Here is a 56,616-nt window from a genome sequence, read left to right on the forward strand (position 1 = left end):
TATGGAAGAGACCACTTCTTGACGGCGGAGCCCGCCTGGGCAACTATTCCAAAGGTATCCGGTCGCTCGGATGCCCCGTGATCTGACGTCTCAAACCGCGTCTTGTTCCCGAGCTAGGACGTTGTCGACTCGAATTGTCCTTGGGGCACCACGCCATTCGATGATCTGGTTCAGGGCTCGCACGACCCGTTCCGCAGGCAGTGAGAAGTCGACCTCAATGCCCAGTCCTTCGCGATTGAAGTCGTCCAAAACATTCAGCAGCCGGAACTGCCGCCCATCCCCCAGCCTGTCAGCCATAAAGTCCATCGACCACACTTCGTTTGGCGCCTCTGGAACCGCCAGTTCATCGGGTTTCTCCCGCTTCAGACGCTTGCGCGGCTTGATCCGCAGGTTCAGCTCCAGTTCGCGATAGATCCGATACACCCGCTTGTGGTTCCAGCCATGTCCCTGGACGTTACGCAGATACAGGAAGCACAGGCCAAAGCCCCAAGTCTTCTTCGCCGTCGTCAGCCCGAGGAGCAAATCGGCGATCTGCTCGTTCTCATCGTCCAGCTTCGGGCTATATCGATAGCACGTCTCGCTGACCTCGAACGCCCGGCACGCCAGCGCTATGCTGACGCCCTTCATCGCCACCGCTTTCACGGCCAACTCTCGGCGTTGAGCTGGCCGTATCATTTTTTTCCGAGCGCCTCCTTGAGCAGATCGTTTTGCATGCTGACGTCGGCGTACATGCGCTTCAGACGCCGGTTCTCCTCGGCCATCGCCTTCATCTCACTGATGAGACTGGCGTCCATGCCGCCATACTTTGCCCGCCACTTGTACAGCGTGGCGCTGCTCATCCCATGCTCGCGGCACAGCTCGGCGGCAGGCACACCGCCCTCCATCTGGCGCAGCACACCCATGATCTGGGCTTCTGTGTATCGTGTCTTCTTCATCGGAATCTCCTCAGTCATCCTGCCGAGAAAATTCTACTTCCGCATCCCGTTAAGATCGGGGGGGATTACCGCAGCATCGATGAGAGCCGATCGGCGGACGACCTGCTGCGCCACGACGCGATCTTTTCGATCGGTCTCGCCGTTCGGATGCTTTCAAGGCCTGCGTTCCGGCTCGGCTAGCAATCGGGGCCGCCAGCTGGTCATCGTCGAACGGACCGAGTCTTTGGTGGCGTGATCCGATCACCCTTCGCCAAGATGTAGTCGGCGATCTTGTGCCCGAGGGGATGGGGCCCCGCCCACAGCATGTAGTAGATCGGGACACCTCGCGTGTTCCTGACGACACTCGGTGTGGCGGCGTGGCCGAACAAGGTCTTCAGGCGGCCGACGTAGTGGTCAAGAAGCCGCTTGGCTGCATCGTCAACCTTGTGGCGGGTCGTATCCCCGAAGAGGTCGGTGCGCTCTGCATAGACGAGGCTCTCCCAGTCCGCACCGCCAAAGCAGCCGTTCAGCCCCGCGCGCCAACCATCCGGTATGTCGCCCGACCGGGTGATCAATCTGTTGATGGCCATTCCAAGCGGGAAATTGATGATCACCTCAAACCTCTTGGTTGACCCTAAGGCTGCGACGGTTTGCCAGTCCAGGTGGGGGCCATAAGGATCGAGGAAAGCAACGCCCCTTGTGTTCCGCCCTGCTATCCGCGGGACCAGCTTCTGGATCAATTCGTTCGCGTCGCCAACCTGAACGCTGATCTTTCGAGCCGGGTACTCGGTCCTCAGGCCCTCGAGAAGGGCCGCGCGCCCTGCATCTGCATCAAAGAAATGGTATTGGGTGAAGGGGTTTTCGAGGGCGAGGGCTCGGTGCGGGGAGCCTTCGATGAACTGCTCCTCGGACAGAACGAACTCGTCATCAAGAAGCTGAAGGTCTTCGTCATCAGCACCGGCCCAGGCGTCGCGGATTCTTGACCGTCCCGCGCCGGCGAATGCGTCGACGTAGACCAGTTCGAAGGACTGTTTCTTCAGCGCAATGGTGTAAGCGTGAAGATATGCCTCGAGGCCATCGAGCTTTTGCCGAGCCCATGGGCCAACGGTATTTTCAACATGCGATTTCTTCAATGATAGCGGTACTCCATGCGAAATGGTTCACGCTGAAATCTGATCGAGGATCGGCTTCGGGACGATTTGCCACGGAAAGCCGTTCCATTCCTCACCATCGAGCAGACGCCCGCCCGACTTCGGACGGGCGCCACCCCATTGTTTGAAGAAGAAAGCGACGTCGTCACGTTCGCAGATGTCCCGGATCTGGCGGGCCCAGCTTTCGTCCATGGGCCGAGCCCGGGGCCCGCTCTCCCCCCCGACGATGGCCCACGCGACGCCCTGCAGATCGACATCCCCGACCGGTCCGAGCAGCGGCTCGAACGAGATGAAGCGCGCGTCGGAATTGATCTGCTTCAGGTGCTCGATCCGGCTCGCGTGCGCGGCGTTCTCGACAGAAACGCCGAGCCAGATGTGCCGAGGGATCGGCCCTCCATCATATCGCTTCCGAACGTAGTTGCGCATGAGCGAGCTGCGCTTGGTCAGCACCTGGTAGACGTGCCAGTCCGCCTGCTCCATGGCGTCGAACACCGCGTCGATGAATGTACGGTCGATGTCCTTGTGGAAGAGGTCGCTCATCGAGTTCACGAAGATCATCCGCGGCTTTTTCCAGAGCACGGGCTGCTTCAGCCTCGACGGCCATAGTGTCAGGTCAAAGCCCTGCTCGTAGGGGTGTCCAGGGATCCCACGCCAGCGCTCTGCGAACCGCTCGGCGTAGCAGTTGTCACAACCGGGACCGACCTTGGTGCAGCCCGTCACCGGGTTCCACGTCGCGTCCGTCCATTCGATGTCTGACTTCTGGGCCAACTGCTCGCCTCACACTTTTTCACAACGGTAACACGCGGCTGACTCAGCACAAAGCACGAACAGCGGCTGGGGTGAGATTGGTCCCAGCTGCAGCCGAACCGCGGCGCAACGGGCGGGGTTCGATCTCTGTTCCATCCGCCATCCAGATGGATTTTCCAAATCGCGTGCATCACGGACTTCGAAAGATCACTTGAAAGCAATGACTTAAAGCTGTTCACCGGAAGCTCGGCGGTTAACAGGTCCGGAGAATATCGACCCGGAGAGAACGCGTGTGCGCCCTTCGGGACGTGGACCGGTTAACAGCCCCTCCCGCATAACCCTCGAAAACAACGGAAAAATCCGGCCGCAGCCGGATCAGGAGAACGCTTTCGCGAGGGCAAGTGGCGGAGCGAGAGGGATTCGAACCCTCGAGACGGTTTCCCGCCTACACACTTTCCAGGCGTGCGCCTTCGACCACTCGGCCACCGCTCCGACGGCGCCGGTCTAACGGGTGGCGCAAAGGCGTGCAAGTCAGAGATTTGAAATTCGCTTCTGAAGCTCGGCCAATTGACGGCGTATCTCGTCCATGTCCTGCTGATCGGACGGGTCAGAATCGGACGACTTCACGCGCGACTTGGCGGCGCCGTCAGGTCCAGGACGGGAACCGGGTCCATTCTGCCCTGCCTTCCCGGACGCGGGATCCGTGTCAAGATCCTCGGGTTCGGGGCCTGAAGCGCCGCCGTGCCAGCCCCCCATCATGGCCTTGAGGAACATGCGCTGCTGGCGCTGCATCGCGTCGAAGCCCGGCATGTTGGCCATCGGGTTCGGAATTGTCGCCATGTTCTCCATCAGCTTGGACTGGCCATCGCGCAACATCTCGAAGCTGGCGGCCAGGAACTGCGGCACCACGGATTGGGCACTGGTGGTATAGCTGCGCACCAGATCGGTCAGCACGTCTATCGGCAGGACATTCTCGCCCCTGCCCTCATGCTCGGCGATGATCTGCAACAGGTACTGCCGGGTCAGATCGTCGCCCGATTTCAGATCGACGATCTTCACTTCTCGACCATCGCGGATGAAGGACGCGATATCGTCCAGCGTCACATAGTCACTGGTTTCGGTATTATAGAGCCGCCGACTGGCATATCTCTTTATCAGCAGCGGCTTGGCGTCTGCGGGCATTTTCGGCCCCTCTTGCATTTCCTTTCGTGCATGATGGGTGCAGCACCGCGAAAAGGCAAAGAAAAATTATGCGCTGCCCGGCGGTTGCGCCGCGCCGCCCCTTCGCTACGAAAAAAGGGGACGGTCACCCGCCCCCTTTCAATGCTTCTACGCTGTAGCTGCGATTACTTCGCGGCAGCGCTGCTGGCTTTCTTGACAGCAGCCTGGGTTTCGCGCGTTGCCTTTTCGGCAGCTTTCTGCACGTCCGAGGACATGTCCTTGCCGGCGGTCAGCATCAGGTCGACGGTGTCCATCTGGACCTTCTTCGCGACTTCGGCGAAGGCGGCCATGTGTTCGGCAGCCACTTCAGCCGAGGCCGAAGCATAGTCGCTGAACGACTTGGCGTATTCGGAAGGCTCTTCCTTCACGACGGCCAGTTCGCCCATGCGCGAAATGCTGTCCTTGGCCCACTGGGCCGAAATCTCGGTCGAACGCTCGGCGGCGGTCAGGGCCACCTTGGCCAGACGCTCGCCCAGGGCGCTTTGCGATTTCATGGCGTCCTGCATCGACGAGGTGTCGATCGGGAAGTTCGCCATCATGTCCTGCATCGTCTTGGTGAAATCAGGGGTCTTTGCCATCTCGGTCACTCCTTTTGTCGCGGCCCCGTTCTTGGGAGGGGTAAGGCTGGCCGCGATCCATTAACGTACCGACAATATGCATGCTGCAGCGCGGCATTTCAACCCCGAATGCTGCGCTGCAGCAAAAAATTCACGTAGCATAGGCAGGTTCGTGCAAGCCTTTGGCAAGGTTGCATTCAAGACGGCTGTTCAGCCTGCGCGTTCATGAACATAGCTGCCTGGCGCCGGCAAGATCTCGCGTTCCGGCGTCCTTGCCGGCACCATTCTGCCGGCGCGCTCGGCCAGCCACTCGCCCCAACGGGGCCACCAGCTGCCCGCAACAAAACCGGCCGATTCGCGCCACGCCTCGTGCCCATGGTCGAAATCCGCGCCGCCGGCATAGTGGCCGTATTTCTTCTTGCTGGGCGGATTGACGATGCCCGCGATATGCCCGGACTCGGACAGAAGGAAGGTCTTGTCGGGCGCCCCCATCTGCGCGACCCCCCGCCAGCAATCCTTCCACGGCGCAATGTGGTCGCCTTCGCATGCCACGGAACAGAGCGGCGTCTTGACATCCGACAGATGAAGCCGGTGCCCCATCAGGTCGAAACCATCGGTGGCGAACGCGTTCTTCTGGCACAGAAAGCGCAGATACTGCATCGCCATCCGACCCGGCAGGTTGGTGCTGTCGCCGTTCCAGAACAGCAGATCGAATGCCGGCGGCGTCTCGCCCAGCATGTAGCTGCGCACTGCCGGCCCCCAGACCAGATCATTCGCCCTCAGAAAGCTCATCGTGCGGGACATCAGCTGCGCGCGCAGCAGGCCGTGGCGCTGAACCTCGTCCGCGATGCCGTTGACGAAATCGTCCTGCAGGAAGGTCGTGAATTCTCCCTGATCCGAGAAATCGGTCAATGTCGTGAACAATGTCGCAGCATTCACGCGATCATCGCCGCGCTTGTTCAGCAGCGCCAGTGTCAGCGCCAGCGTGGTTCCGGCGATGCAGTATCCGACCACGTTCAGCTTGGGCTGGCCGGTCAGTTCGCGGACCTTGTCCATCGCATCCAGATAGGCGGCGATATAGTCCTCCATGCCAATATCGGCATAGCTGGTGTCCGGATTCTTCCAACTGACCACGAACAGCGTATGGCCCTGATCCAGCAGCCAGCGGATCAGGCTGTTCTGCGGCTTCAGATCGAGAATGTAGAACTTGTTGATCCAGGGCGGGAAGATCATCAGCGGCAGTTCGTGAACCTGATCCGTCGTCGGCTTGTACTGGATCAGTTCCAGAAGCGGGGTCCTGTGCACGACGCTGCCCTCGGCGGTGCCGATGTTTTCGCCCACGGTGAAGGCATCCGTATCGGCCAGGGACACGATCATCTCGCCACCGTGCTGCTCGACATCGCGCACCAGGTTTTCCAGCCCGCGCACAAGGCTTTCGCCTTCGGTCTCAATGGCCTTTTCAAGCGCGTCCGGATTCGTTGCCAGAAAATTGGTGGGGGACATCATGTCGACGACCTGCTTGGTCATCCAGTCCACCCTGCGCCGGGCGACCTGATCGGGCAGTTCCAGTTCGGCAGAGGCATCCTGCAGCGCGCGCGCGTTGATCAGATACTGGTTCTTGACGAAGTTGAAGTAAGGATGGCTTTGCCAAAGCGGGTTCTGAAACCGCTTGTCCGCCGGTGCGTCATCATCGGGGGCGGTCAGTTGCCCGCGTGCAAGCGCAAGCTGGGCGCGCGTGTAGTGCTTCAGCGTTTCGCCCCAATAGGATACCTGCTGTTCGATCACGCGCGCCGGCTGTTCGGCCAGCGCCTTCATCCACGCCCCGGCTGCCGTCATCATCAACTCGGGGCCCGGCGCCTCGACGCCCGGATTGGGCAGCGCGCGTTCACTCAGTGCGGTCACCAGTCGATGCCCCAATGCCTCGATACGCTCGATATTCTCGGCAAGCCTGCGGGCGGTCGGCGCGCTGCCCGCCATGAACATCGCCTCGGCGGCCTCGGCAGCGGTCTGTGCGCCCGAACCGATGTCGGGCGTTTCGTCTGTCTGTCGCGCCTCTGCGTCGCTTGCAGCCGATGACGCAGCCTTGGTGACCGAGGGCTCGGCCTTGGGTCGCGCGGTCTTTAGGCTTCGCACCGGCCTATCGGGTTTTTGCTGCACCGCAGCATCGGCTGCTTCGCTGGCCCTTGCCGTTGCCTTCGGCGTCGGATCTGCGGCGCGGCTACGGGGCTTGGAGGCCGGTTTCGGCGATGTCGCTGCGGTCGCCTTCTTGGCGTCCGACCCACGGCGTCGCGTGGCTTTCGCGCCCGCTTCCGTCTTGCCATTATCTTCAGGCTTCAAAGGCTTTCCGGAAGTTGCTTTTCGGCCAGTCTGACGAGTTGGCTTCTTTCCCGTCGGGCCCGTCTCGCTTGCCATATCGCAATTCTCCCCCTAAAAACACTATGATCATACGCGCAGGGCAGGCGCAGGGTAAACCCGGCTTATGCCGACACCTTCACCCTTCACCGGCCACACGAAACGCGCTGCGGCGCAGCAAATGGTGGATCGAATGCCGATGAAAGGAATCAAGGGAATCGTGTCCTACGACGCGATGGAAACGATTCGGAACACCAACGAATGGCTGGGCGCCACCGCGCGCGCCCTTGGGTCGTATCCCGCATTCGCGCTGATCCCCCACCCCGCCATCAAGGTTCTCAGCGCCTGGGGCCGCGTCACCGAACGCAGCTTCTCGCGCATGGTCATCAAGCCCGACTGGGAAATCCCGCCCATCGCCGGCGAAGACGGCCAGGACCACATCGTCTATGTCGAGCCGGTGATGCGCCGGGCCTTTGGTGACCTGATCCATTTCCGCGTTGCCCGGCGCGAGACCAGTCCGCGCAAGGTGCTGCTTGTCGCGCCCATGTCGGGGCACTACGCCACCTTGATGCGGTCCACCGTCACGTCGCTTCTTCCCGATTGCGAAGTATATGTCACCGACTGGCACAACGCCCGCGATATCCCTGTCAGCGAAGGCAAGTTCGATATCGAGGACTATACAAGTTATCTGGTCGACTTCATCAAGCATCTGGGGCCTGACACCAATGTCGTCGCCGTCTGCCAGCCGGCACCGCTGGCATTGGCCGCGACCGCGATGCTTGCCGAGGAAGATCCCGGTTCGCAGCCACGCACCCTGACGCTGATCGGCGGTCCGGTCGATCCGGACGCCGCCGCGACCGAGGTCACAGATTTCGGCAATCGCATGACGATGGGCGAGCTTGAGCATCTTGCCATCCAGTCCGTCGGCTTCAAGTATCGCGGGGCCGGCCGCATGGTCTATCCGGGGCTTGCGCAGCTGTCGTCCTTCATCGCCATGAACGCCGAGACGCATGCGCGCGCCTTCATCGACAAGATTTTCAACGAGGCCCGCGGGACCGGCACCGAAGGCGACAGGCACAACAAGTTCTATGACGAATACCTGGCCGTCATGGACATGACGGCCGAGTTTTACCTGTCCACGGTCGAGCGGATCTTCAAGAATCTGGAAATCGCGCAGAACCGGTTCACGGTAAACGGCAAACCCGTCGATATCGGCAAGATCAGCGATGTCGCGATCATGACCGTGGAAGGCAGCAATGACGACATCTCGGCGCCCGGTCAGTGCGTCGCCGCGCTAGATCTGTGCACCGGCGTTCCGGCCGAAAAGAAGCAGCAGCACCTGGAATCCGGCGCGGGTCACTATGGCATCTTCGCCGGGAAATCCTGGCGCCTGAATATCCGGCCGCTGGTGCTGGACTTCATCGACGAGAACATGGCGGTGCCGGATTCGATCCGTCCCAAGCGTCGGCGGGCGCGCGGCGGGACAGCCGCGGATTGCGGCGCAAGCGATCCTGTTGGCGACAGCGGCAAGATTGCCGTCTGATCGCCGGAACCCGGTCCTGAGGGAAAAGTTGATACCCGAAACCGCCTGACGCGGCACGGAGATCGAACATGACCGACACACAGGATCTGCATCAGGCTTTTTGGGATCGCCTGGACAGCCTTAATGCCGGAATGCTGGGCCTGTCCGATGACAGACGCTTCATCCCGATGTCACACTACACCGATCGCGACGCGGGCAAGCTGTGGTTCATCACCGCCAAGGAAACCGACTTGGCCAAATCCCTTTCCGGGTCGGAACGCGATGCGATGCACATTGTCTGCGACAGCGGCAAGGGACTGTTCGCGCGGATCGAAGGGCGACTTTCACTGGCTGATGATCCGGCAAAGCTGGATGAATTGTGGAATGCGGTCGCGTCCAGCTGGTTCGAGGATGGCCGCGACGACAGCGATATCCAGTTGCTGCGGTTCGATCTTGCGACGGCCGAGACATGGATCACGGGCGGCAGCATGGCGTTCCTGTACCAGATCGCCAAATCCGAGGCGACTGGCGACAAACCCGACCTGGGCGAACACATCACGCTGAACTTCTGATCGGCGGCCGATTTGGCGCAAACAGCGCCGTGGACGGATCAGCCTATGTCGTCAAGGATGTCCTCGACGGTCTGGGTCATCAGATCAAGGCACTCGGGTGTCGAGAACCGGTGATCCGCGCCTTTCACAAGGGTCAGCCGCAGGTCGTCCGCGTCGGCATGATCCAGCAGTTGCAAGGCCCATGACACCGGCACATCGTCGTCCGCGGTCCCTTGCAGCAACCTGACCGGAAATGGCAGGCGCAGCGGACCGTTCAGCACCAGGTGATCGCGGCCGTCCTCGATCAGCCGACGGGTAATGACATAGGGCTGGTCGTCGTAGTCGCTTGGCAGTTCCAGCCGACCCTGCGCCATCAGGGTGGCACGCTGCGTGTCATCGAACCCCGCCCAGAACCCCCGCTCGGTGAAATCAGGCGCGGCTGCCACGGTAACCAGCCCGGCAACGCGCTGCGGCAGCGCGCGCGCGATCAGCAGTCCGATCCATCCGCCCATGCTGGACCCGACCAGCAGCTGCGGCCCGTCGGTCAAGGCCTCGATCACGGCGCGGGCATCGTCCGCCCATTCGCCGATACAACCTTCCTCGAAGCTGCCACTGCTGTCGCCGTGCCCGGAATAGTCGAAGCGCAGGAAGGCGCGGCCCGAACGTTCGGCCCAGTTCTGCAGATGCATGGCCTTGGTGCCGGTCATGTCGGATTTGAACCCGCCCAGAAACACCACCCCCGGCCCCCTGCCCGCAAGCCTGTGATAGGCGATCCGGCGACCGTCGCGCGTGGTCAGAAATTCGCTCATGCTGATGTCTCCGTCTCTGCTGTCCCGCCAACGGGGTCGGACCCAGTGATACGCGATCCTGTGGCCGAACAGAACCGCCATGCCGCCCCTGTTCTTGACAGCCGGCGCGCCCGGGTTCATGACAGCCACCGACATAACCCGCAGCCGGGCGTTCCGTGGGCGCCAAACCGACGAGGAGGACATGATGTCCCAGATTTCCCTGACCTTTCCCGATGGAAATTCGCGCGACTATCCCGCCGGCATCACCGCCGCCGAGGTCGCCGAAAGCATCGCGCCAAGCCTTGCGAAACGCGCAATTTCCGCCAGCCTGGATGGCCGCCATGTCGATCTGGCCTGGCCCATCAGCGACAGCGGCAGCATCGCGATCCACACCATGAAGGACGAGGCGCAGGCGCTGGAACTGATCCGCCACGACTTTGCCCATGTCATGGCGCGTGCCGTTCAGGACATCTGGCCCGATGTGAAAGTGACGATCGGCCCGGTTCGCGATCATGGCTGGTTCTATGATTTCGACCGCGCCGAGCCGTTCACGCCCGAAGATCTTGGCCAGATCGAGGCCAGGATGAAGCAGATCATCGCCGCGCGCGATCCGGTCCGCAGCGAAGTCTGGGATCGCGACCGCGCCATCGCGCATTACAAGGCGGCGGGCGAGCCGTTCAAGCTGGAGCTGATCGACCGCATCCCCGAGGGCGAGGATCTGCGCATGTACTGGCACGGCGACTGGCAGGATCTGTGCCGCGGCCCGCATCTGCAGAACACTGGCCAGCTGCCCGCCGACGCCTTCAAGCTGACCCATATCGCCGGCGCCTATTGGCTGGGCGACGCCAGCCGTCCGATGCTGCAGCGCATCTATGGCGTGGCATTCCGCAACAAGGACGATCTGAAGGCCCACCTGCACATGCTGGAAGAGGCCGCCAAGCGCGACCACCGCAAGCTGGGCCGCGAGATGGACCTGTTCCACATGCAGGAAGAGGCGCCGGGCCAGATCTTCTGGCATCCGAACGGCTGGAACATCTATGTCACGCTGCAGGACTACATGCGCCGCAAGCAGCGCGCCGATGGCTATGTCGAGGTCAACACCCCGCAGGTGGTCAGCCGGAAATTGTGGGAAGAATCAGGGCACTGGGACAACTATCAGGAAAACATGTTCATCGTCGAAGTCGATGAGGAACACGCCAAGACCAAGACCATCAATGCCCTGAAGCCGATGAACTGCCCCTGCCATGTGCAGGTCTTCAATCACGGGCTGAAATCCTATCGCGACCTGCCCTTGCGCATGGCCGAATTCGGGTCCTGCAACCGCTATGAGCCGTCGGGCGCGCTGCACGGCATCATGCGGGTGCGCGGCTTTACCCAGGACGACGCCCATATCTTCTGCACCGAGGGCCAGATCGAGGCCGAGACCAGGAAGTTCATCGACTTCCTGGCCGGGATCTATGCCGACCTGGGGTTCGAAGGCTGGCGCATCAAGCTGTCCACTCGTCCCGAGAAGCGCATCGGATCCGAGGAAAGCTGGGACCGTGCCGAGTCGGCACTTGGCAATGCCTGCAAGGCCGCTGGCCATGATTTCACGATCTTTCCGGGCGAAGGCGCCTTTTACGGCCCCAAGCTGGAATTCGTGCTGACCGATGCAATCGGGCGCGATTGGCAATGCGGCACGCTGCAGGTGGACCCGAACCTGCCCGAACGGCTTGATGCGGAATATGTCGGCCAGGACGGCGCCAAGCACCGCCCCATCATGCTGCATCGCGCGGTGCTGGGCAGTTTCGAGCGCTTCATCGGCATCCTGATCGAGAACAGCGCCGGCAAGCTGCCCTTCTGGCTGGCCCCGCGCCAGGTCGTCGTCGCCTCGATCGTTTCGGACGCGGATGACTATGTCGCCGAGGTGATCAGGGCGCTGCGCGAAGCCGGTATCCGCGCCGAGGCGGACACAAGGAACGAGAAGATCAACTACAAGGTCCGCGAGCATTCAGTGGCGAAAGTGCCCGCAATCCTTGCCATCGGCATGAAAGAAGTGGAAGATCGGTCCGTGTCGATGCGTCGGCTGGACAGCCAGGGCAGTCGCACATTGTCGCTTTCCGAAGTGACGGAATTGCTGAAAGTCGAGGCCACGCCACCCGATCTGCGCTGAAAAGTGCCGATGTTACGCAAGTTTCACATCCGCAGGGCAGCCTGCGGGCGTTTCCTGCTTGCGTTTCTTGATGATTCGTTCATCCTCACCCTTGCGTGAGCGAAGACTTTCTACCGCCTCCCTTCGAAGATGGGCAGCCGGAAGACCGAAAGCGGGCTGCACGGCCTGACGCAATCCTGCGTCGGGAGAGACTTGAAGGAGAGAACGGTTATGGCGACCGGAACGGTGAAATGGTTCAACGCCACCAAGGGCTTTGGATTTATTGCCCCCGATGAGGGCGGCAAGGATGTCTTCGTGCATATCTCGGCGGTTGAACGCGCCGGACTGACGGGACTGCAGGACAACCAGAAGATCTCGTACGAGCTGCAGTCGGGACGTGACGGCCGCGCCTCGGCCAGCGATCTGAAGCTGCTCTGATCCAGCCTGACAGCACACATGACGGCCCGCCCGCGCGGGCCGTTTTTCGTTGACCAGACCTGCCGCCTGACACTCCGCTACCACGGAACAGGCATGTTTGCCCCCAAAGCGCGCGAGGTCCGCAAGGAGAGCGGTCGTGAACCTGGCAGAGGAAGTGCTGCGCGCGGGCAGCGCGCATCCCGAAAAGCTTGCATTGTCGATCATCGGTCCCGCGCGGGCCGAACGTTGGTCCTATTCCCGGCTGATTTCGGCGGTGCGAGGCACGGCGACCGGATTGCTGCGCGCGGGACTGAACCCCGGCGACCGGATGTTGATGCGCCTGGGAAACCGTCCGGCGTTTCCGGTCGCCTATCTTGGCGCGATCACCGCCGGGATCGTGCCGATACCGACTTCCGCAATGCTGACCAAGCGCGAGATCACGGCACTGGCGGACGAGACAGCCCCGGCGCTGGTGGTCGCGGGCGACGGGATTGCCCTGCCCGACCATCCCGCGCCGGTTCTGGACGAAGCTGCGCTGGCCGGATTTGCCGATCTTCCACCTGCCGGTTTCGCGCAATCCTACCCTGAGGGATTGGCCTATATCGTCTATACCTCCGGCAGTTCCGGCAAGCCCCGTGCGGTCATGCACGCGCATCGCGCGATCATGGCGCGCCGGATGATGTTTCAGGGCTGGTACGGCCTGACGTCGCGCGACCGGATGCTGCACGCCGGTGCCTTCAACTGGACCTTCACGCTGGGAACCGGACTGCTGGACCCGTGGACGGTCGGCGCGACCGCGCTGATCCCGACCGAAGGCACATCGCTGGAACAGATCCCGCTGCTCGCCGCGCGACATGGCGCGACAATGCTTGCGGGCGCGCCGGGCGTCTTTCGCCGCATACTGCGGGCGGACTGGCGACCGATCCCGACCTTGCGCCATGGGCTTGCTGCGGGCGAGCGGCTGGACCCGGCGCTGCGCGCGGACTGGCAGGCAAGGACCGGCACTGATCTGCACGAAGCGATGGGCGCGTCCGAAATCTCGACCTTCATCTCGGGCAGCCCGGATCGCCCCGCGCCATCGGGAACCGCCGGTTTCCCGCAGACGGGGCGCAATGTCGCCATCCTGTCCGATGACGGCCAGCCGATGCCACCGGGGCAGCCCGGCGCGCTTGCGGTGCGTCGCGACGATCCGGGCCTGTTTCTGGGTTACCTGGATCAGCCCGACGAAACTCGCGCACGCTTTCGGGGCGCCTGGTTCCTGACCGGGGACCAGGCGCGAATGGATGCTGCGGACGCAATCGTTGTCCTGGGGCGTCAGGACGACATCATGAACGCGGGCGGGTTCCGCATCGCCCCGGCAGAGATCGAGGAATTTCTGGCCAGCCACCCCGACGCCGGAGATGTCGCCGCGATCGAACTGCCGGTGGGTCCGGGAAACAGCATCATCGCGGTGTTATGGACCGGCCCCGCCGCCCCGTCCGATCTGCGCGCACTGGCCGAATCCGGCCTGGCGCGATACAAGCAGCCGCGCGACTATATCCGGCTGGACGCCCTGCCCCGGACGCCTACCGGCAAGATCAACCGCCGCGCCCTGCGCGAACAATACCGCAAGGACCGACCATGATCCCGCTGGACATCTTCGCCGATCCCGTCTGCCCGTGGTGCCTGATCGGCAAGCTGGAACTTGACCGCGCGCTGGAAAGCCGCCCTGACCATCCCTTCGCAGTGGCATGGCATCCATTCCGGCTGAACCCGCAGATGCCACCGGATGGCATGGACCGCATCGAATATCTCAGGGCCAAGCTGGGCGACAACATGGAGCAGGCTTCCCGTGCCGTCGCTGAACGGGCCGCCGGGCTGGGGCTGACGCTGAACCCCTCGTCGCGAGAGCCGGATACGACCGACGCGCACCGTCTGATGCACTGGGCGGGGCTGGAAGGCGCCCAAAGCCGGGTGATGTCGGGACTGTTGCGCGCCCACTGGCAAGAGGCGCGTGACATCGGTGATGCGTCTGTGCTGGCCGACATCGCTGGCGGTGCGGGACTGGACCGGGCCATGATCGCGCATCTGCTGGAGGGCGACGCCGACCGCGAGGAAATTGCGCTGCGCGAAAACCATGCGCGGGAACGCGGCATCTCGTCGGTGCCGACCTTCATCGTCGCCAATCATCATGCCGTATCCGGTGCGCAGCCTGCAGCCCTGTGGCAGCAGGTCGTGGACGAGTTGACGGGCGCCTGACCCAATACTTGCACAGCGTGCAAAATGGGATTAAGGCCATCACCTGACCGATAGGTGTTTCCGATGTCTCATGCCGCTTCCTTTCAGCAGACGCCGCTGCGCCGTCTGCCCATGCCCGAATTCATCGCGATGCTGGCCTTCCTTTTCGCCACGATCGCGTTCTCGATCGATGCGATGCTGCCGGCGCTGCCTGATATCGCCGCCGAGCTGACACCTGACAACGTCAACCGCGCGCAGCTGATCCTGACGGTCTTCGTCGCGGGAATGGGCGTGGGCACGCTGTTCGCCGGTCCCATATCCGATGCCATCGGGCGCAAGCGAGCCATCACGATCGGCTTCGGGATCTACGCCGCCGCGACAGTAATCGCGATCTTCGCCAACTCGATCGAAATGCTGCTGGTGGCGCGTTTCGTCCAGGGGCTTGGTGCATCAGGTCCGCGGATCGTCGGCCTGGCGCTTGTGCGCGATCTTTACGCCGGGCGCGAGATGGCGCGGATCACCAGCTTCGTGATGATGGTCTTCATCATCGTGCCCGCCCTTGCGCCCTCGATCGGCGCGGGCATGATCTATCTGGCGGGCTGGCATGGCGTGTTCATCGGCTTCTTGCTGTTCGCGCTGATCGGTTGCAGCTGGCTGAACTTGCGCCAGTCCGAAACGCTGCCGCCCGAACGCCGCCGTCCGCTGCGCGCAGGCCCCCTGCGCGAGGCCGCCCGCGAGGTGCTGACCAGCCGCCATGTCATGTTGTGCACGCTGATCCTGACTCTGGGGTTCGGCCAGATGTTCGGGCTTCTGTCATCGGCCCAGCAATTGTTCGGCGAAGCTTACGGCAAGGGCGATGCGTTCCCGGCCTGGTTCGCGGCGATGGCGCTGCTGTCGGGATCGGGCACGATCCTGAACGCGACCTTCGTCACCCGGTTCGGCATGCGCCGCATCGCGAAATGGGCATACATCATGCAGACCTGCGTCAGCGCCACCATGCTGATCTTGCTGCTGAGCGGGGCGCTGCCCCCGGCGCTGCATTTTCCGGCGTTCTTCGTCTGGTGCGTCAGCGTGTTCTTCATGGCGGGCGTCACATTCGGGAACCTGAACGCGCTGGCATTGCAATATATGGGCCATATCGCGGGGATGGCCGCATCCATCGTCGCCGCGATCTCGACCGTGCTCGCGACCCTGATCGCGGCACCGGTCGGTCAGCTGTACAACGGGACCGCGCTGCCGGTCGTTGCGGCGACGCTGATCTGTTCAGGCCTCGCCTGGTTCATGATGCGCTTTCTGACCGACTAGCGTCACGTCGGCGGCGCGTGACTGCGCCGCCACCAGCCGCGCATTGCGAAGGTCATTTTCAAGATGCGCGGCCACGGCATCGGGCGACTTGCCAAGACCTTGCCAGCGTTGCGTCAATCGGCGCCGCAATTCGTCCTCGGGCACGTTCAGCGACACTGTCAGATCATATTTGACCTGATCCCACGGGCTTTGGTCCAGCAGCAGATAGTTGCCTTCGATCACAATGACCCGATCCGTGTCGCGCACCACGCCCGCACCCGCGATGGCGATTTCGCGGCTTCGGTCGAAGACCGGATAGAACACCTCGGACCCCGGCACCGCCATACGCGACGCCAGCGCGGCGAACCCGCTGGCATCGAACGTCTCGACGGCGCCTTTGCGGTCACGCAAACCACGCGCATCAAGGATCCGATCATCCAGATGGAAGCCGTCCATCGGTACCAACGCCGCCCGATCCACACGCGCGACCAGCGACGCGGCCAGGGTGGACTTGCCTGATCCGGGCGGTCCGACCACCGCGATGATGACGCGCGGGCCGGACAGGGACGCAAGCCGCTGGATCAGCGCCCGACCTTCCCCGTTCTGGAAAAAAGTCGCGGCAAGGTCGAAGGACGGGGGACACAGCCCCCCTTCCCCATCCGTCATGCAGCCACCCCTTCGGGCAGCTTCGCGCCCGTCATGTAGGCCACCGCATCCGACATCGTGTGTTCTTTCGGGTTGATCACGCACAGCCGCTTGCCAAGCCGATGGATGTGAATGCGATCGGCCACCTCGAAGACATGCGGCATGTTGTGACTGATCAACACGATCGGAATACCGCGCGACTTGACGTCAAGGATCAGGTCCAGCACGCGCCGGCTTTCCTTCACCCCCAGCGCCGCGGTCGGCTCGTCCAGGATGATGACGCGGCTGCCGAATGCGGCGGCCCGCGCCACCGCAACGCCCTGACGTTGCCCGCCAGAAAGCGTTTCGACCGGCTGGCTGATGTTCTGGATCGTCATCAGTCCCAGTTCGGACAACTTGTCGCGGGCGAACTTGTCCATCGCCGGCTTGTCCAGCATGCCGAACCACTTGCCCATGATCCCTGATCTGCGGATCTCGCGACCCATGAACATGTTGTCCGAAATCGACAGGGCGGGCGACAAGGCCAGCGTCTGATAGACGGTCTCGATCCCTGCCTTGCGTGCGGCCAGCGGGCTGTCGAAGCTGACCGGCTTGCCGTTCAGGCGAATCTCGCCCTCGTCGGGTTGCACGGCCCCCGAGACGGCCTTGATAAGGCTGGACTTGCCGGCACCGTTGTCGCCGATCACAGCCAGGATCTCGCCCGGATAGAGATCGAAATCGGCGTGGTCGATGGCGGTCACCCGGCCATAGCGCTTGACGATGTTGCGGGCTGTCAGAAGCGGTTCGGTCATGACGAAATCTTCCTGATCCATTGGTCCACAGCGACGGCGACGATGATCAGCCAGCCGGTTGCGAACAACTGCCACAGAACGTCCACACCGGCGAGGCGCAGACCCGAATTGAAGACGCCGACGATCAGCGCACCGATCAGCGGACCCATGATCGAACCACGGCCGCCGAACAGTGAGATGCCCCCGATCACCACGGCCGTGATCGACTCAAGATTGGCCTCGAAGAAAGAGGTCGGGCTGACCGATCCGACGCGCCCGATCGACGACCACGCCGCCAGTGCGCAGATGAAGCCGGCCGCCATATAGACCGACAACAGCACGCGCTTGGTCTGGATGCCAGCCAGGGCGGCGGCCTCGGGATCGTCGCCGACGGCATAGACGCGACGCCCCCACGCGGTCTTGTTCAGCGCATACCACAGCACGATGAACACGATCAGCATCAGCACGACGCCATAGGTCAGCACCGCCCCGCCCAGATTGAAGCGTTCACCGAAGAACTTCAGCAGCGGCGCCTCGGCATCCAGTGTCTGGCTGCGGATCGTCTCGCGGCCCGACAGATAATAATTCAACGCAAGGAAGATATTCCATGTCCCCAGCGTCGTGATGAAGGGCGGCAGCTTTAGCCGCGTGACAAGCATGCCGTTCAGCGCACCGGTCAACAGGCCGCAACCCATGCCCAGAACGATCGCTATGGGAACCGGAATGCCCAGATCAAGGGACAGGCGCCCCATGACCACGGAAATCATCACCATCACCGCACCCACCGACAGGTCGATACCAGCGGTCAGGATCACCAGCGACTGCGCCGCGGCCAGGGTGCCGACCACCGCGACCTGCTGCATGATCAGCGACAGGTTGAAGGCCGAGAAGAAGTTGGGCGAGATCAGCCCGAAAGCGATCAGTGACAGCACCAGCACGATGACCGGCACCATGGTTGGGAAACGGTGCAGGAAATGCTGCACCCGGTCCAGCAGTCCACGAGAATGATGCTCGAATGAGGCGACCGTCTCGCTGGAATTGCGCTCGACCACGGGATCAGGGGCGTCCGACATGGGGCTCTCCGTCCGGATGTGGATGATGGGACGGCGGCGCCTTGCGCCGCCGTCGCTCGACGACAGATGGTGAAAGTCTCAGACCCGGGCGATCAGCCCCAGCACTGGTCCAGGCCGTCCTGAACGCTGATCGAGGACACGCCATCGACCGGCTGATCGGTCACAAGATTGACGCCGGTATTGGTGAAATCCAGACCCTCGCTGGTTTTCGGCTTGGTGCCGTCCTTGGCGAAGGCCGCAATCGCCTCGATGCCCATCGACGCCATTTTCAGCGGGTATTGCTGCGATGTCGCGCCGATGATGCCTTCCTGCACATTCTGCACGCCAGGGCAGCCGCCGTCGATCGACACGATCAGTGCATCGCCTTCCTTGCCAAAGGATTTCAGCGCCTCATAGGCCCCGGCTGCGGCGGGTTCATTGATCGTATAGACGAGGTTGATGGCGGGATCCTTCTGCATCAGCGCCTCCATGGCCTGACGCCCGCCCTCTTCGTTGCCCGAAGTCACTTCGTGGCCGACGATCCGGGCATCATCCTCGTCACCGATCTGCGACTTATCCTTCACATCGATGCCGAAACCTTCCATGAAGCCCTGATCGCGCAGCACGTCCACCGATGCGCCGCGTTCGGACAGGTCGAGGAAGGCGATCTTCGCGTCCGCAGCGGCATCGCCCATCTTGCCTTTGGCCCAGGCCCCGATCAGCCGACCGGCCTCGTAATTGTCGGTCGCGAAGGTGGCGTCGGCCGCGTCGATCGGATCCAGCGGCGTATCCAGGGCAATCACCAGAATGCCGTTGTCCTGCGCCTGCTTGACAGAATCCACAATCGCCTTGGTATCGGACGCGGTGATCATGATCCCCTTGACGCCCGCCGCGATGCAGCTTTCCATCGCCTGCTGCTGGGTTTCGTGATCGCCGTCGATCTTGCCGGCAAAGGTCATCAGTTCGACCCCAAGTTCCTGCGCCTTGGCGCTGGCACCTTCCTTCATTTTCACGAAGAAGGGGTTGATGTCCGTCTTGGTGATCAGACAGGCCTTAACCGGCTCTTGCGCCTGTGCCAGACCAGCGCTGAGCGCCAGTGCGGACGCGGCTGCCGACATACGGAATACGTGCTTCATGTTCATTAGAATTGCTCCTCCACCACAAGCGGGACCTCTGCCCGCCTTGACTTCACAAAGCACGAGAAGATTTCACTTGTCAATAATTCAATTACGTTGATTAATGCAGGAAGGGAGGATCGAGATCATGTCGAACACGCGCATCACGGGCGGAATCTTCAGCCGGAACGAGCGCCTGATCCTGTCCCTGATCCGCAAACGCGGTCCGATGCCTCGCGCGGCATTGGCGCAGGCGACCGGGCTGTCCGCCCAGGCGATCACGAATCTCAGCAGAAAGCTGATCGAAAACGGATTTCTTGCCGAGGAAGACGTCGTGCGGGGCAAGGTCGGCCAGCCTTCCACGCCCCTCTCCCTGGCGCCTGACGGCGCGCTTTTCATCGGCCTGAAGCTGGGTCGCCGATTGGCTGAACTGGCGCTTGTCGATTTCGCCGGACAGGTAAAACTTCATCGACAGGAGATATACCCGTTTCCGGAACCGGACAGGGTTCTGGCCTTCGCCCGCCACGGGATTGCCACATTCCAGTCCAACCTGACACAGGCCGCACGGGACCGAATCGCAGGCCTGGGCATCGCGACCCCGTTTCGCCTGTGGGACTGGGGCGACGAGATGGCCGCATGGCAGGATCACGACCTGCGCGCGGAACTGGCCGCGGAACTGCCGTTTCCGGTGTTCCTGGAAAACGACGCGACCACCGCCTGCGGCGCAGAGCTGGTGTTCGGACAACGGCCCCTGCCCGCCGATTTCCTGCACATCTATATCGCGCATTTTCCCGGCGGCGGGCTGGTTCTGGACGGCAAGCTTCGCTTTGGTCCGCAGCGCAATGCCGCCGCGCTTGGCTCTATCCTGGTGCCCGACGGTGGCCAGCTTCTGGACCGCGCATCGGTCGCATCGCTGGAAACGCGGCTTGGACGGTCGCTGCACCCGGACGATTCGGCCTGGGATGTCCCCGAACGGGCCGAGGCCGAATGGGCCGCCCAGGCGGGCCGCGCCCTGGCCTTTGTTTCCCTGGCTGCGGCATCGATCGTGGATCTTCCGCTTGTGGTGATCGACGGTGCGGTGCCGCATGCGACCCGGACGCGGCTGGTCGAGGCAACGCGCACAGCACTGATCGACATGCCGCGAGAAGGGATCGACCCGCCCGAGGTGATCGAGGGCAGCCTGGGCCGCAATGCCCGCGTCCTGGGTGCCGCTGCACTGCCGCTGTCGCATTTCTTTCAGCCCGACGGCCAGCTTGGCTGAGGCGACATCTGGCATCTGGCCCTCAAATGTCCCAAAGTCGCGCCAATCATGGCCGCGCGGCATACGGAGGGACGATCATGTATCTGGGAATCGATCTGGGCACGTCAGGGGTAAAGGTCGTTCTGATCGACGATGCGCAGGCCGTGCTGGGGACCGGCCACGCGACACTTGGCGTTCAGACACCGCGTCCGGGCTGGTCCGAACAGACGCCGCAGGACTGGATCGACGCAACCCGCGCGGCAATCGCGGACCTGAACCAACCGCTGCACAAGGTTGCCGGGATCGGCCTGTCCGGTCAGATGCACGGTGCCGTCTGCCTTGATGCATCAGATAACGTGCTGCGCCCCGCGATCCTGTGGAATGACGGCCGCGCCGCCGACGAGGCGGTTGCGCTGGACGCCGATCCGCGATTTCACGACATCACCGGCAATCTGGTCTTTGCGGGGTTCACGGCGCCGAAGCTGGTCTGGATGCAGCAGCACGAACCCGACCTTTTCGCCCGGATCCGCCGCGTCCTGCTGCCCAAGGACTATCTGCGGCTTTGGCTGACCGGCGAGGCGATCAGCGACATGTCCGACGCTTCGGGCACGTCATGGTTCAGTCCGGCCAAACGTGACTGGTCAGACGATCTTCTGGCAGCCACCGGAATGGACCGCAGCATGATGCCCGCCCTTGCCGAGGGCAGCGAGGTCGCGGGCCACCTGCGTTCCGACACCGCGGCCGAGTTGGGCCTGCCCGCCGGCATCCCGGTGGCAGGTGGCGCAGGCGACAACGCCGCCACCGCGATCGGGGCCGGAATCACCGGGCCGGGCCCGGGGCTGGTCTCGCTGGGAACATCGGGGGTGATCTTTGCAGCGACGGACCGATTCCTGCCGGCGCCCGAAACGGCGATTCATGCCTTCTGCCACGCCTTGCCGGGCCAGTGGCACCAGATGGGTGTGATCCTGTCCGCCGCAGGCTGCCTGGAATGGTGGTCGGGCATCTGCGGCCGTCCCGCGCCCGATCTGCTGGCCGAACTTGGCACGGATGTCGGTCAGCCCGGCCGCATCGCCTTCTGGCCCTATCTGTCGGGCGAGCGGACACCGCTGAACAACCCGGCTCAGCGGGCGGGCTTTACCGGCATGTCCGGACGCAGCGACCGCGCCCAGATGACCCGTGCCGTGCTGGAAGGGGTGGCCCTGGCGCTGGCCGAGAACATGGCCGCGCTGACCGCTGCCGGGGGCGGCGCGGACTCGTTGATTGCAATGGGCGGTGGCGCGCGGTCCGACCTGTGGCTGGGAATGCTGGCACAGGCGACCGGCGTGCCGGTGCTGCGGCCGGCGGGCGCCGAAACCGGCGCAGGCTTCGGCGCGGCACGTCTGGCGCTGATGGCTGCCACCGGTGCAGGCTCGGACGCCATGACACCGCCCGACATCGCGGCCCGTTTTGACCCCGATCCCGCCCTTTTGCCTGGCTGGTCCGAGGCACTGGCAAGGCTGCAGGAACAGCGCGCCTGAAACACCTGTTGACACCGGGCATCAGGCGTCTATAAGCGCGCACTTCATTGGTGTTGGTGGCTCCCGCGAGGGATTCCCTGTCAGGCTTCTGCCAAAGGACAACGCCCTTTTGAAACAACAAAAGGAGATCAGCCGTGACCAAACGCACGTCTGCCAAGTACAAGATCGACCGCCGCATGGGCGAAAACATCTGGGGTCGCGCCAAATCCCCGGTGAACCGCCGCGAATACGGCCCCGGTCAGCACGGCCAGCGCCGCAAGCAGAAACTGTCCGACTTCGGCACCCAGCTGCGCGCCAAGCAGAAGCTGAAGGGTTACTATGGCGATCTGACCGAAAAGCAGTTCCGCCGCATCTATGCCGAGGCCGAGCGCGTCAAGGGCGATACGGGCGAGAACCTGATCGGCCTTCTGGAGCGTCGTCTGGACGCTGTCGTCTATCGGGCGAAATTCGTGGCGACCATCTTCGCCGCCCGCCAGTTCGTGAATCACGGCCATGTCGAGGTGAACGGTCAGCGCGTGAACATCCCGTCCTACCGCGTCAAGGAAGGCGATGTCATCTCGATCCGCGAGCGTTCGCGTCAGCTGGCCATCGTGCTGGAAGCCGTGGGCTTGCCCGAGCGTGACGTTCCCGACTATCTGGACGCCGACCACAACAAGATGACCGCGACCTTTGTCCGCACGCCGTCGCTGGGTGATGTGCCCTACGCCGTGCAGATGGAACCGAACCTGGTCGTCGAATTTTACGCGAAGAACTGATCTTCGCCTTCATCCCGATGAACGAAAGGCCGCATCCCCGGATGCGGCCTTTTGCATTGCGGGGCCTCTTGGACCGCGTATGGCAGCCCTCTGTCTGCTCTGCGGCAGGCCTTCCCCCTGCCCCTCGGCCTTCCGGTCGCTATCGCTCGGCCTAGCGCCGCTCATGGCATGCCCCGGAACTTCTTGTCGTCAACTCGCGCGTCCCTGTTCCGTGGGATGCGAGATGAAGATACGAAAAGGCCCGCCCCTTTCGGGACGGGCCTTTGCAAAGAACAGCCATGCCGTGATCAGGCGGCGGCTTTCGCCTTTTCGACGATCGCGCCGAACGCTTCGGGCTCGTTCACGGCCAGATCGGCCAGAACCTTGCGGTCCACCTCGATACCCGCTTTCGACAGCAGGTTGATGAAACGCGAATAGGTCATGTCGGCGTCGAAGGCACGCACACCGGCGTTGATCCGCTGGATCCACAGCGCGCGGAAGTTGCGCTTGCGGTTCTTGCGGTCGCGGGTGGCGTACTGGTTTGCCTTGTCTACGGCCTGCGTCGCGGTACGGAAGTTCCGCGAGCGGTTGCCGTAATAGCCCTTGGCCTTTTCAAGGACCTTCTTGTGGCGGGCGTGGGTGACCTTGCCGGATTTAACTCGTGCCATTGTTCAGTCCTCGGGGTTCAGCGGTTGTAGGGCATGTATTTCTTGACGATCTTGGCATCCGCGTCGCACAGGACGGTGGTGCCGCGCGCGTCACGAATGAACTTCGTGGTACGCTTGATCATGCCGTGGCGCTTGCCGGCCTGAGAGGCCTTGACCTTGCCCGAGGCCGTCATCGAGAACCGCTTCTTGGCGGCCGATTTGGTCTTCATCTTCGGCATTTTCATCTCCTTCGTAACAGAGTGAACACGCGACTCGGCAATGCCATTCCGGCCGGCCGCGCGGGTAGGAAGCGCGCCGTATAAGGGCACGCAGAGGAATTGGCAAGAGGGTCAGATCAGGGTGCGCTGCCCTGCGCCTCTTCGACAACATGATCCCAGGCCGAAACGATGTCGTTTGTCTGGAATGGCTCGGGGTTCAGATACGCGCCCGCGAACAGCGCGACGATCCCGATAATCAGCGTGATCACCGCGGCACGCGGCGGTCGGGTCTGCACAAGCTGCACGATGGCAACAACCACCGAGATCAGGCACAGCGCAACGCCGGCCAGCAGCAGATAATCGGACATGGAACGCACCCGCTTTTGTCTATGGTCAGGCGGGTCTATTCCGGATCGGTGGCGTAAATCAACCGCTCGTCGCACGGCGCGATGCGCAGGATGTTCGTCGTGCCCGGCACATTGAAGGGCACCCCTGCCATCACCACGACCTGACGCGTTTCGTCGGCGAAGCCGAAATCACGCGCCGCGCGGGTCGAATTCACCACTGCTTCCTTGAAACGGCTGAGGCGGCCGGTCTTGACGCAATGGGTGCCCCAGGTCAGGACCATCCGGCGAAGAACGGTATCGACAGGGCTCATCGCCAGGATCGGCACACGCGGGCGTTCACGCGCCACCAGTCCGACGGTCGTGCCGGATTGCGTGAAGGCGCAGATCGCGGCGATATCGGTCGTCTCGGCGATCTCGCGTGCTGCGGTCACGATGGCGTCTGCAACGCTGTGCAGCTTGGCCGCGCGCGACGCCTCGATGATGGCGCGATAGTTCGGATCCGCCTCGACCGAGCGGGCGACGCTGTCCATCGTCGTCACGGCCTCGACCGGATAGGAGCCCGCCGCGCTTTCGGCAGACAGCATCACCGCATCGGCTCCTTCGTAGATGGCATTGGCCACATCGCTGACCTCGGCACGGGTCGGCATCGGGCTGTCGATCATGGATTCCAGCATCTGCGTGGCCACGATCACAGGCTTGGCTGCCGCACGGCAGTGCCGGACCAACCGCTTCTGGATTGGCGGAACCGAGTGGACGGGCAGTTCCACGCCCAGATCGCCGCGGGCCACCATGATCCCGTCGGACACTTTCAGGATCTCGTCGAAGGCACGCACGGCGGCGGGCTTTTCGATCTTCGACAGCACGGCCGCGCGGCCCTTTGCCAGAAGCCGGGCTTCTTCGACGTCCTCCGCACGCTGCACGAACGACAGCGCCAGCCAGTCCACCCCCAGTTCGCATGCGAATTCCAGATCCGCCCGGTCCTTGTCGGACAACGCCGCCAGCGGCAGGACAACATCGGGCACGTTCACGCCCTTGCGGTCGCTGATCGTGCCGGGGACGGTCACGGTGCAATTTGCAAAGTCGGGACCGCATTCATCCACCGTCAGGCGGATCTTGCCGTCGTTGACCAGCAGTTCGCTGCCCGGCTCAAGCGCCTGGAAAATCTCGGGGTGCGGGAGCTGGACCCGGGTCGAATCGCCCTTGGCCGTGTCCAGGTCGAAGCGGAACTTGTCGCCCACTTCCAGATCATGCGCGCCCGCCTCGAACGGCCCGACGCGCAGCTTGGGTCCCTGAAGGTCGGCCAGGATGGCGATGGGCCGACCTGTTTCGGCCTCGATCTCGCGGATCGTGGCGTGCCGGGCGCGGTGATCGTCATGGCTGCCATGGCTCATGTTCAGGCGGAACACGTCGGCACCCGCGTCGAACAGCGCCCGGATCATCTCCTTGCTGCTTGACGCCGGCCCCAGTGTCGCCACGATCTTCACATTGCGATGTCGTCTCATCGTCCGCCCCTCTGCGTTCGGCCCATACAGGCTCCGGATCTCCGGTTAGCGCTATCAATGCCACAACAGGCCCCTTGCGGCAACTGGTGTCTGGCCCCTGTGTGGCATAGACAGCATGCGATATGAAGGATGAAGAGCACATGACAAAGCGCGCCTTCCGCGTTGAAGGCGAGGATCGCCCCTCGCGTTGGCTGATCACCTGCGACCACGCCACCAACCGCGTGCCGGAATGGGTCAACGGCGGCGATCTGGGCATCGCGGCGGCGGACATGGCGCGTCACATCGCGTTCGACGTTGGCGCGGCCGGACTTGCCGCGAAGCTTGCGGAACGCCTGCAGGCGCCCGCGATCATGTCGGATTTCTCGCGATTGGTGATCGACCCGAATCGTGGCGAGGATGATCCGACGCTGCTGATGCGGCTGTATGACGGCACGGTAATTCCCGCGAACCGCAACGCCGACGCGGCCGAACGTGAGCGCCGCCTGGCACGACTGCATCGCCCCTATCATCAGGCGCTGGCGGAACTGGCGGCGCGTCATCCCGCGCGGTGCATCTGCGCGGTCCACAGCTTCACCCCGCAACTGCGCGGCAGGCCACCCCGGCCATGGCAGGTCGGCATCCTGTATTCACATCGCGATTCAAGGCTGGGCGCGCCGATGGTTCAGGCCTGCCGCGACCAAGGCTGGGTGACCGGCGAGAACCAGCCCTATAGCGGTCACCTTCAGGGCGATTCAATTGATCGGCACGCCCTTTCACATGGCCGGCCGAACCTGCTGATCGAACTGCGCAACGACCTGATCCGGTCCGAACAGGGCCAGGCCGAATGGGCCGCACGGCTGGCACCGGTCATCACCGGGCTTCTTGCGAAAACCGGGCTGTGACGGTGCCACGCCCGGATCAGCGTTTCAGGCGGTCCGGCTGCAGTTCCGCCCAGCCCTGACCGCCATCAAGTTCGTCGGCAAGGATCTCGGCTGTCACCGGACCAAGGGTGAAGCCCTGATGCCCGTGCCCGAAATGGGCCCAGAGGTTTGCCTGATCGGGCACCCGCCCAACGACCGGCAGCATGTCCGGCATGCAGGGCCTGCGACCCGTCCAGGGCTCAGCCTCGACAGGCGCCCCGATGTCGAACAGTTCCTTCGCGGCCTCTTCGCCATGGCTCAGTTGCGGCGGCGTCAGGCGCGGATTGCGCGTCAGTTCGGCCGCGGTGGCGATCCGCAGGCCACGGCGCATCGGCGACAACACGACCGAATTGCCGAAATCGGCGATCGGATGATGCGGCGGGGCATCCATGTGATAGTGGCGGTGATAGCCGCGTTTGTAGACCATCGGCACCTTCAGCCCAAAACGGCCCAGCATCATCGGCGACCATGGACCAAGCGCAACGACGGCGTGTTCGCCCTCGGCCTCATCGGCGACCCAGGCCGCGCCCTTGCGGTGCAGATCGCCGGCATCGCCATTGATGATGCGCCCGCCCTGACGTTCGAACAGCGCCGCATAGCGCGCCACAAGCCCGCCGGGATCTGAACAGTTCCAGCTGTCAGACCAATGGGTTGCACCTTCAACTTCGACCTTTATCGAGGGTTCCAGCGCGCGCAGTTGCTTGCCATCCAGGATCTTGGCTTCGACGCCGAACTCGGTCAGGAAACGCTCGACGGATTTGCGGGCCTGATCCATTTTCTTGGGCGTGCGATGGATCTCGATATAGCCGTCGCGACGAATGATGTTGTCGGCACCGGCTGCCTGGATCAACGGTCCGTGACGTTCGGTCGATTGGCGAATCAGCTTGCCCCATGTCCGGGATGCACGACGATGCGCGGCGGGCAAAGAATTCCATGCATAGGCCCAGACGGCACCCGCCTGCGACAACAGGCCCGGAATATTCCATTTGACGTCATAGCCGCGCCCCATCGCAATCTGCATCAGCGCGCCGGGCGCCAGCGGCATGGCGTAGGGTTCAACCGCCTCGGTCTGAATCAGACCGGCATTGCCATAGCTGGTCTCGCGGCCAGGAGAGTTGCGGTCGATGATGGTGACGTCATGACCACGCGACTGCAATGCCAGCGCGGTGCTGACGCCAACCATCCCTGCACCCAGAACCAGAACTTCGGACATGCGCGCCTCCTTGCCTTATCAACGCGAGGGATGCAGAACTCGTCGCATTCCGGCAAGAAATTTCGGGCATTCTTCGACTGGTCTTCGAATCTTTGCAAGAATCAGGCGAAAAGCTCTCTGCAGAAGCTTAATCCTTCGACAAGCGCGTCCACTTCCTCGGTGGTGTTGTACATCGCGAAGGACGCGCGTGCGCTGGCGTTGATTCCATAGAAATCCATCAGCGGCATGGCACAGTGGCTTCCGGCCCTGACCGCGATGCCCTTCTTGTCCAGGATCGTCGAGATGTCGTGCGCATGTGCGCCCTGCATCGTCATGGAAAAGATCGCACCCTTGCCCGGCGCATCCCCCTGCATGTTCAGCCAGTTCAGTTCGCGCAACCGGTCACGGGCGTGATCGCGCAGCGCCTGTTCATGCGCGGCGACATTGTCCATCCCGATTTCCATCAGATATTCCAGCGCGGCACCAAGACCGATCTGATTGACGATGCCGGGCGTGCCGGCCTCGAACCGCAAGGGAGGATCGGCATAGTCGATCCCGTCCCGCGCAACGGTACGGATCATGTCGCCGCCGCCCATGAAGGGCCGCATCTCGGCCTGACGCGCGGCCTTTATCCAGATCGCGCCGGATCCCGATGGTCCGTACAGCTTGTGTCCGGTGATGCAGTAGAAATCGACACCAAGCGCGGACAGATCGACAGGCGTGTGAACGGCACCCTGACTGCCGTCCACCAGAACCGGCACGGAGGTTCCGCGGGCAATCGCGCCAACATCGACGATCGTGCCGGTCACGTTCGACATATGGGTGACGGCAATCAGCTTGGTCTTTGGTCCGACAGCCTGCAAGACCTTCTCTGCGGGCAGGCTGCCATCGGGATCGGGCTCGACCCATTTCAGCACCACACCCTGCCGTTCGCGCAGGAAATGCCACGGCACGATATTGGCGTGATGTTCCAGCACCGACAGCACGATTTCGTCGCCTGCCTGCAATCGAGGCGCGGCCCAGCCATAGCTGACCAGATTGATCCCCTCGGTTCCGCCCGAAGTGAAGATGATCTCGTCCTCGCGCGGGGCATTCAGGAATTTCGCGATGATCGCGCGGACGCGTTCATAGTTGTCGGTCGCCAGATTCGACAAGTAATGCAGCCCGCGATGCACATTGGCGTATTCGCCCTCGTATGCACGGGTGATGGCCTCGATCACCTGACGCGGCTTTTGCGCGCTCGCGCCGTTGTCCAGATAGACCAGCGGGCGCCCGTTGACCTGCCGCGACAGGATCGGGAAATCGGCGCGGATGGCGGAAACGTCAAATGTCATTGTGGCACCTCGGGAAGCAAGCCGAAAGCAGCGGCCAGAAACGACAGAACGAAACCAACGGCAAGCGCCGTGGCGAACATGACCAGCATCACCTTGATGCCGCTTTGAAACCCATGCAACGCCTTGGTGAACTGCACCGTCAGCCACAGAAAGACCGCGATCGCAACGATGCCCAGGATGCCGGCAAGACCCGGCAGGATCAGCGACAGCAGCAACTGCACCAACTGCACCAGCAGAAGCACGACCTCGATCCAGACGGTCAGCAGCAACGCGTCCTCGAACCGTCCCTGTCCGCCGAACATGCGCCCGACCCCGGCCATCAGCGACGCCGCCAGAGCGATCGCGCAGAACTGGATGCCCGCCATGATCATCGGCTGCGCGGTCAGGACCAGAACGCCAGAGGCCGCGCCCTCGGGCAGCGGGAACATCTGCGCAGACATCCACGCCAGCAGTGCCGACACAGACACAGCCAGCGCCAGCGCCATCCAGCGGGCCGACAAAGGCAAGTTCATCCCGATCAGCGCGCGCGCCGCCCCCTCGGGGTTGCGGAAGCTTTGGCCGACAAGCATCTTCAGATCGTCGAAATTCATTCTTTCCTCGCCAGCGCACGGACACCGGCGCCCCAGATCATCAAGAACCCGACGCCAACCAGAACCTGTGTCAGCATTTGCGCCGGACCCGGCCCGATCAACCCCGCAACAATGCCCCACAACAACATTGCGGGCGACACCGCCAGCAGCGCCCAGAACAGCGCCAGCCGCGAATCCTCGGGCGTCAGCCGCTTCGGAAACAGCCGCGACAGCATCGAAACGATCGCCGCCACCGCATAGGCGATCAGCGGCATCATGAACAGCACCGCCAGCATCGCGCCCCCCATCCGTGCCTCGAACGGGACCGATGGGTCAAGCTGCGCCTCGCGCGCCCGCAGCGGGCCTTGCGCGATCAGAAAGATCAGCAGTGCCGCCATCAGGACCGCAAGCTTGCTCGATTCCGGCATCGTGGACAGGCCCCGCACCACGCGGCGCGGCGACCACCAGCTTTGCATAATGCGCGGCAGGATGCCGCGACGCATCACTGTTTGGCGCGACGGGTCAGCCAAGCTTCCAACCGGTCATTGATCTGGCCGCGCAGCGTTTCATCCTCGATTTCCTCCAACGCATCGGCAAGGAAGGACAGCACAAGGAACACGATTGCGCGGTCATAGGGCACCCCGCGCGACCGCATGTAGAACAGCGCGGTCTCGTCGATCGCGCCGGTCGTCGAACCATGCGAACACTTGACGTCATCGGCATAGATTTCCAGTTCCGGCTTGGCAAGGAACTGGCTGCGTTCGTCCAGAAGCAGTGCTTGGCTGATCTGATAGCCGTCGGTCTTCTGCGCGCCGGGTTTCACAAGGATCTTGCCCTGGAACACGCCTTCCGCGCCGTTCTTAAGGACCTTCTTGAAGACCTGCCGGCTTTCGCAACGCTCGGCCGAATGGGTGATGAATACCGTATCGTCATGATGGAACGGACCGACATGGCCATCGCCCAGCACGGCTGCGGCGATATGGGCCACAGCATCGTCGCCGACGATGTCGATAACACCCTCGTGCCGCATCAGCGTGCCATTCACGGACAGATTGAACGCCTTCAGCTGCGCTTCGGCACCCACGCGCGCGAACAGGTGGGACAGACCCAGCTTCTGATGGCCCGCCCGCTTGGCGGTGATGTGGTGCAGCTTCGCGCCGCGCGCCAGATCCACCTCGATCACCGAGTTGGATCGCGCGCCGACCATCCCGGTCTCAAGCAGCGTCAGTTCGGCGCCTTCCTCGACCCGGATCACATGATGCCAGCTGACATCTGCATCCTCGCGCGCCCGGCGATGAATGATGTGCACGGGCTTCGCCGGCCTGCCGGTCACCCGGATCAGAACGCCATCCGCTGCGGTCGCGGTGTTCAGCACCGCGAAGGGGCGTTTGACCGGGCTTTGCCCTGCGGTTTCCAGCTTTCCGTAGACGTCCGCCGCCCAATGACTGTCCTGAGCATCGGCATTCGCCAGCGTGTCGATCTCGATGCCCTCCAGCATCAGGTCATCCGACGACGCGGCGTCGAACGCGCCATCGACGAACACCAGCGTCAGCCGGTCGAGATCGGTGAACAGCGGCGAATCGGGTGCCTTGTCCTCGATCGGGATCGGTTGCGGGACGGGCGCATTGAACGGGCGCGGATCGGTATAGCGCCAGTATTCATCGCGCGGTCCAGGCAGTCCCATGTCGCGCAGGCGCGCCAAGGCATCGGCGCGTGCAGCGGCGGTGAACCCGCCCTTAGGCAAGGTCATCGCGTCAAGCCTTGCCTGCAGCGCGTCGGCGGCCTTTGCCGCGCCGCTGACCTGCGGTGTCACGTCTTTCGTCTTCACGGCGGCTTCTGACATCAGCCAGCCTCCGCCAGAAGATCGCCATAGCCCTCGTCTTCGATCTGCAGGGCCAGATCGGGCCCGCCAGACTTCACGATGCGGCCGTTTGACATGATATGGACCACGTCCGGCTGGATGTGATTCAGCAGACGCTGATAATGGGTGATGACAAGGAAGCTGCGGTCGGGGCCGCGCAGCGCGTTCACACCGTCAGCGACCAGACGCATCGCATCGACATCCAGACCGGAATCGGTCTCGTCCATGATGCACATCCGCGGGGCCAGCATCGCCATCTGCAGGATCTCGTTGCGCTTTTTCTCGCCGCCCGAGAAACCGACATTGACGGGACGTTTCAGCATCTCGGCGTCGATGTCCAGATTGCGGGCCTTCTCGCGGATCTGCTTGAGGAACTCTGCCGAAGACAGTTCTTCCTCCCCGCGCGCCTTGCGCTGTGCGTTCACCGCCGTCCGCAGGAAGGTCATGTTGCCGACGCCCGGAATTTCGACCGGGTACTGGAAGGCCAGGAACAGGCCCGCCGCGGCACGTTCTTCAGGCTCCATGTCCAGCAGGCTTTCACCGTCCAGCGTTGCGTCACCCTCGGTGACTTCATAACCGTCCCGGCCCGACAGGACATAGGACAGGGTGGACTTTCCCGACCCGTTCGGACCCATGATCGCATGCACCTGACCGGCAGGCACCTCCAGCGACAGCCCCTTCAGGATCTGTTTGTCTTCTTCCTCAAGTTTCACATGCAGGTTGTTGATCTTAAGCATCTTTACCTCGTCAGATGGTGGCGGCGGTGCCGACCGTCCGGCACCATCATCAAATCTCGTCTGGGCTTAGCCCACGGAACCTTCCAGCGAAATCGCGACAAGCGATTGCGCCTCCATGGCGAATTCCATCGGAAGGGCCTGCAACACGTCGCGGCAGAAGCCGTTCACGACCAACGCGACCGCTTCTTCCTCGTCCATGCCGCGCGACCGGCAATAGAACAGCTGGTCGTCATCGACCTTGCTGGTCGTTGCCTCGTGTTCCACGCGGCTGCTGGTGTTCTTCACCTCTATATACGGCACGGTATGCGCGCCGCATTTGTCGCCGATCAGCAGACTGTCGCATTGCGTATAGTTGCGGCTGTTGGTCGCGCGGGGATGCATCGACACAAGACCGCGATAGGTGTTCTGCGCCTGCCCCGCCGAAATTCCCTTGGAAACAATGCGCGAGCGGGTGTTCTTGCCAAGATGCACCATCTTGGTGCCGGTGTCGGCCTGCTGCCAGTTATTGGCGATGGCGATGGAATAGAACTCGCCCTGGCTTTCGTCGCCGCGCAGGATGCAGGACGGATATTTCCAGGTGATCGCGCTGCCGGTTTCGACCTGCGTCCACATCACCTTGGCCCGTGCCTCGCGGCAATCGGCGCGCTTGGTGACGAAATTGTAGATCCCGCCCTTGCCGTTCTCGTCGCCGGGGAACCAGTTCTGGACCGTCGAATACTTGACCTCTGCATCCTCCAGCACGACGATTTCGACCACTGCGGCGTGCAGCTGGTTGGTATCGCGTTGGGGTGCAGTGCAGCCTTCAAGATAGCTGACGTAGGATCCCTTGTCGGCGATGATAAGCGTGCGCTCGAACTGGCCTGTGTTCTCGGCATTGATGCGGAAATAGGTGGACAGTTCCATCGGGCAGCGAACGCCCGGCGGCACGTACACGAACGAGCCGTCCGAAAACACCGCGCTGTTCAGCGTGGCGAAGAAGTTGTCCGATTGCGGAACGACACTGCCAAGGTATTTCTTGACCAGCTCGGGATGCTCGCGGATCGCCTCGCTGATCGAACAGAAGATGACACCGGCCTTGGCCAGTTCATCCTTGAAGGTGGTGCCCACGCTGACACTGTCGAAAACCGCGTCGACGGCGACCTTGCGACCTTCGGCCGGGGCGGCATCCGCGCCTTCGACGCCCGCAAGGATCATCTGTTCCTTCAGCGGGATCCCAAGCTTTTCATAGGTTGCCAGCAGCTTGGGATCGACCTCGTCCAGCGACTTGGGCTTGATCTCCATGCTTTTCGGCCGGGCATAGTAATACTGATCCTGATAGTCGATCACGGGATAATTCAGCATTGCCCATTTCGGCTCGGACATGGTCTGCCAGCGGCGAAAGGCCTCAAGCCTCCACTCCGTCATCCATTCCGGCTCTTCGTTCTTTTGCGAGATCAGGCGGACGATATCTTCGTTCAGCCCCTTCGGGGCATAGTCCATCTCGATCTCGGTATCCCAGCCATATTTGTAGCTGCCCATGTTCTGAACGGTCTCGACCGTTTCGCGGTCAACACCTTCACGAACGTCAAGATCGGGGGTCTGGGTCATCCTTTGTCCTTCCTGGGGCCGGGCATCCGCCTAGCCATTCCTGTCGCGCCAGCGTGAATACGCGCTTTCCCATGCATCCGCAAATCGGTTCATCTGATCCTCGCCCAAAGCCGGACTTATCGAAATGCGGATCGCCGATTGCGCCTCGTCATCGCTGAAACCCATCGCCTGCAACGCACCGCTGGCCCGGACCTTGCCCGACGAACAGGCCGATCCCGCCGACACGGCAAAGCCCGCAAGATCCATCTGCATGACCTGGGTTTCGCCTTTCCATCCCGATGTAAGAATGCAGGTGGTATTCGGCAAGCGCCGCGCGCCCTTTCCGGCGATTCTGGCACCCGGCGCGATGTCCAGCAACCGCGCCTCCAGCGCGTCGCGCCGCGCGGCCACCTGATCCCACAGCCCGGCTTCCAGTTCCGCCTGCGCGGCGGTCGCGGCTGCGGCAAAGCCTGCGATGCCGATCAGGTTTTCCGTGCCCGCCCGGCGGCCCTGTTCCTGACCGCCGCCACGGATCAGCGCGGGGATGTCGGTGCCCTTCTTCAAGATCAGCGCGCCAACCCCCTTCGGGCCGCCCAGCTTGTGGGCACTGACGAATCCCGCCGTGACCCCAAGCCAGTTGAACGCGAACGGAATCTTGCCGAAGGCCTGCGTCAGATCGCTGCTGCCCAGCCCATCGGGCAGGTCCTGCACGACGCCGGTCTCGTTGTTGGCCAGTTGCAGGCTGCTTTGCGCCGGAACGGGAACCGTCACGATCCCGTCGGCATCGACGGCCAGCGACGGATCGCACCAGACCTTTACGGCGCTGTGTTCGGTCGGGGCGCAGGCGATCTTGCGACCGGCCAGCACCATCGCCGCCGCCTCGGTCGTCCCCGAGGTGAAGATCACGTCGGCACCCTCGGCCCCAAGCGCGGCGGCCAGTTGGTCGCGGGACCGTTCCAGCAACATTCGCGCGGCGCGGCCCTCGGCATGCACCGAGGACGGGTTGCCCGGCAGATCCATCGACTCGATCATCGCCGCGCGCGCCTCGGGCCGCAAAGGCGTCGTCGCGTTCCAGTCAAGATAGTGCCGGCTCATGTCAGCGCCTCGGCGATTTCCTTGGCCAGACGGCGCGCGACCGCATCCTTGCCCATGCGCGGCCATTCCTCTGCCCCGGTATCGCGGATCAGCGTGACGGCGTTTTCCGTGCCCCCCATGATTCCGGTCGCCGGACTGACATCATTGGCCACGATCCAGTCGCAGCCCTTGCGCTGCCGTTTCGCAGTCGCGTTCTCGATCACCTCGTGGGTCTCGGCCGCGAATCCGACAACCAGTGTCGGGCGCCGCTTGTGCAGGCCGCTGACCCAGGCCAGGATATCCGGGTTTTCGGTCATCTCCAGCGCCGGAGGCTTGCCGGACCCATCCTTCTTGATCTTGCGCGCCCCGGCGTTCGTCACCCGCCAGTCGGCGACGGCGGCGGCCATCACCGCCGCGTCCGCGGGCAGCGCCTCGCTGACCGCTTCGCGCATCTCGCGCGCCGTTTCGACCCGGATCACCTCAACCCCTTCGGGCGGGGCGATGCTGGCAGGGCCGGTCACAAAGCTGACCCGCGCACCCAGGTCGCGCAATGCTGTTGCAATGGCCGTGCCCTGGGCACCGGACGAACGATTCGCGATATAGCGCACCGGATCAATCGGTTCATGCGTGGGTCCCGATGTGACGATGACATGACGCCCCAGCAATGGGCCGCGCGGCACCTGCACCGCCTGGGTCAATCGCAACGGTTCGTCGGCAAGGGCGGTGCGGATCGCGGTCATGATCGCCTCTGGCTCGGCCATGCGACCGGGACCGAATTCGCCGCACGCCATGTCGCCCTCGTCCGGGCCGACAGTCAGGATCCCGTCGCCGCGCAATGTCTGAAGATTGCGTCCTGTCGCCGGATGCTGCCACATCCGAACATTCATCGCAGGCGCGATCAACACGCGCTTGTCGGTTGCCAGCAGCAGGGTCGAGGCCAGGTCGTCCGCCAGACCCTGCGCCATCTTCGCCATCAGATCCGCCGTCGCCGGTGCGACCACGACAAGATCCGCGTTGCGGGACAGCTGGATATGACCGATCTCGGCCTCTTTGGCGATGTCGAACAAGCCTTCATGCGCGGCCTCACCCGCCAGAACCGACAGGGTCATCGCCGTGGTGAACTGCGCGCCGGCCCGCGTCAGCACAGGCGTCACCGCCAGCCCGTCGGCCCGCATCAGCCGGATCAGCTGAGGCAGCTTGTAGGCGGCGATACCGCCGCCGACGATCAGAAGGATACGCTTGCCGTCCATGCCGCCTCCGAAAACCTGCCCGACAGATAGGCGTTCGGGCCACATGCCGCAAGCGAGCGAAGCCGTTAACCAATCCTTAAGTGCTGGCGCGCTAAACCCCCGGACGAACATGTCAGGGGGGCAGATGGTCGCCATCGCCTATTCCGTCGCCTTAGAGGGGGTCGAGGCGCGACTGGTCGAGGTCCAGTGCTCGGTTTCGGCCGGCCTGCCGGGCTTTGCGATCGTGGGGCTGCCCGACAAGGCGGTCAGCGAGGCACGCGAGCGCGTCAAGGCGGCCTTCGGGGCGATGGCCATAGCGATGCCCAGCAAGCGCCTGACGGTCAACCTGTCGCCCGCCGACCTTCCGAAAGAGGGATCGCATTTCGACCTGCCGATCGCGCTTGCGGTGTTGGCCGCGTTGGACATCATCCCGTCGGAAGAACTTTCGCGCTGCGTCTGCCTTGGCGAACTGGCGCTGGATGGACGGCTGGTCGCGGTGACGGGCGCCCTGCCCGCCGCGATGGCTGCGGCCGAAGATGACCGCGCGCTGATCTGCCCGCGCGCTTGCGGACCAGAGGCCGCGTGGGTCGAGACGGTGCCGGTGATCGCGCCATCGACGCTGCGCGAGACGGTCGATCATCTGACCGACCGCCACCCCCTGTCCCGCGCCGCGCCCGGAACGGTCGGCGCGTCGGCCCCGCTCGGATGCCTGTCCGAAGTGAAGGGTCAGGAACGCGCCAAGCGTGCCCTGGAAATCGCGGCGGCTGGCCGGCACCATCTGCTGATGGTCGGCCCGCCCGGCGCCGGAAAGTCGATGCTGGCGGCCAGGCTTCCCGGCCTTTTGCCGCCGCTGTCGCCGGTCGAGGCGCTGGAAACCTCGATGATCCATTCGCTGGCCGGCGTACTGGAGGACGGCGGAATCTCGCGCCAGGCGCCGTTCCGCGAACCCCATCACACCGCCTCGATGCCGGCCATCGTCGGCGGCGGACGCGGCGCCAAGCCGGGCGAGATCAGCCTTGCCCATAACGGCGTGCTGTTCATGGATGAGTTTCCGGAATTTCCCAGACAGGTGCTGGAAACCCTGCGTCAGCCCATCGAGACGGGCGAGGTGGTGGTGGCCCGCGCGAACGCGCATATTCGCTATCCTTGCAGATTTCTGCTGGCCGCCGCCGCGAATCCCTGCCGCTGCGGTCATCTGGCGGACGCTGCGCGGGCATGTTCGCGTGCGCCCGCCTGCGGGGGCGACTACATGGGGCGGATTTCGGGCCCGCTGATGGACCGCTTCGACCTGCGGCTGGAAGTGCCAGCCGTCAGTTTCATGGATCTGGAGATGCCATCGGGTGGAGAAAGCTCTGCGCAGATCGCCGGCCGGGTCGCAGCAGCCCGCACGCGTCAACTTGCCCGCTTCCGCGAGCATCCCAGGCTTCGCGCTAACGCCGATGCGTCAGGCGCGGTGCTGGACGAGATCGCCACCCCCGACAGCGAAGGACGGGCGCTGATCCTGAAAGCGTCCGAGAAGCTGGGACTGACCGCGCGCGGCTATCACCGGATCCTTCGCACGGCCCGCACCATTGCCGATCTCGAAGGATCGGACGGCATCCGCACGCCCCATCTGGCCGAGGCGATCAGCTATCGCCTGCCTTTCGTCGCGGGCGGCTGAAGGGGCCAATCGGCACCTGTGGCGCGCGTCAGCGTGCGCTAAGCCGGCGCTCGATCGCGTCCCACATCATCGCCGCGGCGTTGATGCCGTCGAAACGTTCCAGTTCCTGAATTCCGGTTGGCGATGTCACGTTGATTTCGGTCAGCCAGCCGTCGATCACGTCGATGCCTGTGAAGATCAGACCTTTTTCCCGCAATACGGGCGCCAGTCGGGCGCAGATCTCGCGTTCTCGTTCGGTCAGGCCAACCTTTTCGGCGCGGCCGCCCACATGCATGTTCGACCGCGCCTCGCCTTCCTGAGGAACACGGTTGATCGCTCCGGCGACCTCGCCGTCGATCAGGATGATCCGCTTGTCCCCCTTGCTGACGGCGGGCAGGTATTTTTGGGCGATCATCGGCTCGCGGTTGATGCCCGCAAAGGTTTCCAGCAGCGCCGACAAGTTGGGGTCGCCGCGCCGCAGGTGGAACACCCCGGCGCCGCCATTGCCGTAAAGCGGCTTGACGATGATTTCGTCGTGGCGATCGCGGAACCTGCGAAACGCCGCCAGGTCGCGCGCGATCATCGTGGGAGGCGTCAGATCCGGAAAATCCAGCACCATCAGCTTTTCCGGGCAGTTGCGCACCCAGAACGGATCGTTGACCACAAGGGTCGCAGGATGAACGCGATCCAGCAGATGAGTGGATGTGACATACGCCATGTCGAAGGGCGGATCCTGACGCAGCCAGACGACGTCGAATTCCGTCAGTTCGACCTCTTCCCAGTCTCCGAAACTGACATGATCGCCCTCGATCCTGCGCAGGGTGACAGGCCTGCCGCGCGCAATCACGCGACCCTCGTCATATCGAAGCTGATCTGCGGCATACTGGAAAAGCCGATGACCGCGCGCCTCGGCCTCAAGGCCAATTCTGAATGTGCTATCCGCGTGGATCGCAACATCCTCGATCGGATCCATCTGCAAGGCGACGTATAGGCTCATGGCACGCTCCGGAACGGTCTCGCCCGGTTGTTACCCGTCGCCTGCGGGGATGCAAGGGCCTGCCGCTCTATGCCTCGGCGAAGGCGTTCTCCAGCATCTCCACCCGGCCCGTGCCATCGACCAGTGCGACATCGAAGCGCATGCTGGTCAACTGACCGTCGGGCAGGTCGGCGCAATAGGCACAGGCGGCGGCGCAGATGCGATCCATCTGGGATCGTCCCAGACGTATCGCGGCCTCTGCGTGCGAGGCGGCCTGCTTGACCTCGACGAAGACCACCGCATCGCCATCGCGACAGATCAGGTCGATTTCGCCTCCGGCACTGCGCCAGCGCCGGGCCAGAACAGTGCGTCCCTTCGCGGCAAGGTGACGCGCCACGCTGTCTTCGGCCATCTCGCCCGAAAGTGCGGCCAGAACGCCGCGGCTCCGGCGCTGCGCGCGCGTGGTGGAAGTGGGTTCCGGCCCTCCGGCTTTTCGCTTCAGCATCCCTGCACCATGTCCCATTGCGTATTTCCTCAGCCGATCTTCAGCACCATATCACGTCAGGATCCGCCGGGCCGAACAGGTCACTTGTCTTCGGCCTGACCGCCCATCGCAAGCGCCATCTGATAGACGTCGCGCCGCGCAAGGCCCAACTCCCGGGCCACCTCCTTGGCGGCATCCTTGACCGACATGTCCGCCAGTCGCCGCTGAAGCGCCTTGCGGACATCGTCGTCGTCGACGACCGCGGCGGCCGGACGATCCAGCAGCATGACGACCTCACCCTTCAGGCCCGTCATGCGCGGATCTTCTGAAAGCTCCTGTGCCGTTCCCCGGATCACCTCTTCGAATTTCTTGGTCAGTTCCCTTGCCACCACGGTAACGCGATTCGGGTCAATCTCGCACAATTCCCTCAATGTCTGGTTAACGCGCCTGGGACTTTCGAACAGGATCAGGGTCGCATCGACTTGCGACCATTGGCGCAACCAAGCCGCGCGGGCCGAGGCCGTCGCGGGTGGAAACCCCGCGAATAGGAACCGGTCGCTTGGCAGCCCCGACAGGCTGAGCGCCGCCAGCGCCGCCGAGGCCCCCGGCACGGCGTGGACCCGCACCCCCGCCAGTGCCGCGTCGCGGGCCAACCGGTAACCGGGATCCGCAACCAGCGGCGTGCCCGCATCCGAGGCATAGGCGACGCTGGCCCCTTCGGCCAGCGCGGCCATCAGCGCAGGGCGTGCACGAGCCGCATTGTGATCGTGATAGGGCAAGACCCGCCGACCGCGCAGTGGAATGCCGTGAATTTCCATCAGGTGCCGCATCACCCGCGTATCTTCGGCGGCCAGAACATCGGCGCTGTTCAGCACGTCCAGCGCGCGCAGGGTGATATCGCGGGCCGTGCCGATCGGGGTCGCAACCAGATACAGCCCGGGGTCCAGATGTGCGGCAGCGACATGCGCCTCGAGCCGCTGCGGAGGCTTCATCGCATTCTCGCTCATCCTGCCTTCTCCCGTGTGATGACGACCGCGCCGCCAATTGCCAATCCGGCGCGATCCACTTAGGCTGCGCGCTAATCGCCGCCATCAGATCATACTGCAGGGAAGTTTCACATGTTCGCATCTGCCACAACCCGGCCCTTCGCGGGGCTGCGCCGCACATTCTGCCGCGCTGGCGCCGTGATCTCGGCGTTTTTCCTTGCTGCCTGCGATCCCGCCGGCATGGGCCAGCAGGCCAGCGGCCCCAGCATCGGCCCGATGATCGATCCCGGTCAGCCGGTGCAGGTGGCGCTGCTGGCCCCTGCCGGCAGCGGATCGGCCAACCTTGAATGGCTGGCGCGCAGCCTGAAGAACGCCGCGCGCATGGCCGCAGCAGATGCACAGGGCGCGACCATCGATCTGCGCATCTATGACACCGGCGACAGCACTGCGCAGGCCGTCGCGCAGGCCAATGCCGCCGCCGACGCGGGCGCGCAGATCATCCTTGGTCCGCTGTTCGCCGAAGGTGCCAACGCTGTTGGCAACGCCATGCGCCCGCGCGGAATCAACGTGCTGTCCTTCTCGAACAACGCCGAGATCGCGGGCGGCAATGTCTATATCCTTGGCAACAGCTTCGCCAATGTCGCTGACCGGCTGGTCGGATTCGGCGCCAAGCACGGCAAACGGAACATCTATGTCGTGGCCGAGAACGACGTCGCCGGCCAGATCGGCGGTCGCGCGATCGAGACCGCAATCGCCCGCAACGGCGCCCGGCTGGCGGGACGCAGCAATCACCCGGTGTCGGTCAGCGGGATCGACAGCGTGACGCCCCAGATCGTCGCAGCGGCACAGTCGGGTCAGGTCGATGCCGTGTTCATGACGGCAAATAATCAGGCGGTCCTGCCCTATCTGACCGAAAAACTGGCGGCGGCGGGCGTCACGTCGCAGGTCACCCAGTTCATGGGCCTGACCCGCTGGGATCAGCCGGCGTCGCGCATGTCGCTGCCGCAACTGCAGAACGGCTGGTTCGCGATACCAGACCAGGGCCTGAAGCAGCAGTTCGACGCCCGCTATCAGTCCGCCTACGGAGAACAACCGCACGAACTGGCGACGCTGGCTTATGATGGCGTCGCGGCCATTGCGTCGCTCGCCCGCGCCGGAAATCGGAATGCCCTGACGACGACCGGGCTGACCCAGCGTTCCGGGTTCTCGGGCGTGGGCGGGGTCTTCCGGCTGCGGCGTGATGGCACCATCGAGCGCGGCCTTGCCGTTGCCACGATCCGGGGCAATCAGGTCGTGATCCTGGATCCGGCGCCGCGCGGCTTCGGTGGCTTCGGGTTCTGATCTTGCCGCCCAGCCCTGCACAATCCACCGTTCAAAGCGCCCCGGCATTGCCCGGGGCGCATGAATTGTTCGATGCCGACAGCATCCTGAAGGCCCTGAACGAACGCCTGGCCGATCTGCAAGGCCCGCGCGAGATCCGCGCGGCAACCGTTGCGTTCCTGGCCGAGGCCCGTCAGGACGCCATGGCGGATGTCGAGGCCGGGTTTGCCAGCCACCCCCGCGCCGCGCGCGAGACGGTGCGCGCGATCGCGGCGCTGACCGATGGTATCGTGACCGCAATCCACCATGTCGCGACCACACGGCTGCACCCCGTCCAGAACGCGTCCGAGGGCGAAAAGCTGGCGGTGCTCGCGGTCGGTGGATATGGCCGCGCCGAAATGGCGCCTTATTCCGATGTCGATCTGCTGTTTCTGACACCCTACAAGATCACCCCCTGGGCCGAGAGCGTGGTCGAATCCATGCTGTACATGCTGTGGGATCTGAAGCTGAAGATCGGCCATTCGATCCGTACGGTCGACGACTGCCTGCGGCTTGGCGCCGGCGACATGACGATCCGGACGTCGCTGGTCGAACACCGGCTGGTCACCGGCCACGCACCGCTGGCGCAAGAGTTGCGCGACCGGCTGTGGTCGGAACTGTTTGACAAGACCGTTCCCGAATTCGTCGAGGCCAAGCTGGAAGAACGCAGTGCGCGGCACCAGCGGCAGGGCGGCCAGCGATACGTGCTGGAACCCAACGTCAAAGAGGGCAAGGGCGGGCTGCGTGATCTGCAGACGCTCTACTGGATCGCGAAATACATCCATCGGGTGGATCGCGCGGTCGAACTGGTCGATCTTGGGGTGTTCTCGCGTGAAGAGCATCTGGCCTTCTGGCAGGCCGAGGATTTTCTGTGGGCCGTGCGCTGCAACCTGCACCTGATCGCCGGCCGGCCGGTCGATGTCCTGTCCTTTGACATGCAGGTCGAAGTCGCCCGACGCATGGGGTATTCCGACACGACGGCACGGCGTGGCGTCGAATATTTCATGCAGGACTATTTCCGCCACGCGACGCGCGTGGGGGAATTGACCAGGGTCTTCCTGACCGAACTGGAATCGCGCCATGTCAGGAACGCCCCGATCCTGGGTCGCCTCTTCCGCAGGCGGCGCAAGATGAAGGCGGGCTTCATCGATCAGCATGGCAGGCTGGCGATCAAGGACGACGCCGAATTTCTTGCCGATCCGCTGAACATCCTGCGCCTGTTCGAAGAGGCGCTGCGCACCGGCATCCTCATCCACCCCGACGCGATGCGCCTGATCGCCGCCAATCTGGACCTGATCGGCGACAGGATGCGCGGCGATCCCGAGGCGATCCGCATCTTCATGGATCTGCTGCTGAAGCACGGCAATCCCGAACGCAGCCTGCGCCGCATGAACGAGTTGGGCGTGCTGGCCGCATTCATCCCCGAGTTTCAGCCCGTCGTCGCCATGATGCAGTTCAACCTGTATCACCACTATACCGTGGACGAGCATTCCATCCAGTGCGTCGCCGCGCTGGCCGAGATCGAACGCGGCGAACATCCCGACGACCTGCCGTTGTCGCACGGCATCATGGGATCGGGGATCAATCGCCGCGTGCTGTATCTGGCCACGTTGCTGCACGACATCGGCAAGGGCCGGCGCGAGGATCATTCGATCCTGGGCGCGCGAATCGCCCGGCGTATCGCCACGCGCTTCGGCTTTCCCCAGGACGATATCGACACGGTCGAATGGCTGGTCAGGAACCACCTTCTGATGTCCGATGTGGCACAGAAGCGCGATATCGCGGATCCGCGCACGCTGCGCGATTTCGCCAAGGCAGTGAAGACCCGCAAGCGTCTGGACCTGCTGTTGGTGCTGACCGTCTGCGACATTCGCGGCGTCGGTCCGGGGGTCTGGAACAACTGGAAAGCCGCCCTGCTGCGCAAGCTTCATCAGGAAACTTCGTCCGCGCTGGAAAACGGTCTTGAGGAACTGAACCGCGAAAAGCGGCAGAACGAGGCCAAACGGTCGCTGCGCCATCTTCTGGTTGCCAGGGGCTGGGAGGCCAAGGAGATCCGCGCCGAGTTGGGCCGTCACTATGACAATTACTGGCCGGGGCTTCCGACCGATACCCAGGCGGTCTTCGCCGACCTGCTGCATCAGATCGACAGTGATGAGATCCGCATCGACCTGCGGGCCGACCATGACCGCGATGCGACGCGCGCGGCCTTCGTGATGGCGGACCATCCCGGCATCTTCTCGCGCCTCTGCGGCGCACTGACGTTGACCGGGGCGAATGTGGTCGATGCGCGCACCTACACGACCCGGGACGGCTATGCGACCGCGGTCTTCTGGGTTCAGGATACCGAAGGTCATCCCTTCGCCGAGGATCGCCTGCCGAAGCTGCGCCAGACGATCCTGCGCACCCTGAAGGGCGAAATCGTCGCACGCGAGGCATTCGCCTCGCGCGACAAGCAGAAGAAACGCACCCGCGAGTTCCGTTTTCCGACCCATGTCACCTTCGACAACGAAGGCAGCGACATCTATACGATCATCGAGGTCGATACCCGCGACCGGCCGGGCCTGCTGTATGACCTGACGCGCGCTATGGCGACCAACCACATCCAGATCGTCAGTGCGGTGATCGCCACCTTCGGCGCCCAGGTGGTTGACAGTTTCTACGTCAAGGACATGTTCGGCCTGAAGCTGCACAGCGAAAACAAGCGTGACCAGCTTGAAAAGAAGCTGCGCAAGGCCATCGCCGACGGAACCAAACGGGCAGAGGCATAGAACCATGAAATCCGGGCTGGTGCGCGGGTTCCTGTCGGTGGGAATCTGGACCTTCATCTCGCGCGTGTCGGGCTTTGTCCGCGATATCCTGATGGCCGCATGGCTGGGCACGGGGCCGGTGGCCGAGGCATTCCTGATCGCGCTGTCCCTGCCCAACATGTTCCGCCGTTTCTTCGCCGAAGGCGCCTTCAACACCGCGTTCGTCCCCATCTTCTCGAAGAAGCTGGAAGATCGGGGCGACGCGGAACGCTTTGCCGCGCAGGCATTTTCGGGCCTGTTCATGATCGTCATGATCCTGTCGGCCGTGGCGATGATCTTCATGCCGGCGCTGGTCTGGCTGATGGCGGCGGGTTTTCAGGGCGATGAGCGTTTCGCGTTGGCGGTCGAATACGGACGGATCACGTTTCCCTATATCCTGCTGATTTCGCTGGCCTCGATGATCTCGGGCGTTCTGAACGCCAATGGCCGTTTCACCGCTGCCGCCGCGGCGCCGGTGTTGCTGAACCTGTTGTTCATCGTCGCAATGGGCCTTGGACGGTGGCGCGGCTGGGATCTGGGGCTGACACTGGCCTGGGCGACGCCCGTCACCGGCATCTCGCAACTGGCACTTGTCTGGTGGGACGCACATCGGAACGGCTGGACGTTCTTTCCGCGCCGCCCGCGCCTGTCGCCCGACATGCGTCGGCTTCTGGCGGTCGCGCTGCCCGCCGCCTTCGCCGGGGGTGTGGTGCAGTTGAACCTGCTGATCGGACGGCAGGTCGGGTCGCGCTTTGAAGGTGCTATCGCCTGGCTTTCCTATTCCGACCGGCTTTATCAGTTGCCGCTTGGCGTCGTCGGGGCCGCGGTCGCGGTCGTGCTGTTGCCGGAACTGGCCCGACGCCTGCGGGCCGAAGATCACGCCGGTGGCCAGTCCGCCTATTCGCGCGCCACCGAGTTCGGCCTTTTCCTGACCTTGCCCGCCGCCTTTGCCATCGCCGTAATCGCCGAGCCGATGGTCGCCACGCTGTTCGAACGCGGGCAGTTCACGGCCTATGACACCGCGCAGACGTCCGCCGCGCTGGTCGTCTATGCACTTGGGCTGCCGGCATTCGTCCTGCAGAAAATCCTGCAACCGCTGTATTTCGCCCGCGAGGATACCAAAACCCCGTTTCGCTTCGCCGCCATGTCGATGGTGGTCAACGCGGCGGTTGCGTTCGGATTGATGCCTGTGATCGGGTTCCTGGCCGCCGCCATCGGCACCACCGTGGCCGCCTGGGTGATGGTCGGACAATTGTGGTGGGGCACACGCGCGATGGGACAGGCCGCGCGCGCGGATGCAAGGCTGCGTCGTGCCGCCCCCCGGATCATTCTGGCCTCGGCGTTAATGGCAGTTGCGTTGTGGTTCGCGAAGGGCTGGCTTGCCGAATTCGGCATCGGTCGCATTCCCGCCCTGGCGATCCTGGTCTTTGGTGGAGCGGTCTTCTACTTCGCGCTCAGCTTCGTGACCGGCGCCTACCGGCTTTCGGAACTGAAGGCTGCCGTCAAACGCAATCGCTGATCCGGCTCCGGAAGGAAACCGCGGCAGGATTGCGCACGAATCATTCCCACATACCAGACCGGGCCGCTCGGCCAGAGTTTTTTTCGACCTTGCGGCGAGTTATCGAAAATTATTCACTATATTCATTACATTATTTAAATGAAGATACATAATACATATAGTTTGATTATTATCATTTTGGGTGTCATTTTAATTAAAGTTCATCTTAAAAGGTTAATATCATGTCAAACCGTCAACTCTATCAAAAGCTGGAACAGCGGCATATCGAGGTCGCGCGAACCGGCGACGAGGATCTGGGCCCGTTCAAGCTGCTGCCCGGCACATGGGTCAACGAAGAAGTCAGTCCGGGCGTCGGCGACGGACGCGGCTGGAACCTGATCGCGCTGCCCTTCGGCGGAGCCAGGCCGCCCTTCAGGGTTCTGATGAACCAATATAATGAAAGCCTGACTTTCTCGATTGTGGACAAGGGCGTGCCAAATCGCGGCGTCGTCAACGATCCCGATGTGAATTCGACCGATCAGCGCATCGTCACGCTGGATTACGAACAGGCGATCCGACAAGTGGCTGCCGCGGATTTTCCGGTCAGCGGCGAGGCGGGCGGCAAGGGGCTGGCCATCCATCACGAGCCCGGTCTTTTCCTGCACATGCTGAGCCACGAGACAGAGGGGATCGATATCGGTCGCCTCGCGGCCATCCCGCACGGAGATTCGGTCCTTGGGCTGGGACGCAGCGAAGTGGTCGAGGGGCTGGCGCCGATTCCGAACAATGTCACAGCGATTGCCGTAGGGGTCGGAGACGATATCGAAAACAATCCCTATCTGGCGCCCTACAAGCATTTCCGCGACAACCGTTTCACCGGCGAGGTGAATGCACCCGGATTTCCGGGTTTCAACCCGCTGAACACGACCGAACTTCTGCATGCTGCAAATCAGGGCGTGAATGTGCGGCGAACCACGGTTCTTGATTTCGATACCACCCTGCAACGCGGCGGCGTCCTGAATATTCCCTTCATCGTCCGCGAGGCGAATGCCGCCAGCATGAAATCGACCTTCTGGATTCAGGAACTGGAAGATCAGGACGAATACGGCAATCCAAAGTTGAGGATGCAGTATCTTCAGGTCGTGATGCTGGATTTCTTCGTGCCGCGCGGGGATGCGATGCCCGGCCCGATCCGCTGGCCGCATGTCAGCATCAACACGATGGTCAAGGTGGCCGAACCGCGGGCGGACATGGTTCGCGGCATCCTGCCATCGGTCAGCTAACCGCGTTGCGGCGCCGGCAGCAACCCCGCTGCCCCGCCGTGTCGCGTGCCCGGATCCGACCGCCTAGCGTTCTCGGATCCGGTCAAGGGCGCGCGCGATACCACCGTCCACAAGCACAAAGCTCAGTCCGAATCCGACGACGAAGCCGGCAAGTTCGGCGATCCAGCCATATCCGGCATTTCCGAAGAATATCCCGAAGACCAACTGGAAAAGCAGCAGCATCCCGATCAGCGTGAACGCCCGCATCCGATTGGCGTTCGCGGCCGCCAGCCGCGTCCAAAGCAGAAAGGTGAACGCCCCCACCAGACCATAGACCGCCGGATAGCCGCCGATCAAAGGCGCCGGACGCCCCGGCAGCAGCGACATCGCGACGGTATAGACCAGGGCACCGCCGATCGCCGAGCCCAGGAACAGAACGATCACGGCCCAGGGCCGAAACTCGCGGGCGACAAGGTTTCCCAGCGCCAGCGTGAAGGCAAGCACCAGCAACGCATGGGTCAGCGAGGCATGGACAAAGCTGAAGCTGACCAGCCGATAAAGCTGATCCCAGTCGATCACGCCGACCTGCCACATGCGCTGCACCATCTCGGGCGCAAAGGCCGCCAGCTGCATTCCGGTCAGGCGCAGCCCCACCCCCTGGGCGCCGCCGATCAATCCAAGCTGGCCCAGCCCGAAGACCGCCTCGCTGGCAATGACCGGCAGCGCCAGCAGCCAGACGGCCGCCGGAAGCGGGTTCAGGGGCGATTCAGTCAGGCCTTCACGCATGGCAATTCCTTCGCGGTTGCGGACAGTGCGGCCAACAGCTAAGCCAGCGCCACGCAAAATCCAAGCAGGTCAGACATGAGCGAGACGACCAACAAGGGCTTCACGCCGCGCATCTTCTCGGGCATCCAGCCCTCGGGCGGGCTGACGCTGGGAAACTATCTGGGCGCGCTGAAACGCTTTGCCGCGCTGCAGGGCGATCAGGCCGAGACGATCTATTGCATCGTCGATCTGCACGCGATCACCGTCTGGCAGGAGCCTGCCATCCTGAAGGCCCGCATCCGTGAAGCCGCCGCCGCCTTCATGGCATCGGGCGTCGATCCCGCACAGTCGATCCTGTTCAATCAAAGCCAGGTCAGCGCGCATGCCGAACTGGCTTGGCTGTTCAACACCGTTGCGCGGGTCGGCTGGATGTATCGGATGACCCAGTTCAAGGACAAGGCCGGCAAGAACAGCGAGAATGCAAGCCTTGGGCTGCTGGCCTATCCGGCATTGATGGCCGCCGACATCCTGGCATATCAGGCGACCGCCGTCCCGGTGGGCGAGGATCAGAAGCAGCATCTGGAACTGACCCGCGACATCGCCGCCAAGTTCAACCACGATTATGGCGTCAACCACTTCCCGATCACCGAACCGCTGATCGAGGGGGTGGCGACCCGCGTCATGTCGCTGCGCGACGGCAGCAAGAAGATGTCCAAGTCCGATCCGTCGGATGCCAGCCGCATCAACCTGACCGACGACGCCGATACGATTGCCCAGAAGATCCGCAAGGCGCGGACCGACGCCGACCCCCTGCCCGGCAGCACCGACGGGCTGAAGGACCGCCCCGAGGCCCGCAATCTGGTGAATATCTATGCCGCGCTGTCGGACCAGACGCCCGATCAGGTTCTGGCGCGGTTCGAGGGACAGGGCTTTGGCGCCTTCAAGCCCGCCTTGGCCGAAGTCGCCGTCGAGGCGCTGTCGCCCATCACGAAGAGGATGAGCGAGTACATGAACGACCCCGCTGAAATCGACCGCATCCTGGGCGATGGTTCGATGCGCGCAGCTGCGGTCGCAACCCCGATCTTGGAACAAACCAAGGACATCATGGGGCTGTTGCGCAGCCGCTGAACACCCTTCCAGAAGAAAATGAGGCCGCCGCGTTCCGTCGCGGCGGCCTTTTTTCACTGTCCCCGGTTCTTGCCTTCAATGCGCCGTCATTTCGGCAACGATCTGGTCCGCGCTCAACGCGGAGGGGTAATAGGTCGGCCAGTTCGTCACCTCGTCCAGCAGGGCTGCGCGGTCATCACCCCAGTAGAGATGATAGTGATCCGACTTCTCGGGGGCGATGCGATGGTCGCTGAACTGGATGTAATCCGGTGCGGATTCGTCGCCCTCGACCTTGCGGAAGATGAAGCGCACTCCGCGATTGCCCTTTGCATAGGTCAATGTCTCGTGGCCGTCGCTGTCATACCGGCCCGACATCGGCTTGCCGTCACGATAGAAGGTGACCGTGTCCCCCGCGATCACGATGCGTTCGACATCGGTCTTGTAGCCGGTCTCATAGTAGTCTCGGTACTCCTGCGCGGACTTGTCGCCGTGCTCGGCCTTGTGGTCCATCACCGGGTCAAGTGTGCCATCGATCAGATAGGAATAGACCGACTGCCAGTCCCCCTGCCAGTCCGACAAGGCGCGCGCGGCGATCTGGCTGTCGTCGAAATAGCCGTCATACATCGACTTCGCGTCACCATGGTTGTGGTCATGGCCATGGGCATGGGCATGATCATGCGCGGCGTCCTTGGGTGCGTGATCGGCATGGACCGGACCAGCAACGACAAGCGTCATCCCCAGTGCCATCGCGCCGAATTGCCTGAACATCGTCATCTCCTCTTCAAGTTATGTAATACTATTACTTTAAGTATCCATGTTCATTACCGACCGCAACCCCGATGCCGCATGCCGCGCGGCGGTGAAATCCAACTCACAGGGTTGCGATCAGAGGGCGTTTGCGACTATCAGGCACGCAACGCACGGACCCGGTGCAAGTCCGGGTGGCTCTTCCGGCCGCTGATCCGCCGGACAACCTGAACAGACACGCAAAAATGCGCCGAGGCCGGTTTGGGAGGGCCGTCCCCCGGTCAGGGATGGATATTTATGTTTTCAATCGACACCTACAAGAACGAGTGGTTCGGCAATATCCGCGCCGATTTGCTGTCGGGCCTGGTGGTCGCGCTGGCGCTGATCCCCGAGGCCATAGCCTTTTCGATCATCGCCGGCGTGGATCCGAAGGTCGGGCTTTACGCAAGCTTCTCGATTGCCGTCATCACCGCAATCACCGGCGGGCGCCCGGGAATGATCTCGGCCGCGACCGCCGCGACCGCAGTGCTGATGGTGACGCTGGTCCGCGATCACGGGCTGGAATACCTGCTGGCCGCCACGGTGCTGGCCGGACTGATCCAGATAGGCGCAGGCGCGCTGCGTCTGGGTTTCGTCATGCGATATGTGTCGAAGTCGGTCATGACCGGCTTCGTGAACGCACTGGCGATCCTGATCTTCATGGCGCAGTTGCCTGAACTGGACCCGCGCCACGTCCCGCCGCTGACCTATGTGCTGGTCGCTGCGGGGCTTGCGATCATCTATCTGTTGCCGCGCATCACCAAGGCGATCCCGTCGCCGCTGGTCACCATCGTCGTGCTGACCGGTCTCAGCATGATCCTCGGATGGGACGTCCGCACGGTTGGCGACATGGGGGCATTGCCCGACACGTTGCCGATGTTCCTGCTGCCGGACGTGCCGCTGAACCTGAACACGTTGCTGATCATCCTGCCCTATTCGGTTGCGGTGGCGGTGGTCGGGCTGCTGGAAAGCCTGATGACGCAGAATCTTGTGGACGAATTGACCGACACCCGGTCCAACCGCAATCAGGAGTGCATCGGTCAGGGGCTGGCCAATACCGCCACCGGTTTCATCGGCGGCATGGCGGGCTGCGCGATGATCGGGCAGTCCATGATCAACGTCAAATCCGGCGGGCGGGGGCGTCTGTCGTCTTTCGCCGCCGGGGTCGCGCTGCTGATCATGGTTGTCGGACTGGGCGATCTGGTCAGTCAGATCCCGATGCCGGCACTGGTCGCGATCATGATCATGGTGTCGATCGGCACGTTCTCATGGTCGTCGATCCGCAACCTGCGCACGCATCCCCGGTCGTCCTCGGTTGTCATGCTGGCGACTGTCGTGACGGTCGTCTACACCCACAATCTGGCCATCGGGGTGCTGGTCGGGGTCCTGCTGTCAGGGATCTTCTTCGCCGCCAAGATTGCACAGCTTTTCCGCGTGACCTCGACGATCTCGGCCGATGGCCGCGAACGGATCTACAAGGTCGAAGGTCAGCTTTTCTATGGCTCGGTCGAGGATTTCATGGCCGCCTTCGATTTCCGCGAAGCGCTGGAAAAAGTGGTGATCGATGTCAGCCAGGCGCATATCTGGGACATCAGCTCGGTGCAGGCCCTTGACATGGCGATCCTGAAATTCCGCCGCGACGGGGCTGATGTCGAATTGGTCGGCATGAACGAAGCGTCCGAGACGATCGTCGACAAGCTTGCGGTTCATGACAAGCCGGGTGCCATGGACCAACTGGCTGCCCATTGAACGAGGAGACGGAGATGGCAGAGAAAATCACAGCCCTTGTGGACGCGTCGCTTTACGCGGCATCCGTCTGCGAACACGCCGCCTGGATATCGCAGCGGACCGGCGCACCGGTCCAGTTGTTGCATGTGTTGGGTCGTCGCCAAGGTGCCGCGCCGCAGGATCTGTCGGGTTCGATCCGGTTGGGCGCGCGGACGAGGCTGCTGGAGGAACTGGCCGAACTTGACGCGCAGCGGGCCCGGATCAGCAACGAACACGGGCGGGCGATCCTGGACGATGCGCGTGCGCTGACCGAGGCAGCGGGGGCGACCGATGTCACCACGCGGCTGATGCATGGCGACCTGATCGACACCGTCGCGGATCTGCAATCCGAAACCCGCGTCGTGCTGATCGGCAAGCGCGGAGAGGCAGCGGATTTCGCCAAGGGCCATCTTGGCTCGAACCTGGAACGTGTCGTCAGGATCAGCCACAAGCCTGTTCTGGTCGCGTCGCGTGCATTCCGCCCGGTCAGCAAGGTGCTGATCGCCTTTGACGGTGGCGCCTCGGCGCAAAAGGCCGTGGACTATATGGCCACCAGCCCGCTTTACCGCGACCTGACGCTGGAACTGGCGATGGTCGGCGGCCCCGACCCCGAACGTCAGCGGAAAATCGAGGCGGCGGCGACCACCCTGCGCGATGCGGGGCTTGATGCAAGCGCCCGCCGGGTCGAGGGTCAGCCGGAAACTGCACTGGCTCGACTTGTCGAAGATGATGGTTTCGACATGCTGGTGATGGGCGCCTATGGCCACAGCCGCATCCGCAGCCTGATGATCGGTTCGACCACCACGCAAATGATTCAGTCCTGCAAGGTCCCGCTGCTGCTGTTCCGCTAGGAGCACGGGCTGATCCATCTGCCCACCGAGATCCATCCGAGTCTGCGCCTGCGCGCCCTTCGTGCGGGACAGCGCGTCAGCGCTCTGGAAGACCTGCGCGAGGCATGGCAAGTCTTGATCGCAGGAACCGGCAACGGAGGGACAGATGGATCTTTCACATAGTCGCGCGATCATCACCGGCGGCGCATCCGGACTTGGCGCTGCAACCGCGCAGCATTTCCGCGACCGCGGCGCCCGCGTGATGGTGCTGGATCTGGATCCCGACGGCGCAGAGACCGCGGCCGCGATGGGCGCAGGCTTTGCCCGCACCGATGTCACCGATGAGGACAGCGTCGCCGCAGCCATCGCCGAAGCGGTGCGGGAAATGGGCCGCATCGACGTCTGTGTGAACTGCGCGGGCATCGCGACCGGGGAAAAGACAGTCGGCCGCGACGGTCCGCACAGCCTGTCCGGCTTTCGCCGGACCATCGAGATCAACCTGATCGGCAGTTTCAACGTGCTGCGTCTGGCCGCCGCCGAGATGGCCCGCAACAGCCGCGAGGAAAACGGTGTGATCGTCAACACCGCCTCGATCGCGGCCTTCGACGGCCAGAAGGGTCAGGCCGCCTATGCCGCGTCCAAGGCTGCGATCGCCGGCATGACACTGCCCATCGCACGCGACCTGGCATCGCAGGGCATCCGGATCTGCGCGATCGCGCCGGGCATCTTCGGCACGCCGATGCTGCGCGGCCTGCCGCAGGAGGTGCAGGACAGCCTTGCCGCAGAGGTGACGTTCCCCAAACGACTGGGCGATCCGGCCGAATATGCGCGCACCGCCGCGTTCGTGGTCGAGAACCCCTATCTGAACGGCGAGGTGATAAGGCTGGACGGGGCGCTGCGGATGCGCTGAGCGGCTTGCACATGGGTCGCGCGATCCTCTTGCGCGATCTCGGGTGCGCGTTTAGCGTTCAAGAAAACGGACCAACAGGAAGGCCCAACATCATGCGCTTGCTGACAACCACAATTCTGGCGTCCACCCTTGGGATGCCAGCGTTCGCCGCCGATTCCGAACTGACGGTGTTCGACTGGGCGGGCTTCGAGGAACCCTCGATCTTTCAGGGCTATGTCGACAAGCACGGCGACAGCCCGACCTTCGCCTTCTATGGCGACGATGACGAAGCCTTTCAGAAGGTCGCGTCCGGCTTCAAGGCCGATGTCGCCCACCCGTGCAGCCAGATGATCAGCAAGTATCGCGACGCCGGACTGATCGAGCCGTGGGACACCTCGAAGATCCCGAATTTTGACAAGATCGACCCGGAATTTCTGGATTCGCCGATCTACAAGGACGATGAGGGTGTCTGGTACATCCCGACCGACTGGGGCGCGACCGCCGTCGCCTATAACCCCGAGTCCGTCCCCGCCGAGGATGTCTCGACCCTGCAGGTCTTTGTCGATCCGAAATATCAGGGCCGGACCTCGTTGCCCGACAGCCCCGACGATGTCTGGGCGCTGGCCTATCTGGCCACCGGCACCACGGACTGGACCGATGTGAGCGAAGAACAGTTCCAGGCAGCCGCCGACTGGCTTCGCCAGGCGCATCAGAACGTGGCGGCGTACTGGTCCGACCCGTCGGAACAGGCGCAGCTGATGGCCTCGGGTGCGGTGGATGTGGCATGGTCGTGGAACGACGGCGTGGTGTATCTGCAGGCCGACAATTATCCCGTCGCATTCCAGCGCGAGGCCGAGGAAGGATCCTCGACCTTCTTCTGCGGGTTCGTCAACCTGAAGGACGGGCCGGGCAGCGAAGAGAAGGCGTATGATTTCATCAACGCCTGGCTGGAGCCGTCTGCCGGACGCGCGCTGCTGGACACGATCGGTTATGGCCACACCTCGACCGAGGCGATGGCGACGATCGAGGACGATCCGGCGGTCAAGGAAGGGCTTGGGCCGGTCGACGCCCCGATCCTGGCGCAGACCCCGAATTCACCCGCGCAGCGCGAGCGACAGCAGGCCGAGTTCGAGAAGATCAAGGCCGGGTTCTGATTTCAGCAACCTGCCAGCCTGACGGCTGGCGCAAACCGGGGGCTGGCTGCCCCCGGACCCCCGCGGGTGTATTCGCAAAGAAAAAACCGAATGGCGGCGTTATCCGCCGATAACCAGCATGCCGTTTTCCAGCGACACCGGAACGGGATCGAGGCCGCAATCCGCCCCCTTGATCGCCCTGCCCGTGCGCAGATCGAAACGTGCGCCGTGCCCCGTGCACAGCAGCATCGTGCCATCCGCGGACAGCATCTGGTCGCCCCGATAGTTCAGCGGCAGATACTGGTGCGGACAGGCATTCACATAGGCAAGATAGCCCCCCTCATCCTTCACCATCAGCAGGGGGAATTCGCCCTTCTCGGTGCTGACTGTCACGGGGTGGACGCCGGTCACCTCGATCGCCGCGCAGATCGGTGTTCCCGGCGCGGGGGCGGTGCTGTAATCACGCCAGCTCATGCAAACCGGCCCCGCCGCTCCTCCGGCGGGGCCGTCCTCCCTACTTGGCCGGTGCGGCGTCAAGGACACCGCGCCGGATCTGGTCTTCCTCGATCGATTCGAACAGCGCGCGGAAATTGCCCTCGCCAAATCCGTCATCACCCTTGCGCTGAATGAACTCGAAGAAGATCGGCCCGATCACGGTCTTCGAGAAGATCTGCAGCAGGATGCGGGTCTCTCCGCCGCCGACCACACCTTCGCCGTCGATCAGGATGCCGTGTTTCTTCATCCGTTCGATCGGTTCCTCGTGCCCGGTGACGCGTTTCTTCGACATCTCGTAGTAGATGTCAGGCGGGCCGGGCATGAAGTCCATCCCGGCCTGGCTGATCTGGTCCGTGCCGGCATAGATGTCGTCCGAGGCAATCGCGATGTGCTGAATGCCCTCGCCCTTGTATTCCTTGATATACTCCTCGATCTGGCTGTGATCGTCGGTGGATTCGTTGATCGGAATCCGGATCTTGCCATCGGGCGAGGTCAGTGCGCGGCTGACAAGACCGGTCTGCTTGCCCTTGATGTCGAAATACTTGATCTCGCGGAAATTGAAGGTGTCGTGGTAGAATTTGTACCAGGTGTCCATGTTTCCGCGGATCACGTTGTGGGTCAGGTGATCCAGATAGTAGAAGCCGAAGCCCTTGGGCCGTGGATCGACCTCGTCCAGCCAGTCGAAGTCGGTCTCGTAGGCGCTGCCCTCATCACCGTAGCGGTCGACGAAATACAGCAACGAGCCGCCGATGCCATAGACCGCCGGTGCCTCGATCGACTTGCCGTCGCCGGTATATTCCCTGGCGCCAAGGTCCAATGCGCGCTGCAACGCGGCTTGGGCATCCACGACCCGCCATGCCATCGCCGGTGCACAGGGACCGTGTTCCTTGACGAAGCCTGCAGCGTGGCTGCTCGGATCGGCGTTCAGCAGATAATTGATGTCACCCTGACGATACAGCGTGATGTCCTTGGACTTGTGCTTCGCGACGGGCACGAAGCCCATCTGACGAAAGATCCTGTCCAGCTTTTCGGGTTGCGGATGGGCATACTCGACGAATTCGAAGCCGTCGGTGCCGGCCGGGTTCACCTTGGAAATCGTGGCTTTCGGGGCATTATGCGGGAATGGGCCCATGTGCTCCTCCTGTTCGGTGCGTTCCTGTCGCTATGGTTTCAATATCGTGAGGGATCGATGCACGAAGCTTGCGAAGCGCAGTATTTCCGCCGCATGATTGCATGAAACATGCATCTAACATGGCACGGGCGCGCGAAATGGATCTGGATGGCTTTGACATTGCGTTGTTGGCCGCATTGCAGCGTGACGGATCGCTGACCAACGCGGCGCTGGCCGAGGTGGTCAACCTGTCGGCGTCGCAATGTTCGCGCAGGCGCGCGGCGCTGGAAAAGGCCGGGATCATCGACGGCTATTCCGCGCGCCTGAACGCGACCAGCCTTGGGTTCGGTCTGCGGGCGATCATTCGTGTGAACCTGTCCAGCCACGGACAAAGCAAGGAAGACGACTTTGCCCGCTTCGTGGCCAGCCATCCACAGATCCGGTCCGCATTCTCGGTGTCGGGCGATGCCGATTACGTTCTTGATATCCGGGCGCGCGATCTGGATGCCTTCGCCGACTTCATCCACCGCCATCTGCTGCCACATCCGCAGGTCGCACAGGTCCGGTCCGAAATCGTACTGAAGACGCTGAAGGACGATCGCGGCATCCCGTTGCGCTGACCTGGCGCAGAGCGGCGATTATC

52 protein-coding genes, 1 tRNA gene, 1 pseudogene and 1 other annotated feature are annotated in these 56,616 nt (G+C 63.2%); of the genes and pseudogenes, 22 read left to right on the forward strand and 32 right to left on the reverse strand.

Annotated elements, in window-relative coordinates:
• Positions 1-120: 120 nt before the first annotated feature.
• From J7359_RS04390 to phaC, 7 genes and pseudogenes are all read right to left on the reverse strand, one after another.
• Positions 121-935, reverse strand: a pseudogene (locus tag J7359_RS04390) (IS3 family transposase); the annotation flags it as partial.
• A 200-nt stretch (positions 936-1,135) separates the two neighbouring features.
• Complete coding sequence (locus J7359_RS04395) at positions 1,136-2,047, reverse strand: three-Cys-motif partner protein TcmP (protein ID WP_209055343.1); 912 nt, start codon at positions 2,045-2,047, stop codon at positions 1,136-1,138.
• A 27-nt stretch (positions 2,048-2,074) separates the two neighbouring features.
• Entirely contained in the window at positions 2,075-2,833 is a 759-nt protein-coding gene (locus J7359_RS04400) for a phage Gp37/Gp68 family protein (protein ID WP_209055344.1), read from the reverse strand.
• Between the two features lie 381 nt (positions 2,834-3,214).
• Positions 3,215-3,304 (reverse strand) — tRNA-Ser (locus J7359_RS04405).
• Positions 3,305-3,343: 39 nt separating this feature from the next.
• The gene (phaR, locus tag J7359_RS04410; RefSeq protein WP_209055345.1) at positions 3,344-3,994 is read right to left on the reverse strand and encodes a polyhydroxyalkanoate synthesis repressor PhaR; all 651 of its coding nucleotides are present in this window, start codon (positions 3,992-3,994) and stop codon (positions 3,344-3,346) included.
• Positions 3,995-4,158: 164 nt separating this feature from the next.
• Complete coding sequence (locus tag J7359_RS04415; RefSeq protein WP_209055346.1) at positions 4,159-4,611, reverse strand: Phasin; 453 nt, start codon at positions 4,609-4,611, stop codon at positions 4,159-4,161.
• Positions 4,612-4,800: 189 nt separating this feature from the next.
• Complete coding sequence (gene phaC, locus J7359_RS04420; protein ID WP_247740204.1) at positions 4,801-6,573, reverse strand: class I poly(R)-hydroxyalkanoic acid synthase; 1,773 nt, start codon at positions 6,571-6,573, stop codon at positions 4,801-4,803.
• A 577-nt stretch (positions 6,574-7,150) separates the two neighbouring features.
• Between phaC and phaZ the strand changes: the two genes are divergently transcribed.
• Together phaZ and J7359_RS04430 are read left to right on the forward strand one after the other, a co-directional pair.
• Entirely contained in the window at positions 7,151-8,485 is a 1,335-nt protein-coding gene (gene phaZ / locus J7359_RS04425; protein WP_209055629.1) for a polyhydroxyalkanoate depolymerase, read from the forward strand.
• Between the two features lie 68 nt (positions 8,486-8,553).
• The gene (locus tag J7359_RS04430; RefSeq protein ID WP_209055348.1) at positions 8,554-9,036 is read left to right on the forward strand and encodes a pyridoxamine 5'-phosphate oxidase family protein; all 483 of its coding nucleotides are present in this window, start codon (positions 8,554-8,556) and stop codon (positions 9,034-9,036) included.
• Positions 9,037-9,074: 38 nt separating this feature from the next.
• Here J7359_RS04430 and J7359_RS04435 read toward each other — a convergent pair whose 3' ends face one another.
• Positions 9,075-9,824: an alpha/beta hydrolase gene (locus tag J7359_RS04435; protein ID WP_209055349.1), complete on the reverse strand. Its 750-nt coding sequence runs from the start codon at positions 9,822-9,824 to the stop codon at positions 9,075-9,077.
• Positions 9,825-10,008: 184 nt separating this feature from the next.
• Between J7359_RS04435 and thrS the strand changes: the two genes are divergently transcribed.
• From thrS to J7359_RS04460, 5 genes are all read left to right on the forward strand, one after another.
• Positions 10,009-11,955, forward strand: coding sequence for a threonine--tRNA ligase (thrS, locus tag J7359_RS04440; RefSeq protein ID WP_209055350.1), 1,947 nt, complete (start codon positions 10,009-10,011; stop codon positions 11,953-11,955).
• A gap of 210 nt (positions 11,956-12,165) precedes the next feature.
• Positions 12,166-12,372 (forward strand): cold-shock protein, encoded by a 207-nt coding sequence (locus J7359_RS04445; protein WP_209055351.1) that lies wholly within the window; start codon positions 12,166-12,168, stop codon positions 12,370-12,372.
• A 136-nt stretch (positions 12,373-12,508) separates the two neighbouring features.
• On the forward strand, positions 12,509-13,975 hold the full coding sequence (locus J7359_RS04450) for a class I adenylate-forming enzyme family protein (RefSeq protein ID WP_209055352.1): 1,467 nt from the start codon (positions 12,509-12,511) through the stop codon (positions 13,973-13,975).
• Positions 13,972-14,589 (forward strand): DsbA family oxidoreductase, encoded by a 618-nt coding sequence (locus tag J7359_RS04455; protein WP_209055353.1) that lies wholly within the window; start codon positions 13,972-13,974, stop codon positions 14,587-14,589. Before J7359_RS04450 ends, J7359_RS04455 begins: the two co-directional genes overlap by 4 nt.
• 63 nt (positions 14,590-14,652) lie before the next feature.
• Positions 14,653-15,873, forward strand: a complete 1,221-nt coding sequence (locus tag J7359_RS04460; protein WP_247740193.1) for a multidrug effflux MFS transporter — start codon at positions 14,653-14,655, stop codon at positions 15,871-15,873.
• Here J7359_RS04460 and J7359_RS04465 read toward each other — a convergent pair.
• From J7359_RS04465 to J7359_RS04480, 4 genes are all read right to left on the reverse strand, one after another.
• On the reverse strand, positions 15,832-16,518 hold the full coding sequence (locus tag J7359_RS04465; RefSeq protein ID WP_209055354.1) for an AAA family ATPase: 687 nt from the start codon (positions 16,516-16,518) through the stop codon (positions 15,832-15,834). The two genes, J7359_RS04460 and J7359_RS04465, sit on opposite strands and share 42 nt — an antisense overlap.
• On the reverse strand, positions 16,515-17,288 hold the full coding sequence (locus J7359_RS04470) for an ATP-binding cassette domain-containing protein (RefSeq protein WP_209055355.1): 774 nt from the start codon (positions 17,286-17,288) through the stop codon (positions 16,515-16,517). Before J7359_RS04470 ends, J7359_RS04465 begins: the two co-directional genes overlap by 4 nt.
• Positions 17,285-18,340 carry an ABC transporter permease gene (locus J7359_RS04475; RefSeq protein WP_209055356.1) on the reverse strand — a complete coding sequence of 352 codons (1,056 nt, stop codon included), beginning with the start codon at positions 18,338-18,340 and terminating at the stop codon, positions 17,285-17,287. The genes J7359_RS04470 and J7359_RS04475 overlap by 4 nt, the downstream gene beginning before the upstream one ends.
• A gap of 92 nt (positions 18,341-18,432) precedes the next feature.
• Positions 18,433-19,455, reverse strand: coding sequence for a sugar ABC transporter substrate-binding protein (locus J7359_RS04480; protein ID WP_209055631.1), 1,023 nt, complete (start codon positions 19,453-19,455; stop codon positions 18,433-18,435).
• A gap of 127 nt (positions 19,456-19,582) precedes the next feature.
• On the opposite strand from J7359_RS04480, the gene J7359_RS04485 reads away from it, so the two are divergent.
• The 3 genes from J7359_RS04485 (at position 19,583) to rpsD (ending at position 22,946) form a co-directional block, all read left to right on the forward strand.
• Positions 19,583-20,695 (forward strand): ROK family transcriptional regulator, encoded by a 1,113-nt coding sequence (locus tag J7359_RS04485; protein WP_209055357.1) that lies wholly within the window; start codon positions 19,583-19,585, stop codon positions 20,693-20,695.
• A gap of 77 nt (positions 20,696-20,772) precedes the next feature.
• Positions 20,773-22,191: a xylulokinase gene (xylB, locus tag J7359_RS04490; protein ID WP_209055358.1), complete on the forward strand. Its 1,419-nt coding sequence runs from the start codon at positions 20,773-20,775 to the stop codon at positions 22,189-22,191.
• A gap of 134 nt (positions 22,192-22,325) precedes the next feature.
• A complete protein-coding gene (gene rpsD, locus J7359_RS04495; RefSeq protein WP_209055359.1) occupies positions 22,326-22,946 on the forward strand; it encodes a 30S ribosomal protein S4 in 621 nt (206 codons plus the stop codon).
• A gap of 287 nt (positions 22,947-23,233) precedes the next feature.
• Here rpsD and rplT read toward each other — a convergent pair whose 3' ends face one another.
• From rplT to pyk, 4 genes are all read right to left on the reverse strand, one after another.
• Entirely contained in the window at positions 23,234-23,593 is a 360-nt protein-coding gene (gene rplT / locus J7359_RS04500) for a 50S ribosomal protein L20 (protein WP_209055360.1), read from the reverse strand.
• Positions 23,594-23,610: 17 nt separating this feature from the next.
• Complete coding sequence (gene rpmI, locus J7359_RS04505; RefSeq protein WP_209055361.1) at positions 23,611-23,811, reverse strand: 50S ribosomal protein L35; 201 nt, start codon at positions 23,809-23,811, stop codon at positions 23,611-23,613.
• Between the two features lie 116 nt (positions 23,812-23,927).
• Positions 23,928-24,158, reverse strand: a complete 231-nt coding sequence (locus J7359_RS04510; protein WP_209055362.1) for a hypothetical protein — start codon at positions 24,156-24,158, stop codon at positions 23,928-23,930.
• Positions 24,159-24,193: 35 nt separating this feature from the next.
• Entirely contained in the window at positions 24,194-25,639 is a 1,446-nt protein-coding gene (gene pyk / locus J7359_RS04515; protein ID WP_209055363.1) for a pyruvate kinase, read from the reverse strand.
• A 140-nt stretch (positions 25,640-25,779) separates the two neighbouring features.
• Between pyk and J7359_RS04520 the strand changes: the two genes are divergently transcribed.
• Complete coding sequence (locus tag J7359_RS04520) at positions 25,780-26,520, forward strand: N-formylglutamate amidohydrolase (protein WP_209055364.1); 741 nt, start codon at positions 25,780-25,782, stop codon at positions 26,518-26,520.
• A gap of 16 nt (positions 26,521-26,536) precedes the next feature.
• Here the strand turns inward: J7359_RS04520 and J7359_RS04525 are convergent, their stop codons facing one another.
• The 9 genes from J7359_RS04525 to coaBC all read right to left on the reverse strand — a co-directional run bounded on the left by J7359_RS04525 (position 26,537) and on the right by coaBC (position 36,121).
• Entirely contained in the window at positions 26,537-27,751 is a 1,215-nt protein-coding gene (locus J7359_RS04525; RefSeq protein ID WP_209055365.1) for an FAD-dependent oxidoreductase, read from the reverse strand.
• A gap of 101 nt (positions 27,752-27,852) precedes the next feature.
• Positions 27,853-29,064, reverse strand: coding sequence for a cysteine desulfurase (locus tag J7359_RS04530; RefSeq protein WP_209055366.1), 1,212 nt, complete (start codon positions 29,062-29,064; stop codon positions 27,853-27,855).
• The gene (locus tag J7359_RS04535) at positions 29,061-29,654 is read right to left on the reverse strand and encodes a YIP1 family protein (RefSeq protein ID WP_209055367.1); all 594 of its coding nucleotides are present in this window, start codon (positions 29,652-29,654) and stop codon (positions 29,061-29,063) included. The genes J7359_RS04530 and J7359_RS04535 overlap by 4 nt, the downstream gene beginning before the upstream one ends.
• Positions 29,651-30,136 (reverse strand): hypothetical protein, encoded by a 486-nt coding sequence (locus J7359_RS04540; protein WP_247740194.1) that lies wholly within the window; start codon positions 30,134-30,136, stop codon positions 29,651-29,653. Before J7359_RS04540 ends, J7359_RS04535 begins: the two co-directional genes overlap by 4 nt.
• Positions 30,136-31,476, reverse strand: a complete 1,341-nt coding sequence (locus J7359_RS04545) for a SufD family Fe-S cluster assembly protein (protein WP_209055368.1) — start codon at positions 31,474-31,476, stop codon at positions 30,136-30,138. Before J7359_RS04545 ends, J7359_RS04540 begins: the two co-directional genes overlap by 1 nt.
• Positions 31,476-32,231: a Fe-S cluster assembly ATPase SufC gene (sufC, locus tag J7359_RS04550; protein WP_209055369.1), complete on the reverse strand. Its 756-nt coding sequence runs from the start codon at positions 32,229-32,231 to the stop codon at positions 31,476-31,478. The genes J7359_RS04545 and sufC overlap by 1 nt, the downstream gene beginning before the upstream one ends.
• Before the next feature lie 66 nt (positions 32,232-32,297).
• On the reverse strand, positions 32,298-33,818 hold the full coding sequence (sufB, locus tag J7359_RS04555; protein WP_209055370.1) for a Fe-S cluster assembly protein SufB: 1,521 nt from the start codon (positions 33,816-33,818) through the stop codon (positions 32,298-32,300).
• A 30-nt stretch (positions 33,819-33,848) separates the two neighbouring features.
• Positions 33,849-34,892: an aminotransferase class V-fold PLP-dependent enzyme gene (locus J7359_RS04560; protein WP_209055371.1), complete on the reverse strand. Its 1,044-nt coding sequence runs from the start codon at positions 34,890-34,892 to the stop codon at positions 33,849-33,851.
• Positions 34,889-36,121, reverse strand: a complete 1,233-nt coding sequence (gene coaBC, locus J7359_RS04565) for a bifunctional phosphopantothenoylcysteine decarboxylase/phosphopantothenate--cysteine ligase CoaBC (RefSeq protein ID WP_209055372.1) — start codon at positions 36,119-36,121, stop codon at positions 34,889-34,891. The genes J7359_RS04560 and coaBC overlap by 4 nt, the downstream gene beginning before the upstream one ends.
• A 124-nt stretch (positions 36,122-36,245) precedes the next feature.
• Between coaBC and J7359_RS04570 the strand changes: the two genes are divergently transcribed.
• Positions 36,246-37,760, forward strand: coding sequence for a YifB family Mg chelatase-like AAA ATPase (locus J7359_RS04570; RefSeq protein WP_209055373.1), 1,515 nt, complete (start codon positions 36,246-36,248; stop codon positions 37,758-37,760).
• Positions 37,761-37,788: 28 nt separating this feature from the next.
• Here the strand turns inward: J7359_RS04570 and gshB are convergent, their stop codons facing one another.
• The 3 genes from gshB to rsmI form a co-directional block, all read right to left on the reverse strand.
• Complete coding sequence (gene gshB / locus J7359_RS04575; protein WP_209055374.1) at positions 37,789-38,736, reverse strand: glutathione synthase; 948 nt, start codon at positions 38,734-38,736, stop codon at positions 37,789-37,791.
• Positions 38,737-38,803: 67 nt separating this feature from the next.
• A complete protein-coding gene (locus J7359_RS04580) occupies positions 38,804-39,127 on the reverse strand; it encodes a YraN family protein (RefSeq protein ID WP_247740207.1) in 324 nt (107 codons plus the stop codon).
• 173 nt (positions 39,128-39,300) lie between these two features.
• On the reverse strand, positions 39,301-40,191 hold the full coding sequence (gene rsmI / locus J7359_RS04585) for a 16S rRNA (cytidine(1402)-2'-O)-methyltransferase (protein ID WP_247740208.1): 891 nt from the start codon (positions 40,189-40,191) through the stop codon (positions 39,301-39,303).
• A gap of 126 nt (positions 40,192-40,317) precedes the next feature.
• Here rsmI and J7359_RS04590 point away from each other — a divergent pair, with 126 nt between their 5' ends.
• The 4 genes from J7359_RS04590 (at position 40,318) to J7359_RS04605 (ending at position 47,111) form a co-directional block, all read left to right on the forward strand.
• Complete coding sequence (locus J7359_RS04590) at positions 40,318-41,526, forward strand: penicillin-binding protein activator (protein ID WP_209055376.1); 1,209 nt, start codon at positions 40,318-40,320, stop codon at positions 41,524-41,526.
• A 65-nt stretch (positions 41,527-41,591) separates the two neighbouring features.
• Positions 41,592-44,312: a [protein-PII] uridylyltransferase gene (locus J7359_RS04595; RefSeq protein WP_247740209.1), complete on the forward strand. Its 2,721-nt coding sequence runs from the start codon at positions 41,592-41,594 to the stop codon at positions 44,310-44,312.
• A gap of 4 nt (positions 44,313-44,316) precedes the next feature.
• The gene (murJ, locus tag J7359_RS04600; protein WP_209055378.1) at positions 44,317-45,849 is read left to right on the forward strand and encodes a murein biosynthesis integral membrane protein MurJ; all 1,533 of its coding nucleotides are present in this window, start codon (positions 44,317-44,319) and stop codon (positions 45,847-45,849) included.
• A gap of 221 nt (positions 45,850-46,070) precedes the next feature.
• A complete protein-coding gene (locus tag J7359_RS04605) occupies positions 46,071-47,111 on the forward strand; it encodes a heme-binding protein (protein ID WP_209055379.1) in 1,041 nt (346 codons plus the stop codon).
• A gap of 63 nt (positions 47,112-47,174) precedes the next feature.
• On the opposite strand, the gene J7359_RS04610 is transcribed toward J7359_RS04605, so the two are convergent.
• Positions 47,175-47,876 carry a rhomboid family intramembrane serine protease gene (locus J7359_RS04610; RefSeq protein ID WP_209055380.1) on the reverse strand — a complete coding sequence of 234 codons (702 nt, stop codon included), beginning with the start codon at positions 47,874-47,876 and terminating at the stop codon, positions 47,175-47,177.
• Between the two features lie 75 nt (positions 47,877-47,951).
• Between J7359_RS04610 and trpS the strand changes: the two genes are divergently transcribed.
• Positions 47,952-48,983, forward strand: a complete 1,032-nt coding sequence (gene trpS, locus J7359_RS04615; protein WP_209055381.1) for a tryptophan--tRNA ligase — start codon at positions 47,952-47,954, stop codon at positions 48,981-48,983.
• Positions 48,984-49,058: 75 nt separating this feature from the next.
• Here trpS and J7359_RS04620 read toward each other — a convergent pair whose 3' ends face one another.
• Positions 49,059-49,730, reverse strand: a complete 672-nt coding sequence (locus tag J7359_RS04620; RefSeq protein WP_247740195.1) for a metal-binding protein ZinT — start codon at positions 49,728-49,730, stop codon at positions 49,059-49,061.
• A 151-nt stretch (positions 49,731-49,881) separates the two neighbouring features.
• Positions 49,882-49,937: a sequence feature (sul1 is cis-regulatory element that is thought to sense ions involved in sulfur or methionine metabolism; They are found in Alphaproteobacteria), on the forward strand.
• Positions 49,938-50,006: 69 nt separating this feature from the next.
• Here J7359_RS04620 and J7359_RS04625 point away from each other — a divergent pair.
• From J7359_RS04625 to J7359_RS04640, 4 genes are all read left to right on the forward strand, one after another.
• On the forward strand, positions 50,007-51,497 hold the full coding sequence (locus J7359_RS04625) for a SulP family inorganic anion transporter (protein WP_209055382.1): 1,491 nt from the start codon (positions 50,007-50,009) through the stop codon (positions 51,495-51,497).
• A 14-nt stretch (positions 51,498-51,511) separates the two neighbouring features.
• Positions 51,512-52,366, forward strand: coding sequence for a universal stress protein (locus J7359_RS04630; protein WP_209055383.1), 855 nt, complete (start codon positions 51,512-51,514; stop codon positions 52,364-52,366).
• Positions 52,367-52,511: 145 nt separating this feature from the next.
• A complete protein-coding gene (locus J7359_RS04635; protein ID WP_209055384.1) occupies positions 52,512-53,255 on the forward strand; it encodes an SDR family oxidoreductase in 744 nt (247 codons plus the stop codon).
• 92 nt (positions 53,256-53,347) lie between these two features.
• Entirely contained in the window at positions 53,348-54,388 is a 1,041-nt protein-coding gene (locus J7359_RS04640; RefSeq protein WP_209055385.1) for an extracellular solute-binding protein, read from the forward strand.
• Between the two features lie 99 nt (positions 54,389-54,487).
• On the opposite strand, the gene J7359_RS04645 is transcribed toward J7359_RS04640, so the two are convergent.
• Together J7359_RS04645 and hppD are read right to left on the reverse strand one after the other, a co-directional pair.
• On the reverse strand, positions 54,488-54,841 hold the full coding sequence (locus J7359_RS04645) for a Rieske 2Fe-2S domain-containing protein (RefSeq protein WP_209055386.1): 354 nt from the start codon (positions 54,839-54,841) through the stop codon (positions 54,488-54,490).
• A 40-nt stretch (positions 54,842-54,881) separates the two neighbouring features.
• Positions 54,882-55,994, reverse strand: a complete 1,113-nt coding sequence (hppD, locus tag J7359_RS04650) for a 4-hydroxyphenylpyruvate dioxygenase (RefSeq protein WP_209055387.1) — start codon at positions 55,992-55,994, stop codon at positions 54,882-54,884.
• A 101-nt stretch (positions 55,995-56,095) separates the two neighbouring features.
• Here hppD and J7359_RS04655 point away from each other — a divergent pair, with 101 nt between their 5' ends.
• A complete protein-coding gene (locus J7359_RS04655; RefSeq protein WP_247740196.1) occupies positions 56,096-56,593 on the forward strand; it encodes an Lrp/AsnC family transcriptional regulator in 498 nt (165 codons plus the stop codon).
• Positions 56,594-56,616: the final 23 nt, after the last annotated feature.

The sequence above is a fragment of the Paracoccus sp. R12_2 genome (assembly GCF_017744015.1).
In the GTDB taxonomy this organism is placed as follows: Bacteria; Pseudomonadota; Alphaproteobacteria; order Rhodobacterales; family Rhodobacteraceae; genus Paracoccus.

What these genes read in the sequence shown, in the direction of transcription:
- phaR (WP_209055345.1), bottom strand. Translation starts at nt 3,994, where the DNA reads ATGCCCGCAGACGCCAAGCCGCTGCTGATAAAGAGATATGCCAGTCGG.
- J7359_RS04415 (WP_209055346.1), bottom strand. Translation starts at nt 4,611, where the DNA reads ATGGCAAAGACCCCTGATTTCACCAAGACGATGCAGGACATGATGGCG.
- phaC (WP_247740204.1), bottom strand. Translation starts at nt 6,573, where the DNA reads ATGTTCATGGCGGGCAGCGCGCCGACCGCCCGCAGGCTTGCCGAGAAT.
- J7359_RS04430 (WP_209055348.1), top strand. Translation starts at nt 8,554, where the DNA reads ATGACCGACACACAGGATCTGCATCAGGCTTTTTGGGATCGCCTGGAC.
- J7359_RS04435 (WP_209055349.1), bottom strand. Translation starts at nt 9,824, where the DNA reads ATGAGCGAATTTCTGACCACGCGCGACGGTCGCCGGATCGCCTATCAC.
- thrS (WP_209055350.1), top strand. Translation starts at nt 10,009, where the DNA reads ATGTCCCAGATTTCCCTGACCTTTCCCGATGGAAATTCGCGCGACTAT.
- J7359_RS04445 (WP_209055351.1), top strand. Translation starts at nt 12,166, where the DNA reads ATGGCGACCGGAACGGTGAAATGGTTCAACGCCACCAAGGGCTTTGGA.
- J7359_RS04455 (WP_209055353.1), top strand. Translation starts at nt 13,972, where the DNA reads ATGATCCCGCTGGACATCTTCGCCGATCCCGTCTGCCCGTGGTGCCTG.
- J7359_RS04460 (WP_247740193.1), top strand. Translation starts at nt 14,653, where the DNA reads ATGTCTCATGCCGCTTCCTTTCAGCAGACGCCGCTGCGCCGTCTGCCC.
- J7359_RS04465 (WP_209055354.1), bottom strand. Translation starts at nt 16,518, where the DNA reads ATGACGGATGGGGAAGGGGGGCTGTGTCCCCCGTCCTTCGACCTTGCC.
- J7359_RS04470 (WP_209055355.1), bottom strand. Translation starts at nt 17,288, where the DNA reads ATGACCGAACCGCTTCTGACAGCCCGCAACATCGTCAAGCGCTATGGC.
- J7359_RS04475 (WP_209055356.1), bottom strand. Translation starts at nt 18,340, where the DNA reads ATGTCGGACGCCCCTGATCCCGTGGTCGAGCGCAATTCCAGCGAGACG.
- J7359_RS04480 (WP_209055631.1), bottom strand. Translation starts at nt 19,455, where the DNA reads ATGAAGCACGTATTCCGTATGTCGGCAGCCGCGTCCGCACTGGCGCTC.
- J7359_RS04485 (WP_209055357.1), top strand. Translation starts at nt 19,583, where the DNA reads ATGTCGAACACGCGCATCACGGGCGGAATCTTCAGCCGGAACGAGCGC.
- xylB (WP_209055358.1), top strand. Translation starts at nt 20,773, where the DNA reads ATGTATCTGGGAATCGATCTGGGCACGTCAGGGGTAAAGGTCGTTCTG.
- rplT (WP_209055360.1), bottom strand. Translation starts at nt 23,593, where the DNA reads ATGGCACGAGTTAAATCCGGCAAGGTCACCCACGCCCGCCACAAGAAG.
- rpmI (WP_209055361.1), bottom strand. Translation starts at nt 23,811, where the DNA reads ATGCCGAAGATGAAGACCAAATCGGCCGCCAAGAAGCGGTTCTCGATG.
- J7359_RS04510 (WP_209055362.1), bottom strand. Translation starts at nt 24,158, where the DNA reads ATGTCCGATTATCTGCTGCTGGCCGGCGTTGCGCTGTGCCTGATCTCG.
- pyk (WP_209055363.1), bottom strand. Translation starts at nt 25,639, where the DNA reads ATGAGACGACATCGCAATGTGAAGATCGTGGCGACACTGGGGCCGGCG.
- J7359_RS04520 (WP_209055364.1), top strand. Translation starts at nt 25,780, where the DNA reads ATGACAAAGCGCGCCTTCCGCGTTGAAGGCGAGGATCGCCCCTCGCGT.
- J7359_RS04525 (WP_209055365.1), bottom strand. Translation starts at nt 27,751, where the DNA reads ATGTCCGAAGTTCTGGTTCTGGGTGCAGGGATGGTTGGCGTCAGCACC.
- J7359_RS04530 (WP_209055366.1), bottom strand. Translation starts at nt 29,064, where the DNA reads ATGACATTTGACGTTTCCGCCATCCGCGCCGATTTCCCGATCCTGTCG.
- J7359_RS04535 (WP_209055367.1), bottom strand. Translation starts at nt 29,654, where the DNA reads ATGAATTTCGACGATCTGAAGATGCTTGTCGGCCAAAGCTTCCGCAAC.
- J7359_RS04540 (WP_247740194.1), bottom strand. Translation starts at nt 30,136, where the DNA reads ATGCGTCGCGGCATCCTGCCGCGCATTATGCAAAGCTGGTGGTCGCCG.
- J7359_RS04545 (WP_209055368.1), bottom strand. Translation starts at nt 31,476, where the DNA reads ATGTCAGAAGCCGCCGTGAAGACGAAAGACGTGACACCGCAGGTCAGC.
- sufC (WP_209055369.1), bottom strand. Translation starts at nt 32,231, where the DNA reads ATGCTTAAGATCAACAACCTGCATGTGAAACTTGAGGAAGAAGACAAA.
- sufB (WP_209055370.1), bottom strand. Translation starts at nt 33,818, where the DNA reads ATGACCCAGACCCCCGATCTTGACGTTCGTGAAGGTGTTGACCGCGAA.
- J7359_RS04560 (WP_209055371.1), bottom strand. Translation starts at nt 34,892, where the DNA reads ATGAGCCGGCACTATCTTGACTGGAACGCGACGACGCCTTTGCGGCCC.
- coaBC (WP_209055372.1), bottom strand. Translation starts at nt 36,121, where the DNA reads ATGGACGGCAAGCGTATCCTTCTGATCGTCGGCGGCGGTATCGCCGCC.
- J7359_RS04570 (WP_209055373.1), top strand. Translation starts at nt 36,246, where the DNA reads ATGGTCGCCATCGCCTATTCCGTCGCCTTAGAGGGGGTCGAGGCGCGA.
- gshB (WP_209055374.1), bottom strand. Translation starts at nt 38,736, where the DNA reads ATGAGCCTATACGTCGCCTTGCAGATGGATCCGATCGAGGATGTTGCG.
- J7359_RS04580 (WP_247740207.1), bottom strand. Translation starts at nt 39,127, where the DNA reads ATGGCCGAAGACAGCGTGGCGCGTCACCTTGCCGCGAAGGGACGCACT.
- rsmI (WP_247740208.1), bottom strand. Translation starts at nt 40,191, where the DNA reads ATGAAGCCTCCGCAGCGGCTCGAGGCGCATGTCGCTGCCGCACATCTG.
- J7359_RS04590 (WP_209055376.1), top strand. Translation starts at nt 40,318, where the DNA reads ATGTTCGCATCTGCCACAACCCGGCCCTTCGCGGGGCTGCGCCGCACA.
- murJ (WP_209055378.1), top strand. Translation starts at nt 44,317, where the DNA reads ATGAAATCCGGGCTGGTGCGCGGGTTCCTGTCGGTGGGAATCTGGACC.
- J7359_RS04605 (WP_209055379.1), top strand. Translation starts at nt 46,071, where the DNA reads ATGTCAAACCGTCAACTCTATCAAAAGCTGGAACAGCGGCATATCGAG.
- J7359_RS04610 (WP_209055380.1), bottom strand. Translation starts at nt 47,876, where the DNA reads ATGCGTGAAGGCCTGACTGAATCGCCCCTGAACCCGCTTCCGGCGGCC.
- trpS (WP_209055381.1), top strand. Translation starts at nt 47,952, where the DNA reads ATGAGCGAGACGACCAACAAGGGCTTCACGCCGCGCATCTTCTCGGGC.
- J7359_RS04620 (WP_247740195.1), bottom strand. Translation starts at nt 49,730, where the DNA reads ATGTTCAGGCAATTCGGCGCGATGGCACTGGGGATGACGCTTGTCGTT.
- J7359_RS04625 (WP_209055382.1), top strand. Translation starts at nt 50,007, where the DNA reads ATGTTTTCAATCGACACCTACAAGAACGAGTGGTTCGGCAATATCCGC.
- J7359_RS04630 (WP_209055383.1), top strand. Translation starts at nt 51,512, where the DNA reads ATGGCAGAGAAAATCACAGCCCTTGTGGACGCGTCGCTTTACGCGGCA.
- J7359_RS04635 (WP_209055384.1), top strand. Translation starts at nt 52,512, where the DNA reads ATGGATCTTTCACATAGTCGCGCGATCATCACCGGCGGCGCATCCGGA.
- J7359_RS04640 (WP_209055385.1), top strand. Translation starts at nt 53,348, where the DNA reads ATGCGCTTGCTGACAACCACAATTCTGGCGTCCACCCTTGGGATGCCA.
- J7359_RS04645 (WP_209055386.1), bottom strand. Translation starts at nt 54,841, where the DNA reads ATGAGCTGGCGTGATTACAGCACCGCCCCCGCGCCGGGAACACCGATC.
- hppD (WP_209055387.1), bottom strand. Translation starts at nt 55,994, where the DNA reads ATGGGCCCATTCCCGCATAATGCCCCGAAAGCCACGATTTCCAAGGTG.
- J7359_RS04655 (WP_247740196.1), top strand. Translation starts at nt 56,096, where the DNA reads ATGAAACATGCATCTAACATGGCACGGGCGCGCGAAATGGATCTGGAT.